50 protein-coding genes and 1 riboswitch (1 of these 51 cut by a window edge) are annotated in these 56,878 nt (G+C 72.3%); of the genes, 17 read left to right on the top strand and 33 right to left on the bottom strand.

Features of this window, described 5'->3' with window-relative positions:
* Positions 1-14: 14 nt before the first annotated feature.
* The 10 genes from ABD366_RS07760 to ABD366_RS07805 all read right to left on the bottom strand — a co-directional run bounded on the left by ABD366_RS07760 (position 15) and on the right by ABD366_RS07805 (position 10,195).
* Positions 15-1,082, bottom strand: a complete 1,068-nt coding sequence (locus ABD366_RS07760; protein WP_324776578.1) for an LLM class flavin-dependent oxidoreductase — start codon at positions 1,080-1,082, stop codon at positions 15-17.
* Complete coding sequence (locus ABD366_RS07765) at positions 1,079-1,840, bottom strand: ABC transporter ATP-binding protein (RefSeq protein ID WP_324776576.1); 762 nt, start codon at positions 1,838-1,840, stop codon at positions 1,079-1,081. The genes ABD366_RS07760 and ABD366_RS07765 overlap by 4 nt, the downstream gene beginning before the upstream one ends.
* Complete coding sequence (locus tag ABD366_RS07770; RefSeq protein WP_324776574.1) at positions 1,816-2,676, bottom strand: ABC transporter permease; 861 nt, start codon at positions 2,674-2,676, stop codon at positions 1,816-1,818. The genes ABD366_RS07765 and ABD366_RS07770 overlap by 25 nt, the downstream gene beginning before the upstream one ends.
* Positions 2,673-3,758: an ABC transporter substrate-binding protein gene (locus ABD366_RS07775; protein WP_324776572.1), complete on the bottom strand. Its 1,086-nt coding sequence runs from the start codon at positions 3,756-3,758 to the stop codon at positions 2,673-2,675. The genes ABD366_RS07770 and ABD366_RS07775 overlap by 4 nt, the downstream gene beginning before the upstream one ends.
* 130 nt (positions 3,759-3,888) lie before the next feature.
* The gene (locus ABD366_RS07780; protein WP_324776570.1) at positions 3,889-4,017 is read right to left on the bottom strand and encodes a putative leader peptide; all 129 of its coding nucleotides are present in this window, start codon (positions 4,015-4,017) and stop codon (positions 3,889-3,891) included.
* Between the two features lie 146 nt (positions 4,018-4,163).
* Positions 4,164-5,537: an NtaA/DmoA family FMN-dependent monooxygenase gene (locus ABD366_RS07785; RefSeq protein ID WP_324776567.1), complete on the bottom strand. Its 1,374-nt coding sequence runs from the start codon at positions 5,535-5,537 to the stop codon at positions 4,164-4,166.
* 21 nt (positions 5,538-5,558) lie between these two features.
* Positions 5,559-6,770 carry an LLM class flavin-dependent oxidoreductase gene (locus ABD366_RS07790; RefSeq protein ID WP_324776565.1) on the bottom strand — a complete coding sequence of 404 codons (1,212 nt, stop codon included), beginning with the start codon at positions 6,768-6,770 and terminating at the stop codon, positions 5,559-5,561.
* A gap of 229 nt (positions 6,771-6,999) precedes the next feature.
* Positions 7,000-7,110, bottom strand: coding sequence for a putative leader peptide (locus tag ABD366_RS07795; protein ID WP_324776563.1), 111 nt, complete (start codon positions 7,108-7,110; stop codon positions 7,000-7,002).
* A 391-nt stretch (positions 7,111-7,501) separates the two neighbouring features.
* Complete coding sequence (locus ABD366_RS07800; protein ID WP_324776561.1) at positions 7,502-8,161, bottom strand: YceI family protein; 660 nt, start codon at positions 8,159-8,161, stop codon at positions 7,502-7,504.
* Positions 8,162-8,377: 216 nt separating this feature from the next.
* Positions 8,378-10,195: a flavin-containing monooxygenase gene (locus ABD366_RS07805; protein ID WP_324776559.1), complete on the bottom strand. Its 1,818-nt coding sequence runs from the start codon at positions 10,193-10,195 to the stop codon at positions 8,378-8,380.
* Positions 10,196-10,478: 283 nt separating this feature from the next.
* Between ABD366_RS07805 and ABD366_RS07810 the strand changes: the two genes are divergently transcribed.
* Complete coding sequence (locus ABD366_RS07810) at positions 10,479-11,531, top strand: SDR family NAD(P)-dependent oxidoreductase (RefSeq protein WP_324776557.1); 1,053 nt, start codon at positions 10,479-10,481, stop codon at positions 11,529-11,531.
* A 110-nt stretch (positions 11,532-11,641) separates the two neighbouring features.
* Positions 11,642-12,673 (top strand): SMP-30/gluconolactonase/LRE family protein, encoded by a 1,032-nt coding sequence (locus ABD366_RS07815; protein WP_324776555.1) that lies wholly within the window; start codon positions 11,642-11,644, stop codon positions 12,671-12,673.
* A 59-nt stretch (positions 12,674-12,732) separates the two neighbouring features.
* Here ABD366_RS07815 and ABD366_RS07820 read toward each other — a convergent pair whose 3' ends face one another.
* The gene (locus ABD366_RS07820) at positions 12,733-13,353 is read right to left on the bottom strand and encodes a TetR/AcrR family transcriptional regulator (protein WP_324776553.1); all 621 of its coding nucleotides are present in this window, start codon (positions 13,351-13,353) and stop codon (positions 12,733-12,735) included.
* A gap of 88 nt (positions 13,354-13,441) precedes the next feature.
* Complete coding sequence (locus tag ABD366_RS07825; RefSeq protein WP_324776551.1) at positions 13,442-14,311, bottom strand: DUF3152 domain-containing protein; 870 nt, start codon at positions 14,309-14,311, stop codon at positions 13,442-13,444.
* 196 nt (positions 14,312-14,507) lie between these two features.
* On the opposite strand from ABD366_RS07825, the gene ABD366_RS07830 reads away from it, so the two are divergent.
* The 3 genes from ABD366_RS07830 (at position 14,508) to ABD366_RS07840 (ending at position 17,715) form a co-directional block, all read left to right on the top strand.
* Positions 14,508-15,200: a response regulator transcription factor gene (locus tag ABD366_RS07830; RefSeq protein WP_324776549.1), complete on the top strand. Its 693-nt coding sequence runs from the start codon at positions 14,508-14,510 to the stop codon at positions 15,198-15,200.
* A gap of 71 nt (positions 15,201-15,271) precedes the next feature.
* The gene (locus ABD366_RS07835) at positions 15,272-16,864 is read left to right on the top strand and encodes a sensor histidine kinase (RefSeq protein ID WP_324776547.1); all 1,593 of its coding nucleotides are present in this window, start codon (positions 15,272-15,274) and stop codon (positions 16,862-16,864) included.
* Positions 16,861-17,715 carry a hypothetical protein gene (locus ABD366_RS07840; protein ID WP_324776545.1) on the top strand — a complete coding sequence of 285 codons (855 nt, stop codon included), beginning with the start codon at positions 16,861-16,863 and terminating at the stop codon, positions 17,713-17,715. The genes ABD366_RS07835 and ABD366_RS07840 overlap by 4 nt, the downstream gene beginning before the upstream one ends.
* 112 nt (positions 17,716-17,827) lie before the next feature.
* On the opposite strand, the gene ABD366_RS07845 is transcribed toward ABD366_RS07840, so the two are convergent.
* Together ABD366_RS07845 and ABD366_RS07850 are read right to left on the bottom strand one after the other, a co-directional pair.
* The gene (locus ABD366_RS07845; RefSeq protein WP_344441337.1) at positions 17,828-18,340 is read right to left on the bottom strand and encodes a DUF3592 domain-containing protein; all 513 of its coding nucleotides are present in this window, start codon (positions 18,338-18,340) and stop codon (positions 17,828-17,830) included.
* Between the two features lie 95 nt (positions 18,341-18,435).
* Entirely contained in the window at positions 18,436-19,044 is a 609-nt protein-coding gene (locus ABD366_RS07850; RefSeq protein WP_324776543.1) for a TetR family transcriptional regulator, read from the bottom strand.
* A gap of 81 nt (positions 19,045-19,125) precedes the next feature.
* Between ABD366_RS07850 and ABD366_RS07855 the strand changes: the two genes are divergently transcribed.
* Entirely contained in the window at positions 19,126-20,121 is a 996-nt protein-coding gene (locus ABD366_RS07855) for an oxidoreductase (protein WP_324776542.1), read from the top strand.
* Positions 20,122-20,133: 12 nt separating this feature from the next.
* Here the strand turns inward: ABD366_RS07855 and ABD366_RS07860 are convergent, their stop codons facing one another.
* Positions 20,134-20,847: a class I SAM-dependent methyltransferase gene (locus ABD366_RS07860; RefSeq protein ID WP_324776540.1), complete on the bottom strand. Its 714-nt coding sequence runs from the start codon at positions 20,845-20,847 to the stop codon at positions 20,134-20,136.
* Between the two features lie 351 nt (positions 20,848-21,198).
* Between ABD366_RS07860 and rho the strand changes: the two genes are divergently transcribed.
* From rho to ABD366_RS07900, 8 genes are all read left to right on the top strand, one after another.
* On the top strand, positions 21,199-22,377 hold the full coding sequence (rho, locus tag ABD366_RS07865; RefSeq protein ID WP_324776538.1) for a transcription termination factor Rho: 1,179 nt from the start codon (positions 21,199-21,201) through the stop codon (positions 22,375-22,377).
* A gap of 71 nt (positions 22,378-22,448) precedes the next feature.
* Positions 22,449-22,949, top strand: a complete 501-nt coding sequence (locus ABD366_RS07870; RefSeq protein ID WP_324776536.1) for a GNAT family N-acetyltransferase — start codon at positions 22,449-22,451, stop codon at positions 22,947-22,949.
* A gap of 169 nt (positions 22,950-23,118) precedes the next feature.
* The gene (locus ABD366_RS07875) at positions 23,119-23,544 is read left to right on the top strand and encodes an inorganic diphosphatase (RefSeq protein WP_411293898.1); all 426 of its coding nucleotides are present in this window, start codon (positions 23,119-23,121) and stop codon (positions 23,542-23,544) included.
* A gap of 46 nt (positions 23,545-23,590) precedes the next feature.
* Positions 23,591-23,810: riboswitch (cobalamin riboswitch) on the top strand.
* A 31-nt stretch (positions 23,811-23,841) separates the two neighbouring features.
* Complete coding sequence (gene nicT, locus ABD366_RS07880) at positions 23,842-24,963, top strand: Nickel transporter NicT (protein WP_324776532.1); 1,122 nt, start codon at positions 23,842-23,844, stop codon at positions 24,961-24,963.
* Positions 24,964-25,042: 79 nt separating this feature from the next.
* Complete coding sequence (locus ABD366_RS07885) at positions 25,043-26,233, top strand: CaiB/BaiF CoA transferase family protein (RefSeq protein ID WP_324776530.1); 1,191 nt, start codon at positions 25,043-25,045, stop codon at positions 26,231-26,233.
* Positions 26,234-26,616: 383 nt separating this feature from the next.
* Positions 26,617-27,849, top strand: a complete 1,233-nt coding sequence (locus ABD366_RS07890; protein WP_324776528.1) for a hypothetical protein — start codon at positions 26,617-26,619, stop codon at positions 27,847-27,849.
* 212 nt (positions 27,850-28,061) lie between these two features.
* Positions 28,062-29,561, top strand: coding sequence for an MFS transporter (locus ABD366_RS07895; RefSeq protein WP_324776526.1), 1,500 nt, complete (start codon positions 28,062-28,064; stop codon positions 29,559-29,561).
* A gap of 124 nt (positions 29,562-29,685) precedes the next feature.
* Positions 29,686-30,417, top strand: a complete 732-nt coding sequence (locus ABD366_RS07900) for a dienelactone hydrolase family protein (RefSeq protein WP_324776524.1) — start codon at positions 29,686-29,688, stop codon at positions 30,415-30,417.
* A 90-nt stretch (positions 30,418-30,507) separates the two neighbouring features.
* On the opposite strand, the gene ABD366_RS07905 is transcribed toward ABD366_RS07900, so the two are convergent.
* From ABD366_RS07905 to ABD366_RS07960, 12 genes are all read right to left on the bottom strand, one after another.
* Positions 30,508-32,472, bottom strand: coding sequence for a M13 family metallopeptidase (locus ABD366_RS07905; protein WP_324776522.1), 1,965 nt, complete (start codon positions 32,470-32,472; stop codon positions 30,508-30,510).
* A 108-nt stretch (positions 32,473-32,580) separates the two neighbouring features.
* Entirely contained in the window at positions 32,581-34,803 is a 2,223-nt protein-coding gene (locus ABD366_RS07910) for an NADP-dependent isocitrate dehydrogenase (protein ID WP_324776520.1), read from the bottom strand.
* A gap of 59 nt (positions 34,804-34,862) precedes the next feature.
* On the bottom strand, positions 34,863-36,419 hold the full coding sequence (locus ABD366_RS07915; protein ID WP_324776518.1) for an ABC transporter ATP-binding protein: 1,557 nt from the start codon (positions 36,417-36,419) through the stop codon (positions 34,863-34,865).
* Complete coding sequence (locus tag ABD366_RS07920) at positions 36,416-37,306, bottom strand: ABC transporter permease (RefSeq protein ID WP_324776515.1); 891 nt, start codon at positions 37,304-37,306, stop codon at positions 36,416-36,418. Before ABD366_RS07920 ends, ABD366_RS07915 begins: the two co-directional genes overlap by 4 nt.
* On the bottom strand, positions 37,303-38,256 hold the full coding sequence (locus ABD366_RS07925) for an ABC transporter permease (protein ID WP_324776513.1): 954 nt from the start codon (positions 38,254-38,256) through the stop codon (positions 37,303-37,305). The genes ABD366_RS07920 and ABD366_RS07925 overlap by 4 nt, the downstream gene beginning before the upstream one ends.
* Positions 38,253-39,824, bottom strand: a complete 1,572-nt coding sequence (locus ABD366_RS07930; RefSeq protein ID WP_324776509.1) for an ABC transporter substrate-binding protein — start codon at positions 39,822-39,824, stop codon at positions 38,253-38,255. Before ABD366_RS07930 ends, ABD366_RS07925 begins: the two co-directional genes overlap by 4 nt.
* 28 nt (positions 39,825-39,852) lie before the next feature.
* The gene (locus tag ABD366_RS07935; RefSeq protein WP_324776507.1) at positions 39,853-40,680 is read right to left on the bottom strand and encodes a class I SAM-dependent DNA methyltransferase; all 828 of its coding nucleotides are present in this window, start codon (positions 40,678-40,680) and stop codon (positions 39,853-39,855) included.
* A complete protein-coding gene (locus ABD366_RS07940; protein ID WP_324776505.1) occupies positions 40,677-41,909 on the bottom strand; it encodes an MFS transporter in 1,233 nt (410 codons plus the stop codon). Before ABD366_RS07940 ends, ABD366_RS07935 begins: the two co-directional genes overlap by 4 nt.
* Positions 41,893-43,080, bottom strand: a complete 1,188-nt coding sequence (locus tag ABD366_RS07945) for a dipeptide epimerase (RefSeq protein ID WP_324776503.1) — start codon at positions 43,078-43,080, stop codon at positions 41,893-41,895. The genes ABD366_RS07940 and ABD366_RS07945 overlap by 17 nt, the downstream gene beginning before the upstream one ends.
* Positions 43,077-44,195: a PLP-dependent cysteine synthase family protein gene (locus tag ABD366_RS07950; protein ID WP_324776500.1), complete on the bottom strand. Its 1,119-nt coding sequence runs from the start codon at positions 44,193-44,195 to the stop codon at positions 43,077-43,079. The genes ABD366_RS07945 and ABD366_RS07950 overlap by 4 nt, the downstream gene beginning before the upstream one ends.
* A complete protein-coding gene (locus ABD366_RS07955) occupies positions 44,192-45,004 on the bottom strand; it encodes a Rossmann-like domain-containing protein (protein WP_324776698.1) in 813 nt (270 codons plus the stop codon). Before ABD366_RS07955 ends, ABD366_RS07950 begins: the two co-directional genes overlap by 4 nt.
* A gap of 128 nt (positions 45,005-45,132) precedes the next feature.
* Positions 45,133-46,437 carry an ATP-grasp domain-containing protein gene (locus tag ABD366_RS07960; protein ID WP_324776498.1) on the bottom strand — a complete coding sequence of 435 codons (1,305 nt, stop codon included), beginning with the start codon at positions 46,435-46,437 and terminating at the stop codon, positions 45,133-45,135.
* Between the two features lie 289 nt (positions 46,438-46,726).
* Here ABD366_RS07960 and ABD366_RS07965 point away from each other — a divergent pair, with 289 nt between their 5' ends.
* Positions 46,727-48,115 carry an MFS transporter gene (locus tag ABD366_RS07965; RefSeq protein ID WP_324776496.1) on the top strand — a complete coding sequence of 463 codons (1,389 nt, stop codon included), beginning with the start codon at positions 46,727-46,729 and terminating at the stop codon, positions 48,113-48,115.
* A gap of 55 nt (positions 48,116-48,170) precedes the next feature.
* On the opposite strand, the gene ABD366_RS07970 is transcribed toward ABD366_RS07965, so the two are convergent.
* From ABD366_RS07970 to lnt, 4 genes are read right to left on the bottom strand one after another with little or no spacing between them, the layout of a single operon-like run.
* Complete coding sequence (locus ABD366_RS07970) at positions 48,171-50,108, bottom strand: helix-turn-helix domain-containing protein (RefSeq protein ID WP_324776494.1); 1,938 nt, start codon at positions 50,106-50,108, stop codon at positions 48,171-48,173.
* Positions 50,109-50,129: 21 nt separating this feature from the next.
* Positions 50,130-50,918 (bottom strand): 3-hydroxybutyrate dehydrogenase, encoded by a 789-nt coding sequence (locus ABD366_RS07975; protein ID WP_324776492.1) that lies wholly within the window; start codon positions 50,916-50,918, stop codon positions 50,130-50,132.
* Positions 50,919-50,973: 55 nt separating this feature from the next.
* Positions 50,974-51,453 (bottom strand): NUDIX hydrolase, encoded by a 480-nt coding sequence (locus ABD366_RS07980; RefSeq protein WP_324776490.1) that lies wholly within the window; start codon positions 51,451-51,453, stop codon positions 50,974-50,976.
* Between the two features lie 40 nt (positions 51,454-51,493).
* Entirely contained in the window at positions 51,494-53,104 is a 1,611-nt protein-coding gene (gene lnt / locus ABD366_RS07985; RefSeq protein WP_324776488.1) for an apolipoprotein N-acyltransferase, read from the bottom strand.
* 268 nt (positions 53,105-53,372) lie between these two features.
* On the opposite strand from lnt, the gene ABD366_RS07990 reads away from it, so the two are divergent.
* Positions 53,373-54,449, top strand: a complete 1,077-nt coding sequence (locus ABD366_RS07990; RefSeq protein ID WP_344441346.1) for an O-antigen ligase family protein — start codon at positions 53,373-53,375, stop codon at positions 54,447-54,449.
* Between the two features lie 12 nt (positions 54,450-54,461).
* On the opposite strand, the gene ABD366_RS07995 is transcribed toward ABD366_RS07990, so the two are convergent.
* Together ABD366_RS07995 and ABD366_RS08000 are read right to left on the bottom strand one after the other, a co-directional pair.
* Positions 54,462-55,025, bottom strand: a complete 564-nt coding sequence (locus ABD366_RS07995) for a hypothetical protein (RefSeq protein ID WP_324767233.1) — start codon at positions 55,023-55,025, stop codon at positions 54,462-54,464.
* Positions 55,026-55,103: 78 nt separating this feature from the next.
* The gene (locus ABD366_RS08000; protein ID WP_324767232.1) at positions 55,104-55,889 is read right to left on the bottom strand and encodes a glutamate racemase; all 786 of its coding nucleotides are present in this window, start codon (positions 55,887-55,889) and stop codon (positions 55,104-55,106) included.
* Between the two features lie 58 nt (positions 55,890-55,947).
* Here ABD366_RS08000 and ABD366_RS08005 point away from each other — a divergent pair, with 58 nt between their 5' ends.
* A protein-coding gene (locus ABD366_RS08005) for a glycosyltransferase (RefSeq protein ID WP_324767231.1) crosses the window boundary here: on the top strand, positions 55,948-56,878 show its 5' portion. Its footprint extends 245 nt past the window's final position; 931 of the gene's 1,176 nt are visible here — the first part of the coding sequence; it begins with the start codon at positions 55,948-55,950; its stop codon lies off the right edge, out of view.

Here is a 56,878-nt window from a genome sequence, read left to right on the forward strand (position 1 = left end):
CACTGCGGAGCCCCTCAAAACGCCCGCAGCCTGGGCAGGAGCCGGTCGCCGACGCGGGCGGTCTCCTCCCGGTACGGGGTGTCGGACAGCACGAAGTGCGTGACGCCGAGCTTGCGGTAGTTCGCCAGGGCCGTGGCCACGTCGTCGGGTGAGCCGACGAGCCAGGTCGTCGCCGCTCCCCCGCCGCCGAACCGGCCCGGAGTGGTGTAGAGGCAGGTGTCGAGCACCTCGCCGCGCTCGACGAGGTCGAGGAGCCGTCGCTGGCCGACCGCCGCCCTCTGGCTCTTCGCCCACGTCGGTTCCCGGTCAGCCTCCGCCATCCTGGCGACCTTCTCCTCCGCCGCCCGCCACGCCTCCTCGGTCGTGTCGCGCACCACCGTGGTGATCCGCAGCCCGAACTCGAGCGGCTGGTGAGGACGGTCCACCGCGGCGCTCAACTCCCGCAGCCGGTCGATGCGTTCGGCGATCCCGTCGAGCGGCTCGCCCCAGAAGAGCTGTACGTCGGCCTCGGCCGCCGCCACGCGTTCGGCGGCCGGGGACGCACCGCCGAAGTAGAGCGTCGGGTGGGTCCTCCCCTCGGTGGCGAAGGGCCGCGGCGCCACCGTCGAGTCGGTGACCCGGAAGTGCTCACCGTGGAACGTGACCCGCTCCTGCGTCCACAGCCGCCGCACCAGGTGCAGGAACTCCTGGGTGCGGCCGTAGCGTTGGGCGGGGTCGACATTGGTGTCGCCGTACGCGCCCGGGTTGTCGAGGCCGCTGACGATGTTGACCAGGACCCGGCCCCGGCTGAGCTGGTCGAGGGTGGCGGCGGCGCCGGCGAAGTGCGCGGGCTGCCAGTACCCGGGGCGGATCGCGACCAGCGGCTTGAACGTCGTGGTCCGCGCGGCCAGTGCCGTGGCGAGGGTGAAGGTGTCCGGGCGGCCCCATCCGGTGCCGAGCAGGGCGCCGCCCCAGCCGTGTGCCTCCGCGGCGAGGGCGAGTTCGGTCGAGTGCTCGATCGATCCCCAGCCGGCCGTGGTGTCGTCGCCGCGGTGCCCCGGCTCGACGGTGTTGGGGATGTACCAGAGGTGTTCCGGGCTCATCGGAGGTCCTCCTGGGTGAGTTCCACACCGAGGCGCGCGAGCAGGCGGTCGCGCAGCTCCGCGTACGCCGGACTGTCGTGGCGGCGCGGGGCGGGCAGCTCGACGGGGATGTCGACCGCGATCCGGCCCTCTTCGAGTACGGCCACCCTGTCGGCCAGGGCGATGGCCTCGTCGACGTCGTGGGTGACGAGCAGGACGGCGGGCCGGTGCCGCTCGCACAGCTTCCGCAGCAGGGTGTGCATGCGGATCCGGGTGAGGGCGTCGAGCGCGCCGAACGGCTCGTCGGCGAGAAGCAGTCGGGGTTCGCGCACGAGGGAGCGGGCGAGCGAGACGCGCTGCTGCTCACCGCCGGACAGCTCGACGGGCCAGGCCCGCTCGCGGCCTTCGAGGCCGACCTCGGCGAGCGCGGTGCGGCCGCGCTCCACGGCGTCCGGACCGCTCAGGCCGAGGACGACATTGTCCAGAAGCCGCTTCCACGGCAGCAGCCGCGCGTCCTGGAAGACCACCGACACGTCGTCGGGGGCGGCCAGTTCACCGCTGCCCGCCACGTCGTGGTCCAGGCGGGCGAGCGCCCGCAGCAGGGTGCTCTTGCCGGAGCCGCTGCGTCCGAGGAGCGCCACGAACTCGCCCGGGGCTATGGACAGTTCGAGACCGTCGAGGATGTTGCGGTCGCCGAGAGTGCGGACAAGGTGCTCGATGCGGACGGTGTTGTCCGTGGGTGCCTCGGGTGTCTTCAGCCCGCCAGGGTGCGTCGCCATGACAGGGTCCTCCTCTCGACGAGTCGTACCAGGGCGTCGGAGATCAGCCCGAGGAGTCCGTACACGACGAGCCCGACGATGATGACGTCGGTCTGTCCGTAGGTGCGCGCGAGCTCCATCATGTAGCCGATGCCGCTGGTGGCGTTGACCTGCTCGACGACGACGAGCGCCAGCCAGGCGGCGGTCACGCCGAAGCGCAGCCCCAGCAGGAATCCGGGGAGCGCCCCCGGCAGGACGACATGGCGGACGAACTGGACCCTGCTCAGCCGTACCGTCTCGGCGAGTTCGGCGTAGCGGTTGTCGATGGTGCGCAGTCCGTTGTGGGTGTGGATGTAGATCGGGACGAAGACGCCGAGCGCGATCGTGATGACCTTCATCGTCTCGCCGATGCCGAACCACAGGACGAGGAGGGGGATCAGGGCGAGCGAGGGGATCGCCCGCTTGATCTGCACCGGTCCGTCGACGAGCCCCTCACCGAGGCGGCTCAGACCGGCGACGAGGGCGAGCAGCAGTCCCGCGGCGGTGCCGAACACCAGGCCAAGGAGGGCGCGTTGGGCCGAGGTCGCGAAGTTGGACTGCAGGCGGCCGTCGGCGATGAGGTCGCCCGCCGTGCCGGCGATGGTCCAGGGCGCGGGCAGACTGCGGGCGTCGATGAGTCCGGCGCCCGAGCCGGCCGCCCACACCGCGAGCAGCAGCAGCGGACCGAGGGCCCAGCCGTACGGGATGGGACGGCCCGGCCCCAGTTTCCTGCGTGTGCGTGCGCGGGGGCGGGAGCGGGCGGTTTCGCCCGGTGGCGCCGCGGCCGCCGCCCGCTGTTCGAAGGCCGTCGTGCTCATGGCGTCTTCCTTTCACCGGCGGTGGCGCCCGCCGTGGCGTCGGCGGCGACACGCTCGTAGCGGCGGTCGAAGAGGGTCCCCGCGTCGAACGTCTTGTGGTCCTGCTCCTTCGCCAGCAGGTCGACGGTCTGCTGCTGGCGCTCGATGGCGCCGGACCAGTCGGCCGGGAAGACCGGATGGCCGGCCCTTTTGACGAGGTACTCGCCGTCCTCGCGGCTCAGCCCCTGGTCCTTGACGTAGTAACCGTCGATCCATTCCCGCGGATGTGCGTCGGCCCAGAGCCCCGCGCGCGCCCAGAACGTGATGAGTTCCCTGATGGCGGCCGATTTCTGGGCGTCGACGACGGAATCGGTGAGAGCCCACAAGTGCGCCGGGTCGTCACGGAGTCCGTGCTTGACGGTCGTGCCGCCGTCCTTTCCGTATTTCGTCAGATAGCGCTTGATATTGACGTCGGCGATGGGCGCGGCGTCCACCTGGCGGTTTCCCAGGGCGGTGGGATAGACGTCGCCGGTGCTGGCGAGTTCTACGAGGTCGACGTCCTTCTGCGTGAGACCGGCCTTCTTCAGAATTCTGAGGACGAGCGCCCCCTGCGCCTGGCCCGGGCTGTAGGCGATCTTCTTCCCGCGCAGGTCGGCGAGCGTCTTGATGTGGGCGCCCGGGGCGATCCCCAGCTCGTAGATCGGGTCCGCGATCGGGTCCTTGCGGAATTTGGCGGCGACGAGTTTGGTGTCCAGGCCGGTCCAGTGGGCGTTGATCGAGGGAATCTCGGCGGACGAGCAGACATCCAGCGCGCCGGCGCGGAATGCCTCGGAGCATTGCGGTCCGCCGCTGATGTTGGCCCATTTCACTTTGAAGGGGAGCTTGTCGATCTGCCCGGACAGTTCGAGGGCGACTTCGAGGTCGGGTGCTCCGACGGTGAGGGTGGTGTCCGAGGAGACCTTGGCCGGGATCTTCTGCGCGGCAACCTTCGCGCTGGTGACCGCGGACTGCGTATTGCTCACACACGAGGTCAGCAGCAGGGCCGCGGCGACAGCGGCCGGCACGCCGGCGCGCAGGAAAGGGGGCAGGACGGTACGGGGCATGGTTCGGGCCTTCACAGGACGAGGGGCGCGGCGGGGCGCGGAGGAGCGCGGGCGCGAAAGAGCGCGGGCGCGCGGGAGAAGAGGCGGCGGCCGAGGTGCGAGCGGGCCGCGGAAGGAGCGGCCGGAGGCGTCAGGCGCTACAGAGAGCGGTGGCGACGCGGCGCAGGTCGATGTGGATGCGCGCGGCCAGGTGTGCGTCGCGGAGGGAGGCGAGCGGGGCGAGGGGAGCGGACGCGGCGGCCGGTCGGCGGACCTGCATCTCGACTCCCCTCGATCCGGGGCGGACTGATCCGCCGGCTTCCGTACGGTGCTTGCGAACGATGATCGGGGCCCGGGGCACCGGCCGTCAACAGCGCTGTGTTGCCGCCCTGTTGCAGTCTTGTGGAGCCGGATTTCGCAAGAACTTCATGAAGCTTCGCGCTCGTTCCGCACGTCGTCGGGGTGGGCGAGGCCGAGGTGGTGGCGCAGGGTGGGGCCCTCGTACTCGGTGCGGAAGACCCCGCGTTCCTGGAGGAGCGGGACGACCTGGTCGGCGAAGGCGTCGAGGCCGCCGGGGGTGAGGTGCGGGACAAGGATGAAGCCGTCACTGGCGTCGGCCTGCACGAGCTCGTCGATGGCGCCGGCGACGGTGGCCGGGGAGCCGACGAAGGTCTGCCGGTTGCCGGTGTGGATGACCAGCTCGCGGATGGACCACTGGTTGGCGGCGGCCAGTTCGCGCCACTCGCGGGCGGTGGCCAGCGGGTCGCGGTACATGCGGACCTGGGCCCGGCCCTCGGCGATGTGGTGGTCCTGGACGTCCGGATCGATGTCGGGGAGCGGTCCCTCGGGGTCGTACGCGCTCAGATCGCGGTTCCAGACGAACTCCAGGTGCTTGATCGCGGTGGCTCCGCTGACCTGCCGGCGCCGTACGTCGCGGGCGAGTTCCTCGGCCTCGGCGTCGGTGTCCCCGAGCACGAAGGTCGCGGCGGGCAAAATCTTGAGCTGGTCGGGTGTACGGCCGTACGCGGCGAGGCGGCGTTTGACGTCCGCGTAGAAGGCCTGGCCCTCCTTCAGGGTGGCGTACCGGCTGAAGATCGCGTCGGCGCTCGACGCGGCGAACTCCCGGCCCTCCTCGGAGTCCCCCGCCTGGAAGACGACGGGCCGGCCCTGCGGGGACCGGGGGACGTCGAACTGGCCGTTTATGTCGAAGTGCTGTCCGGAGTGGACGAACGAGCCCGCCTTCGCGTCGCTCAGGAACGTTCCGGTGGCCGGATCGGCGACGATCTCGTCGCCGCGCCAGGAGTCGAAGAGTTCACCGGTCGTGGCCAGGAACTCCTTCGCCCGCGAGTAGCGCTCGTCCTGGGGGAGGAAGCCGCCGCGGCGGAAGTTCTCGCCGGTGAAGGCGTCCCAGGACGTGACGACGTTCCAGGCGGAGCGGCCACCGGAGAGGTGGTCGAGGCTGGCGAACTGGCGGGCCACCTCGTAGGGCTCGTTGAACGTGGAGTTGATGGTGCCGGTCAGTCCGAGGTGCTCGGTGACGGCGGCGAGCGCGGCCAGGACGGTGAAGGTGTCGGGTCGGCCGACAACGTCCAAGTCGTATATCTTTCCGCCCTGTTCGCGCAGTCGCAGTCCCTCGGCGAGGAAGAGGAAGTCGAACTTGGCGCGCTCGGCGGTCCGTGCGAAGTGCGCGAACGAGCTGAACTCGATGTGGCTGCCGGCCTTCGGATCGCTCCACACGGTGGTGTTGTTGACACCGGGGAAGTGGGCGGCCAGATGGATCTGCTTCAGTGGCTTGCTCATGTCGTACGTTCTCCGTCCGGCTCAGGCGGTCGCGGTCGCGGCGTAGCGGTTGGCGGGGCGGGCGAGCCCGAGCAGTCCGCGCAGGGTGTCGGCCTCGTAGGCACGGCGGAAGGCGCCTCGGCGCTGGAGTTCGGGGACGAGGCCGCGGGTGATCGCCGGCAGGTCGTGACCGAGCACGGCGGGCCGCAGCCGGAATCCGGACAACCCTGCCCCCTGCAACTCCTGCAACACATCGGCCAGTTGTGAGGGTGTACCGGCGAAGATACGTGCGTCGCTGGTGTACGGGGTTCCGGCGAGGCCGTCGAGACGCGCACGGCGCGCGTGCGCGGCGGCCGGGTCGTCGTCGAGGAACACGACGAGGTCACCGAAGACGTGCAGCGGCTGCTCCGCGCGGCCCGCGGCCTCCTGCTCGGCGCGGATCTCGGCGACGATGCGCCGGGCCTCGTCGGCGTCGTGCGGGGTGACGTAGCCGATGTCGCCCTGCCGGGCCACCAGCCGGTACGGGACGCGTTGGTGGGCGAGGGCGCTGACGACGGGCTGGCCCTGGGGCGGCCTCGGGGTGATGGAGGGGCCCTTCACGCTGAAGTGGCGGCCCTCGAAGTCGATGTAGTGCAGTTTGTCGCGGTCGACGAAACGGCCGGTCGCCTCGGACCGGATCTCGGCGTCGTCCTCCCAGCTGTCCCAGAGTCGGCGCACGACCTCCACGTAGTCGGCGGCCTCGTCGAAGAGGTCGGTGACCAACTCCCCTGCGGTTGCTATCTGTTGGGGGTCGATCGTCGGGATCGTGCGGCGGCCGAAGTGGGCGGCCTCGTTCGGGCGGGCGGAGACCTGGACGCGCAGCCCCGCGCGTCCGGTGCTCACGTAGTCGAGGGTGGCGATGGCCTTGGAGAGGTGGAACGGCTCCGTGTGCGTGACCACCGCGGTCGGCACCAGGCCGATGTGCCGGGTGAGCGGTGCGATCCGGGCGGCGAGCAGGACGGCGTCGAGGCGGCCCCGGACCTGGTCGCCGCGGCCGTCGGGTTCGAAGGGGTGGGAGGACTGGAGGCCGAGGCCGTCCTCGAAGGTGACGAAGTCGAGCAGCCCGCGCTCGGCCTCGGCGACCAGGTCCGCCCAGTAGGCGGCGGTGAACAGGTCGCGGGGCCGGGCCACCGGCTCACGCCAGGAGGCCGGGTGCCAGCCGGTGCCGTCGAGGGCGACGGCGAGATGCAGCGCGGGAGTGGGTGCTGAGGACACAGGTGTGCCTTCCTGAGAGTCCGTACGAGAGCGCGGCCCCGCGCGTGCCGGACGCGGGCCATGGGGCGGCGCGGGGCGGGACGCGGCGGGGACGGAGCCTGAACCGGCGGCCGGGACAGCGCCGTTCAGGGGCGAGCGCCGGTCAGAAGTGAGCGCAGGTCGAGAAGTGAGCGCAGGTCGAGAGACGAGCGCGGTTCAGGGACGAGCGCTGTTCAGGGGCGAGCGCTGTTCACAGGCGACAGAGCGCGCCGGCCACGCGGCGCAGGTCGATGTAGGGCCGGGTGTGGAGCCGGACGCGGCGGCGGGGGTTCAGGGCGCGGGGGCAGGGCTCGCGTCGCACGCCCCACCTCCGTCCGCTCCGCCGGGGCAGTGCCGTCCGGCGCGACTCGTCGTAGCTCACAACGGTCGCGCCGCGCTGTCTGTTCCTGGCGTACGGACGTGCCGGACGGCGTCGACGGGAGCCCGCGCGCCCGGAACCGCCGGGCCCGTGGGGACGTCGTCGCCACGGGCCTCGCTGGGGTGCACCTCGGAACGCGATCTCACCCGACCATGTCTAACAGGCGGATGACCTTCGGATCATTGCGGGCGCATGAAATCCGCGGCGCAGGCGCACATGGCGGCGCCCTCCGCCGGCCCGGGGCCGGGGAGGGCGCGCCTCGCGACTCTTGTGCGGTGTTACGTCAGCGGTGTTACGTCAGCGGTGTTACGTCAGCAGTGTTACGTCAGCAGTGTTACGTCAGCGGCGTGGCCCGGACCGCGGAGATGTCGAACTGGAGACGGACCTTCTCGCTCACCATGGTGCCGCCGGCTTCGAGGCGCTGGTTGTAGACCAGCCCCCAGTCGGTGCGGTCGATGGTGGTGGTGCCGTCGAAACCGGCCCGCTCGAAGCCGAAGGGGTCCAGGACCGAGCCGAGGTAGTCGAGTTGCAGCTCGACGGGCCGGGTGACGCCGCGGATGGTGAGATCGCCCGTCATGCGGAAGGTCTCGCCGCCCTCGTGGACCGTGGAGGTGCTGCGGAACACCATCTCCGGGTGGCGCTGCGCGTCGAAGAAGTCCTTGCCGACGAGGTGCGCGTCCCGCTGTTCCACCCCGGTGTCGACACTGGCGACCCGGATGACGAGCTCGGCCCGCGACAGGGCGGGCCGGGCGCCGTCGAAGTACAGCGTGCTGTCGTAGTCGGCGAAGGCGCCGCGCACCGTCGTGACCATCGCGTGCCGCACGGAGAAGCCGACCCGGCTGTGCGGGCGGTCGATGGTCCACTCGCCGGTCAGCGCGCGCAGCGCCGGGTCGAGCGCGACACCGGCGGCCGCGGCCGCCGGAAACGGAGTACCGGGGCCGACGTCGGGCGTCGGCTCGAGGGTCGCGGTCGGGCGACGGCTGAAGATACCCATGATGTCGTCGTCTCCTTCGAGTCTGATCGCTCCGTGCTATCACGCGAACTCCGGTTCGCCCATGGCGAGATGAGCGGCTCGTCCGGGTTCCATGCAGTGGCCTGCAAAGATGCACAGGATCAGCACGAATGTGGGTGCACGCTCGGGTGTCGGACCCTCACGCACGGTCACTCGGGAGACGTTGGGGCTTCAGGGTGTTCCGGCGGCTCGCCGGACCTACCGGACCGGTGCGGCGGTCTTCGGCCGCAGGGCCTCGTCGATGTTCTCCTCGCGCCAGCGGCGCAGCAGGTCGTGGAAGGCGACGGCGCCGTGCGGGTATGCCATCGGACCGTTCGGGCGGCCCCGGCCCTCACGGTTGTAGTAGCCGGGGGTGCACTCGGCGTGGAACCACGCGTGGTCCGGGGCGTCCTGTGCGCAGACGCCGATCCAGGCGTCCTCGACCTCGGGGGTCGGCTCCACGACGGCGTCCTTCTCCTCCGCGGCGGCGATCAGGGCGGCGGCGTGCACGGCCTGCTCGTCCAGGATGTGCGTGTAGTTGACGCTGCTGGCGTTCTGCAGCGAGCCCATCTGGATCAGGTTCGGGAAGCCGTGGCTGGTGAATCCGTGCAGGCTGCGCGGTCCCTGCTGGGCCCGCGCCTGGAGGAGCTGCAGGCCGTCGCGGCCGGCCACGGGCAGCTTCCCCGAGGTGACACCGGAGACGCCGACGGAGAATCCGGTGGCGAAGATCAGGCAGTCGACCTCGTACTCCACCCCGTCCACGACGACTCCGCGTTCGGTCATGCGCTCGATGCCGTGCGTGTCGGCGGTGTCCACGAGGGTGACGTCGTCCCGGTTGAACACGGGCAGGTACAGGTCCGAGAACGTGGGGCGCTTGCACGCGTACCGGTACCAGGGCTGGAGGGCCGCGGCGGTGGCCGGGTCGGTGACCTCGGCGGCGACGCGGTCCCGGATCCGGTTCATCGCGGCGTGGTCGGCGGCCTCGTACGCGGCCTCGAAGTCCGGTTCGCCGTCGCGGCGGAAGCTGGGCAGGAGCTTCTCCAGGAGGGCGGCCGACTCCGTCCAGCCGTCGGTGACCAGGTCCCGCTCGGCGTCCTCCCCGGAGACGATCCGCAGGAAGTTCTCGCGGCGCTCGGCGGCCCAGCCGGCGCGGTCCGCCCCGACCTCCCCGGGTGTCGTGCGCCGCTGGCCCCGCACGTCCACGGCGGAGGGGGTGCGCTGGAAGACGTACAGGTGCCCGGCGTCCTCGGCCAGCTTGGGGATGACCTGCACGCCGGTGGCGCCGGTGCCGACGACGCCGACCCGCTTGCCCGCGAGGCCGGTCAGGCCGCCCTCGGGGCCGCCGCCGGTGTAGCCGTAGTCCCAGCGGGAGGTGTGGAAGGTGTGGCCCTTGTACTCCTCGATGCCGGGGATGCCGGGCAGCTTGGGCTCCGAGAGCGTGCCGGTGGCGGTGATGACGTAGGTGGCGCGGAACTCGTCGCCGCGGTCGGTGCGCACCACCCACTGCCCTCCGTCCTCGTCCCAGGTCAGGGAGGTGACAGCGGTGGAGAACAGGGCGTCCTCGTACAGCTTCGACTGCTCGGCCATGCGCACCGCGTGCCGGCGGATCTCCTCGCCCGGGGCGTACTTCCACTCGGGCACGTACCCGGTCTCGTCGAGCATCGGCAGGTAGATGTGCGACTCGATGTCGCAGTGGATGCCCGGATAGCGGTTCCAGTACCAGGTGCCGCCGAAGTCACCGCCCTTCTCGACGACGCGTATCCGGGCCACGCCCTGCGCGCGCAGGCGTGCGCCCGCCAGGATCCCGCCGAAGCCGCCGCCGACGACGGCCACGTCCACCACGTCGTGCAGCGGCTCGCGGTCGGCCGGCTCGCCGACGTACGGATCGGCGGCGAAGTAGCCGAACTCCGCGGTGGTCTCCCGGTACTGGCCGGGGCCCTCGGGGCGCACGCGGCGTTCGCGCTCGGCGCGGTAGCGCTCGCGCAGCGCGGCCGTCTCCTGCGGGGTGGGCGGGTTGTCGCACGGCGGCAGGGTCATCGGGCGGGGTCCTCTCGTGGGGGAGACGAGCACGGGGCGCCGCACGGGGGTGGGGCGGTCCCGGTCTGGGCGTCCCGCGCGGCCCCAGGTACCGTAACGCAACAACCGGACAGTGTTGTCCGGTAGTGGCGGGAAGCTGCCTCCGCGGCTCCCGCGCGAACCCGGCACAACCCGTTCCGACACGGCCGACCCGGCTCGACCCGACTCGACCCGACACGGCCGACCCGACTCGACCCGACTCGGACCGGACCGGCCCGACCCCACCCGACACGAAAGGCCCGCGATGCCGAAGGTCACCCCCGCCTCCCCGCTGCGCGACTGGCTGGCGCACCCCGCCGCCGGACAGGTTCTGCGCGGCATGCTGGCCGCCCAGGGCCAGAGCGAAGAGGCCCTCTCCCCCGCCCTCGGGCTGCCGTTGGAGCAGCTTGTGCGGATGTCCGGCGGGAAGTTCCCGCCGGAACTCGTGGACGCCCTGGTCACGGCCGCCGAGACGGGTCTGGTCCCCGAGGGCGTGCCGACGGCTCCCCCGGCCACGGCGGTGGCGGAGCCTGACGCGGGCGTCGAGATCGGCGCGCCCGAGCCGTGGACCGAGCAGGTCACGCCGGGCCGCTTCGACGGGCAGACCGTCCTCGTCACCGGCGCCGCCTCGGGCATCGGCCGGGCCGTCACCGCGCGCATCGTGCGTGAAGGGGGCCGGGTGATCGCCGTCGACGTGTCCGAGGGCGTCGCGGCCGTCGCCGCCGAACTGGGCGCGGCGGTCGTCCCCGTCACCGCGGACATCACCGCGCCGGATTCGGCCGAAACCGTTCTGTCCGCCGCGGGCGGCCGCGTGGACGGCCTGGCGAACGTGGCCGGCGTCATGGACGACGACGCCGCCGTCCACGAGGTCGACGACACGATCTGGGAGCGCGTCATGCGCGTCAACGTCGACGGCCCCATGCGCCTGATGCGCGCCGTCGTACCCGGCATGCTCGCCGCGGGCGGCGGCCGGATCGTCAACGTCGTCTCCGAGGCGGCCCTGCGCGGCTCGGCCGCCGGCGCCGCGTACACGACCTCCAAGCACGCGCTGGTGGGCCTGACGAAGTCGTCGGCCTACCAGTACGCGGGCACCGGCGTACGGGTCAACGCCGTCGCCCCGGGCGCGGTGGCCACCGGCATCCAGATGCCCGCCCCCGCCCCGTACGGCTCGGCCCGCACCGCGAAGATGCGCGTCGCGATCCCCAACCTGGCGATGGCCGAGGAGCTGGCCGCCTCGATCACCTTCCTCCTCAGCAAGGACGCGGTGAACATCAACGGCGCGATCCTGCCGTCCGACGGCGGTTGGTCGGCCGCCTGAGGCCCGGGCCCAGAAGGCCCGGCGCCGAAGAGACCCCGGCGCCACCAGTACGTCCTCCCGCTCGGCACGACGTCCGGCTCCCCGGACGACAGGAAGGAGCACACCCCCGCATGACCACGCACCGCACGCCCAGCGCCCTGGCGGGTCTGGCCGCCGCCGGTCTGCTGGCCCTCACCGGCTGCGGCACCCAGTCGGCGAGCGCCCCCGCCAAGAGCCCCGCCACGCCCGGTGAGGGCAGGAGCATCCGGGCCACGCAGGTCGCGCATGTGACCGACGTGCACGAGGCCACCGGCATGACGCTGCTGGAGGGCCCGGTCCTCGACACGCACGGCAACCTGTCCCTCGTGGACGTCACCGCGCCCCCCGGTGAGCCCAAGGTCATCTCCGTCGACGTGGCCACCGGCAAGCACAGAGGCGTCTACACCGACAGGACCGGCGCGTACACCTCCGCGCAGATCAGCCCGTACGACGGCCGCATGTACCTGACCGACTTCGCCACGGGTTCCGTCGTCAGCATCGAGCGGGACGGCTCGGACCCGCGGACGTTCTTCTCCGGCAAGGTCGACGGCTCCACGATGACCCCGGACGACATCGCCTTCGACGACGACGGCCATCTGTACGTGAGCGACGCGCACGGCACGGAACCGGAGGAGACCGACGGCCGTATCGTGCGCATCGACCGCGACGGCAAGCGGACGACCGTCCTGGCCGACGGGCTCGCCCAGCCCAACGGGATCATGTTCGACCCCGGACTGCACGGCCTGTGGATCAGCGAGCTCACCGAGGACACCGTCTCCTACCTGCTGCTGAACGCGGACAGGACCACGGTGACCTCCCAGCACGAGGCCATCCACGTCGACGGCGGTCTGGCCCAGACCGACTCGATCGCCGTGGACGCCGACGGCAACCTCTACCAGGCGCTGCACGGACGGCCCGCCATGGCGGTCTACAGCAAGTACGGGGCGCGCCTGGCCACCGTCGAACTCCCGGCCAAGGACGCCGAGGGCCTGCGGTCGGCCACGAACGTCGCGATCACTCCGGGCCGCACCAAGGCCTATATGACGGTCAGCGGGCCCGACGGCGGATACGTCTACGGGTTCACCGCCCTGGGCAAGGGCATCCGCCAGTCCAACGGCGGCTGAGCCTCGGCCATTTGATCGTCGGCCTGCTCGTCGGTCTATTCGTCGGCCTATTCGTCGGCCTATTCGTCGGCGGGCGCTTCCCAGGGCCGTACCGGTCCCACCTCTACCCGGAGCAACTTCCAGGCCCGCAGGGCGAGGCGCTCCCGCTCCGCCAGGGTGGGGCCGGCGACGGCCCCGGAGACCATCGCGACGGCGAGCATGAGGTCGTCGGCGGAGAGAGCGTGGCCGGCGGGCTGGCACCGGGCCAGGACGCTGTGGACGCGGCCGGCCAGCGCGCGGGCCTCCTTGCCGTCGCCGCGCACACGCAGCAGGTCGACGAAGGCCGTCGACCGGGTCATGTGCCAAGTGACCACGCCCAGCACGCTCTTGAGGCTCGCGCCGGGCCCGTCGGCGGCCAGCTCGATCTGCCGCACGTTCTCGTCCAGGACGGCGGAGGCGAGGGCGACCCGGTCAGCGAAGTGCCGGTAGAGGCTGCCCTGCCCCACTCCGGCGCGGCGTGCGACAGCGGAGAGCGGCGCGTTCAGCCCCTGCTCGGCGAAGACCTCGCGGGCCGCGGCGATGAGGGCGGCGCGATTGCGGGCCGCGACCCGTCGCCCCTGGTTGGCCGGGCGGCCGCTCCCCGGCGCGTCCGCGCCCGGGGCGCTGGCCTGGGGTTTCCGGGGCTCGGCGGGGTTCGTCACCGGGGCAGCCTAGTACGGGCGCCCGGCACGCCGGTCCGGCGGCACGCGTCCGCCGCCGCACGCTTCCAACGGACCGGGCGGCTACGGCTCACGCCACGCTGGGTCCGCCGAGGTACGTGCCGTGTCTGTCGTACGGCCAGGCGTTGGCGCGGCAGCCGCGCAGGCCGTCGATCTGCTGCATCATCGCCGGAGCCAGGCGGCCGGGCCCGGGACAGGTCTCGTGGCCGTGGCCGATACGGTGCCCGACCTCGTGGTTGATGATCAGCGCCCGGTACTCGTGCAGCGGCCCGGAGAACTGCGGGGAGCCGGTGTTCCAGCGCTTGAGGTTCACGATGACCTGGTCGCCGACATCGCAGTTGACCTCACCGCGGGTGTGCAGCCCGGCCGCACCGCAGATCCGGTCCACCGTGTCCGGCGTAGCGATCTTCACCTCGAAGTCGTACGGGCCCGAGGAGACCAGCTGGAACCCGTTTCGGCCGTCGGCCGTCCAGCCGCGCGGGTCGGCCAGGATTCCGTCGATCTCCTTGGCGGCGCCGTTCACCGAGAGGCCCGTACCGTGCTCCACCTGGACTTTGTAGCGGCGGACGGTGCCCTTGCCGACCGCTTTGCCGGAGGCGGTGGCGGTGCTGAACGTGTTCGTTCCGCGCGTGGAGGACGACGTCGCGGAGGCCGACGGGGGCGGGGTGCTCTCCGGCGGACTCTGCGGCGCGGACGGCGAACTCTGCGGTCGCGGGGTGGCGTCGCGCCGGTGGGCGTCCGTGCCGGTCCCGGTCCCGGTCCCGGTCCCGGTCCCGGTCGCCGAGCTGGCCGTGCCTCCGTTCTCGTAGACCATCAGCAGGGTCAGCGCCGTGACGGCCGCCAGCGCGACCAGGCCGAGCAGGCGGACCCGTCGAGCGGGCGCGCGGCTGGTCCGGTGGGTGGCCGGGCGTCGGGTGGATGGCTTCTTGGCGTGGCGCATGTCCTCCAGGCTGTGAAGCCCATGTGATGGGACGTGGCGCACAAGGTCACGGACGGATAACGAAGAAGGGGTCGTCCGGCCGGCCCGACGCATGACGGGCCGCACCGGCTGCGCGCGTAAGACCATTGCGTAACGACTGGCGCCCGACGCCCCCGCACCAGCCGGACGGCGCAGGTCACGGACGCATACTGAGGGCATGTCCCGCGTACTGCTCATCGAGGATGACGACTCCGTCCGCCGGGCCGTCGACCTCGGGCTCAGACGTCAGGGCCATGAGGTCCGCACGGCGGTCACCGGAGAGGAAGGGCTGCTCCGGATGGCCTCGTTCCGGCCCGATGTACTGGTCCTCGATCTGATGCTGCCGGGGATGGCCGGGCTCGATGTGTGCCGCCGCGTGCGGGAGAGCGAGCAGCTGCCGATCATCATCGTGACCGCCAAGGGTGATGACGTGGACGTGGTGGTCGGCCTCGAGGCGGGCGCCGACGACTATGTCGTCAAGCCGGTGCGGGCCCGCGTCCTGGACGCCCGAATACGTGCGGTGCTGCGCCGCGCCGACGCCCCGGCACCGGTCGGGGCCGGGCCGCGTGTCGAGTCGCACGGCCCGCTCTCCATCGACCGGACCGGCCTGGCCGTGGCCCGCCACGGCGTGCCCGTCCTCCTCGCCCCCTCCGAACTGCGCCTGCTGCTCACCCTGTCCGCCTCACCCGGCCAGGTCTTCAGCCGGCAGCAACTCCTCGAAGCCGTCTGGGAGCACAGCTACCACGGTGACATCCGGCTGGTCGACGCCTGCGTCAAACGGCTGCGCTCCAAGCTGGGCGAGACCCGCGCGGAGCCGCAGTGCATCGAGACGGTGCGCGGTTTCGGCTATCGCTTCCGCTCGGCGGCATGAGAAGAACCGGCGTGGGACAGACGGACGCGGGACGAACCGGCGTGGGACAGACCGGCCCGGGAAGAACCGGCATGCCCAGAAAGCGCGCGCTCCTCGGTGCGTGGGCCACCGCCCGGCGCTCCCTGAGCAGCCTCCGGACCCGCCTGGTCCTCTCCTTCGTGCTGGTCGCCGCCGTGAGCGCGCTCGGCACCGGCGCCCTGACCTTCCGGGAGGCCCGCACCGGTGTGCTCCAGCAGAGCCAGGACACCGTGGTCAACCAGTTCCGGCAGAGCGTCGACGCCCTGATCCCCACGGTGCCGCCCGCCCCCGACCAGGCCGATCTCGACGTGCTCGTGTCGCAGCTCGCGCGGGACCACCAGCCGCAGCGATGGCGGGTCACGGCCACCTACGGAGGGCTGACGGCGGCCTCGGCCCCCTCGTCCGGTCCGGGCGCGCCGACACCTGAACTGACGCCCGCGCTGCGCAAGTCGGTCACCTCACGCGCCGTGGCCGTCTTCCAGCGCGTGCGCACGGACGGCCGGTCCGTACTCGTCGTCGGGCTTCCGGTCACCTACACCGAAGACACCTATACGACCCGCACCCTGTCCGGCCTGTCCCTGTACCTCGTGGTACCGCAGCGGACCGAGCAGACCTACGTCAACGCCCTGGTCACCGCCGTCGAACGCGCCACCCTGCCCGCTCTGGTGCTCGCCGTCCTGCTGGCGCTGCTCCTCGCGCGCGGAGTACTGCGTCCCGTACGGGCGCTGCGCGGAGCGACCCGCCGCATGGCCATCGGGCACCTCGACACCCGGCTCGCCGTACAGGGCTCCGACGAACTCGCCGAGCTCTCCCGGTCGTTCAACGAGACCGCCGCCGCGCTGGAGAAGTCCGTAGCCGAACTGCGGCGGATGGAGGACCGGGCCCGGCGCTTCGCCGCGGACGTCTCGCACGAACTGCGGACCCCGCTGGCCGCGATGACCGCCGTCACCGACGTCCTCGCCGACGAGGCGCCGCTCCTGGAGGGCGACACCGGGGACGCCGTGCGGCTCATCACCGAGGAGACGGTACGGCTGACGCGGCTGGTGGACGATCTGATGGAGATCTCCCGCTTCGACGCGGGCGCGGCCCGGCTCCACCTCGACGACATCGATGTGGCGGAGTCCCTCCGGCGGACCCTCTCGGCGCGCGGCTGGCTCGCGGAGGTGGACACCGATCTGAGGGAGGGCGTGCGGGCCCGGGTCGATCCCCGCCGCCTCGACGTGGTGATCGCCAACCTGATCGGCAACGCGCTGCGCCACGGCCGCCGTCCGGTGACCCTGACGCTGGACCTGCGCGAGGACCGGCGAGAACAGGCTGACGGCGACGGATCCGAGGGGTGGCTGGTGATCGAGGTGGCCGACCACGGCCCGGGTATCCCCGCGGCGGCGCTGCCCCATGTCTTCGACCGTTTCTACAAGGCCGGTCCGGCGCGGACCCGCAGCGAGAGCAGTGGTCTGGGGCTCGCCATCACGGCGGAGAACGTCCATCTGCACGGCGGCCAGGTGCACGCGGCCAACCGGCCGGGCGGCGGCGCCGTCCTCACCGTCGTCCTCCCTACGAGACCGCGCGAGGCGCAGGACGCGGACGCGGATGCGGACGCCGGGCAGCACGACGAGCCGCGGCACGAGGAGAGGGGACCCGAATGAGGCAGGGCAGGGGCGACCGCCCCGCCGCGGTGCGCAGGACCCGTCGGTCGCTGCGCCGGGCCGCCCTGATGCCCGCGGTCCTCGCCGCCACCCTGGCGGGGTGCGGGGTCCAGCCCTCCGAGGTGGTCGAGGTGGGCGAGCCCGCCAAGGGGATGTCACCGGCGACGGCGGTCTACTTCCTGGTCCGGGACACGGAGGTCTCCCGGCCGCCGCAGGCCGCTCCGACGCCGGGTGTCCCGGCCTCTGGCGTTCCCGACCCGGAGGGTGACAGCGAGCCGCCTGCGAACAGTGGCGGTGCGTCGGCCCCGGGCGGCAACGGCAAGCCGGCTCCGGACGGTGTCGACGAACCGTCCACGACCGGGCCGGGTGCCGCGGGGACTTCGGGAGATCTGCACGCGGCGCCCCGCCCGGCGGCCCCGTCCGGTACCGATCCGGTCACCTACGCGGTGCGGCAGCTTCTCGCCGGTCCGACCGCCGCGGAATCCGACGGACTGACCACGGCCCTGCCCGAGTTGGAGCACCCGTCCCGGGTGACGACAGAGGTGACGACCGAGAAGGGCTCCGGCACCGACACATTCCTGGTCCGCTTCCCCGTCGGCACCGCCCGGCCGACGGGGCCGGCCCTGCGACAGCTGGCCTGCACCGCCGCCCGCACCCACCATGCGCAGCGAAACAAGGACAGTGCGGACCGGGAGGGTGCGGCGAGGACGACAAGTGTCCCGGCGACGGGCGCGATGCCGGCGGAGCACGATCCCGTCCGCGTCCAGGTCACCGACCGGCAACCGGGCAAGGGCCAGGAACCGCGTGACAGCTGGGAGATCACCGTGACGGACAACGGCTGCCCAGGCTAGGGCCTGTCCGGCGGATCCGGTCGCACCGTGGTGGCCCGCGCTGTCCTGCGCCGGCGCCCCCGCGACCGCGACAAGATCCGCCGGACAGGCCCTGGGACGCGGGCGGGCCCGCCTACTTCCGCAGGTCCACCACGGGCGCCGTCCGCACTCCCCCGGCCCCTGACCGCCGCCGCACGATCGCCACGGTCGTCCCGATCCCCGCGATCAGCAGCCCGATCCCGCTGAAGATCAGCGGCAGCAGCCACATCGAGAGGAACCCGTCGATCCGCGCGTCCTCGGGGGAATCGGCGCGGTACAGCACATCGACCTGCTCGCCCCGCTCGTACGAGGGCGGATTGGAGCCCCCCGAGCTCCGGAACGTCCTCGTTTCGCCGTCCGCCGACGTGAACTCGACCACCGGGTACGCGACGGTGCTGCTGGACGACCGGTTCCGATGGGAGCCGCTGCTGTGGCTGGTGCGCCACTCGAGGTCCGTCACCGTGCCCCTGGCCCGCTCCGCGCTGGACGCGTACGAGATCGACACCCCTGCCAGGATCAACCCGATGACCAGGAACAGCGATCCGAACGCGATCACCCCGAAGGTGATCCACCACGCGGAACCCCGCCCACGCACCTGACTCTGCACGACATCCCTCTCACTTGCCCGCTTGTCCGAAGCGGGAGGGACGCTATCGCAGTCGGCCGCTCTCCGTGCTCCCGCCCATGCGGTGGTACGGAGTCCTACGGGGGCCCGTCCAGCGCGCGGGCGACGACGGCGAACGCCTGGTCGAGGAGGGCGACCGGGTCCTGGGCCGCGTCGCTGGCGCTCCAGCGTTGCAGGACGACGTGGAAGGCGTTGAGCGCCGCGCCCGTGGCGAGACGCGGGTAGAGGTCGGTCTCGGGGTCCAGGCCGACGCGGCCCGCCAGTTCCTCGGCGAGATCGTCGCGCCACTGCACCTGACGCTCCAGGAAACGGGCGTGCAGGGCGGGGGTGCGCAGGATCAACTGGACGACGCGCAGCGCCCGTTCGGAGTCGGCGGCGCAGGTGGTGACCGGGACCCGTACCGCGTGCAGCAGGGCCGCGGCCGGTGTCTCGCCGGCCGGCCGCTCGGCGAGGGCCGAGCGCATGTCCGCGCCCATGTCGGCCAGGAACTGGACGACGACGTCCTCCTTGGACGCGAAGTAGCGGAAGAAGGTCCGCTTGGAGACTCCGGCGGCCGCGACGATCTCGTCGACGGTGACCGCGTCGAAGCCCTTGAGCGCGAGCAACTGCAGGGCCGCCTCGGTCAGTTCGTCCGAGACGAGCTGCCGTTTGCGCTGGGCAAGGCTCAGGTGGGGTCGCGTACTCACCCCCACACCCTACACGCCATGCCCCGGATGACACTCAGGCGCGTCTTGACACCAAGTGCCATCAAGGCCAGTCTGTGCCGCATGAATCAGGAACAGCGGTGGGACATCGGCCGGATTCCGGACCGGACAGGGCGGGTGGTGGTCGTCACGGGGGCGGGCAGCGGCCTCGGCCTGGCGAGCGCACGGGCCCTCACTCGCCGGGGCGCGCACGTGATCATGGGTGTGCGCGACCCGGACAAGGGGCGGGCGGCGGCCGCGACGATCACCGCCGCCCAGCCGGACGCACGCCTCGAGGTGCGCCGGCTCGACCTCGCGGACCTGGGTTCGGTGCGTTCGTTCGCCGATGAACTGCGCGCCGGTCATCCGCGCGTCGATGTGCTGATCAACAACGCCGGGGTGATGGCACCGCCCCGCACCCTCAGCGCGCAGGGTCACGAGGTGCAGTTCGCGACGAACCACCTCGGGCACTTCGCGCTCACCGGGCTGCTGCTCGATCTGCTGGCGCAGGCGCCGGATCCCCGGGTGGTGACGGTCAGCTCGCTCGAACACCGCAAGGCGCGCATCGACTTCGACGACCTGAACGGTGCGCGCCGGTACGCGCCGATGGAGTTCTACCGGCAGTCGAAGCTGGCCAACGCCGTGTTCGGCCTCGAACTGCACCGGCGCCTGTCCGCGGCCGGCTCCCCGCTGCGCAGCGTGCTCGCGCATCCCGGCTACAGCGCGACCGGCTTGCAGACCAACGGCACGGTCCGGCTGCCGCGTCTGCTCTTCGGCTACCTGGCGAGGCCGCTGGCCCAGTCCGCGGACCAAGGCGCGCTGCCGCAGCTCTACGCGGCGACCGAACCCGGCGTACAGGGCGGGGAGTTCATCGGTCCGGACGGCCGGGGCGAGATGCGCGGTGCGCCGACACGGGTCGAGGCGGCGCCCGGCGCCGTCGACACCCAGGTGGCACGGCGGTTGTGGGAGGTGTCGGAGGAGCTGACGGAGGTGCGCTACCCGCTCCCAGTTCCGGCCCCGACCCCGACCCCGGCTCCGGCTCCGGCTCCGGCTCCGGCTCCGGCTCCGACTGAGTCGTAAGGCCGAGGTCGCCTAAGAGCGGCGAGTGGCCACGACGAGCCGGCAGCGCGGGCTGCCGTCGGGCCGCTCGCCCAGCTCGGGCAGCGCCCGCAGCGCGACGTCGAACCCGGCCCGGCCCAACTCCCTGTGTACGTCGCCGAGTCGGAACGGGCGGTAGTACATGACGAACGGCGGCCGCCACACGGCGTTGCGCACGCGCATCACCCCGTCGAAGCCGAGCATCGCCCAGTATCCGCGCGACCCCGGCCGCGGCGGCGCCGGCAGCGGGAACGCGAACTGCCCGCCCGGGCGCAGCACTTGGCGCACCTGGCCGAACAGATCCGGGTACTGCCCCGGCACGAAGTGGCCGAACGCGCCGAAGCTCACCACCAGGTCGAAGACGGGCCCGAAGGGCAGCGCGAGGGCGTCCCCGCGGACGTACGAGGCCGCAGGCCCACCGGCGCGCGCGACCTCCAGCATGCCCGCGCTGAAGTCGACGCCCACGGCCCGCCCCGCGCACACCTCGCGCAGCACGCCGAGCCCGGCCCCGGTCCCGCAGCACAGGTCGAGCCCGGTCTCGTACGGCCCGAGTTCGCGCAGCGCCCGCGCGACCGGGTCGAGCAGGAGGTCAGGCGTGCGGAACGGCGTGTGGTCGAACTTCGGCGCGAGCAGGTCGTAGCCGCGCTCGACCGACGACAGCGCCTGAACGGCCAGCTCGCGGAGGGTGGGGCCCTGGGGTGTGAACATGGCGGATCAGCATAGATCGGCGGGCCGCCGAAAGCCGCTCTTGCCGCGCACCCGGGGTCGGATGCTACTGTCTCAGTGGCACATGTGTTACGCCCCTTCGAGGCGCCGGTGCCGATCTCTTCTCCTCAGCGCCTGAGCGCACCTCCTTTCCGGTCTGCGTCACAGCGTGCGTCACCCCTGGTCAACAGGTTTCCGGCGGATTCTTCCCGCCCCTGCGCTGCCAGGTCCCTCTCCCGGCCACGGGCTGTTCTGCCCGTCCACGGGGCGTGACATTCCGCCCCGCCTCGCGCCGGATCCCACCCCTCCTCTGCCCGCGTACGGACCGCGTCCGCGAAAGGACCCTGATCGACCATGACCAGCACCACTCTCGAAGCGCTGGAAAAGCCCAGCACCGCCGCGGAGAGGCCGCGCGCCGCCTCCGCACCCAAGGCCCCCGTCCGGACCGCCGGCGTCCTCGACATCGGCGTGAACGGGCAGGGCCTGCTGCGCGGGAGGGACCTGTTGCCGACCTCCCGCGATGTCCAGGTCCCCGCCACTCTCATCCGTCAACTCGGCCTGCGCAAGGGCGACTTCGTGGACGGGCTGTGCGCCAAACCGCACACGCTCAGCCACGTCGAGACCATCGACGGCGCCCCCGTCGACGCCGTGCGCCGCCGCCCCCGCTTCGGCGACCTCACCCCGCTCCACCCCGCGGCACGGCTGCGCATGGAGAGCCCGGCGAGCGGCCTCGGGGGCCGCGTCGTCGACCTGTTCGCCCCCATCGGCAAAGGGCAGCGCGGACTGATCGTCGCGCCGCCCAAGACCGGCAAGACCGTCCTGCTCCAGCAGCTCGCCGCGGCCGTCGCCGCGAACCATCCCGAGGCCGAGCTGATGGTGGTGCTCGTCGACGAACGCCCCGAGGAGGTCACCGACATGCGGCGCTCCGTGCGCGGCGAGGTGTACGCCTCCACGTTCGACCAGCCCGCCAAGGCACACATCGCGCTCGCCGAGCTCGCCGTGGAGCGCGCCAAGCGCCTCGTCGAACAGGGCCGCGACGTGGTGATCCTGCTCGACTCCCTCACCCGGCTGTGCCGCGCCCACAACAACGCGGCCTCTTCAGGTGGCCGCACCCTGTCCGGCGGTGTCGACGCCGCCGCGCTGTTCGGCCCGAAGCGCCTGTTCGGCGCCGCCCGCAACACGGAGGAGGCCGGCTCCCTGACGATCCTCGCCACGGCCCTGGTCGACACCGGCTCCCGCGCCGACGACTACTTCTTCGAGGAGCTCAAGAGCACCGGCAACATGGAGCTGCGCCTCGACCGCTCGCTCGCCGACCGCCGCGTCCACCCCGCCGTCGACATCACCCCCTCCGGGACCCGTCGCGAGGAACTCCTGCTGCCCGCACCCGAGTTGACCGCCGTACGGGGGCTGCGCCGGGCCCTCCAGGGCCGCGAAGGCCAGTCCTCCTACGAGGCACTGCTCGACAAGCTGCGCCGCACCCCGGACAACGCCGCGTTCCTGCGCCAGGTCCATTCGACGGTGCCCACCGGCTGAGACCGGTACCCACCGGCTGAGACCGGTACCCACCGGGCCGACGCCTCCCCCGGGTGCGTAATACTCGCTGTATGACCTCGAGCATTACGCGCCCCGGTGGCGGCCCGGCCGTCACGGTGCGGCGGGCCACCGCGGGCGACGCCAGACGCCTGACCCGGCTCGTGCGCGGCTCCCGCGCCTACGAGGGCCCGTACGCGGGAATGGTCGCGGGCTACCGGGTCGGCCCCGACTACATCGAGGCGCACCGGGTCTTCGTCGCGACCGGCGCGACCGGCGGGGCGGACGAGCGCGTACTCGGCTTCTACTCCCTGCTCCTCGCCCCTCCCGAGCTGGACCTGATGTTCGTCGCGAACGACGCGCAGGGCCTGGGCATCGGACGTCTGCTCGTCGCGCACATGCGGGCGGAGGCCGCGACCGCCGGGCTCGACCATGTGCGCGTCGTCTCCCACCCGCCCGCCGAGGGCTTCTACCGCAGCGTGGGGGCCCTGCGCACCGGGACCGATGCCGCGCATCCCCCGGCCGTCGCCTGGGACCGCCCCGAACTCGTCTTCCCCATCTCTCCCTCGGTGTGACTCCCGCGCGGTCCGAGGGGTTCCGGTCTCGCCGCGCACGGCGCACACTCGGGGGCATCCGAGCGGGCGGCAATGGGGCAAGGAGGCCACATTGGGCGGCAGCGAGACGCGCGGCGACGCGTTCGACGTGATCGTGGAAATACCGCAGGGCTCCCGGAACAAGTACGAGATGGATCACGAGCTCGGCCGGATCAGGCTCGACCGCATGCTGTTCACCTCGACCCAGTACCCCGCGGACTACGGCTACGTCGACGGCACGCTCGGCGGCGACGGCGACCCGCTGGACGCGCTCGTCCTGACCGACGACCCCACCTTTCCCGGCTGCACCATCGAGTGCCGGGCGATCGGCATGTTCGTGATGAGCGACGAGAAGGGCCCGGACGAGAAGGTCCTCTGCGTCCCCGCCCACGACCCGCGCCATGCCTCGATCCAGGACATCGAGGACATCCCCGAGTTCGACCGCCTGGAGATCACCCATTTCTTCGAGGTCTACAAGGACCTGGAACCCGGCAAGTCGGTGGAGGGCTCGCACTGGGAGGGCCGCGACAAGGCGTACGAGGAGATCGGGCGGGCCCGCGCGCGCCGGCGGGGATAGCCGCCCGCGGTGGGACAGCCGCCCGCGGCGCCGGGGAGTGCGTCGACTAGGGTGGCCGGGCCGTGGTGCTCGGGAAGACCGGTGACGGCCCCCAGGGGTCAAGTCCGGAGCGGCCCTCGCCACTGTGATCGGGTTCCGCACCGCCCTCGGGTGGGTGCGGAACACGCCGTTCCACCGCGCCACTGGACGCCTTCGGGCTGCTGGGAAGGCAGGAGCGGCGTGGCACACCCGTAAGCCAGGAGACCGGCCGCGGCATCTCACGAAGTGATCCACGAGGTGCTGGAGCGTGATCAAGGCATGACCCTGCCCGGAAACTCCCCCGCGCGGCCCACCGGCCCGCACCCCCACCCGGCCTTCCGCTGGCGCCGCGAGGACACCGTGCGCACCGCGGGTCTCATGGCGGTGATCGCCGCGCTGCACATCGTCGCGTTCGGCGTGCTGTTCCTCCTCGTCGTCCCCGAGCACTACGAGGTCGGCAACAAGGCCTTCGGTATCGGCCTCGGCGTCACCGCGTACACCCTCGGGATGCGGCACGCCTTCGACGCCGACCACATCGCCGCGATCGACAACACGACCCGCAAGCTGATGGCGGACGGCAAGCGGCCCGTCTCCGTGGGTTTCTGGTTCGCGCTCGGCCACTCCAGCGTGGTCGTCGCGATGGCCGCCCTCGTCGCGGGCGGCGCGGCCCTCGCGGGCACCCTGCTGAACGACGAGTCCGGCACCCACCAGGTGCTCGGCATCGTCGGCACCACCGTCTCGGGTACGTTCCTGTACCTCATCGCCGCGCTCAACCTCGTGGCGCTGCTGGGCATCCTGAAGGTCTTCCGGGCGATGCGCGAGGGCTCGTACGACGAACGCGCGCTGGAGCAGCACCTGGACTCACGGGGTTTCATGAACCGGATCCTCGGCCGTTTCACCAGGTCGATCACCCGCCCGGGGCAGATGTATCCGCTCGGTTTCCTCTTCGGCCTCGGCTTCGACACGGCGACCGAGGTGACCTTGATGGTGATGGCCGGCAGCGGCGCCGCGGCGGGGCTGCCCTGGTACGCGATCCTGTGTCTGCCCCTGCTGTTCGCCGCGGGCATGAGCCTGTTCGACACGCTCGACGGGACGTTCATGAACTTCGCCTACCAGTGGGCGTTCTCCAACCCGGTGCGCAAGGTGTTCTACAACCTCACCATCACCGGCCTGTCGATCGCGGTCGCCTTCTTCATCGGCACGATCGAACTCGTCGGCGTCCTGCACGAGAAGCTCGGCCTCACCGACGCGGTGACGGGGTGGATAGCCGGGCTCGACCTGGACAACGTCGGCTATGTCATCGTCGGTCTCTTCGTCGTGGTGTGGGCGGCGGCGATCGCGTACTGGCGCCTTGCCAGGGTCGAGCAGCGCTGGTCCACGCGGGCCGCCGAGAGCGGCTGAGGATCCTGCCCGCCGGGCGGGCGTGAGCGTCGCATACCGTGCAGCACGACGACACCCGTACGAGCACGGAGGACCCCGGATGAGCGCCGCCCACCTGCCCCTCGACGGCGTCGCCGTCGTCAGTCTGGAACAGGCGGTGGCCGCGCCGTTCGCCACGCGCCAGCTCGCCGACCTCGGCGCACGGGTGATCAAGATCGAGCGCCCGGGCGGGGGCGACTTCGCGCGCCGCTACGACGAGACGGTGCACGGCCAGTCCAGCCACTTCGTGTGGCTGAACCGCTCGAAGGACTCGGTGACGCTCGACGTCAAGACGGCCGGCGGGCGCGCGGTCCTGGAGCGGCTGCTCGCCGGCGCGGACGTCTTCGTACAGAACCTGGCGCCGGGCGCCGCGGCCCGCCTCGGTCTGTCCGCGCGGGAGTTGGCGGAGCGCCACCCGGATCTGATCGTCTGCGACATCTCCGGCTACGGCAGCGACGGGCCGTGGGCGCACCGCAAGGCGTACGACCTCCTCGTGCAGTGCGAGACGGGCGTCGTGTCGGTGACGGGCGCGCCCGACGCCCCGGCCAAGGTCGGCATCGCGATCGCCGACATCGCGGCCGGCATGTACGCGTTCTCCGGCATTCTCACCGCACTGTACGAGCGGCGGGCCACGGGCACCGCACGCGCGGTGGAGGTGTCGCTGTTCGAGGCGCTCGCGGAGTGGATGGGCTACCCCGCCTACTACACGGCGCATTCGGGCCGGCAGCCGCAGCGGGTCGGCGCAGCGCACGCGACGATCGCTCCCTACGGCCCCTACGACGCGGCGGACGGCGGGACGGTCCTGCTGGCCATTCAGAACGAACGGGAGTGGGCTTCCTTCTGCGCCGTGTTCCTGGACGACGCCGCCCTGGCCGAGGACCCGCGCTTCCACCGCAACTCGGCCCGGGTCGCGCACCGCGCCGAGCTCGACGCGATCGTCGCGGCCCGCTTCGCCGAGCTCGACGCGCGCGAAGCGGTCGCCCTGCTGGAATCCGCCAAGGTCGCGAACGCCCGCCTCAACACGGTCACCGACTTCCTCGACCATCCGGTCCTGAGCGGCCGTGACCGCTGGCGCGACGTCGCCACCGAGGCCGGACCCGTCCGCGCGCTCGTCCCCCCGGCGACCCTGCGGGACGTGGAACCCCGGATGGACCCGGTCCCGGCGGTCGGCGAACACACGGATGCGGTCCTGAAGGAGTTCGGCTACGACACGACGACGATCCGGGAGCTGCGGGCCCAGGGGGCGCTTTAGCACAGCAGGCGTCGCAGCAGCCCTTGCAGCAGGCGTTGCAGCAGACGCCGCAGGGGGCGCTTGAGGGGCGCGCGAAGACGGGCCGTTCGGCCCACCACAAGGGTCACTCGGCCCGCTCCCGCCGAAGGCCCTCACTGAGATGCTGCTGCACGGAGCCTCCCGTGGCCTCGCTCTCCCGCCGCGGCGCACGGTCGAGGCCCGGGCCCGCCGGCCGCAGGAGGGGGAACTGCGACCGGCGGGCCCGGTAACGGGGCACCGGATCACCGCCGGACCGCGGCCGCGACACATCTGGCGTAACGGCACGTCAGGGACGCTCGGCGGTATGCGGAGCGATAAGGTATCGCGTCGACCCGCACCCGTCCCGAGCACTCAGGAGTACGTACGTGACCGTAGCCACCGACTCGTCCGAGGCAGCCGTCCCGTCCGGTGAGGACACCGGGGACACGTCCGCCGCGGAGCCGATGTCCACGTCCGACGTGCCGCAGGCGCGCCAGGCCGGCGCGGACACGCCCGAGAACTTCTGGCAGCCCCCGTCGGACCCCGCACCCGAGTCCGAGCCCGAATCGGCGTCCGAGGCCGACGCGAGCGAGGCCGATGACGATGACGACGATGACCTCCTCGCCGAGGTACCGGAGTCCATCACCCGCGACGCCCACGAATTCGGCGAATACGCCCGTACCGGCGGCTGGACCTTCGCCCTGAAGGTGGCCCGCAGCGTGCGCCCCGGCGGCCAGCCCGCGGGCGAGACCTCCAAGGTCTCGGCGCGCAGGTTCGCCGAGCTGGCGGGCTGCTCGGCCGACCGCGTCATGCGCTTCTACAAGGCGTGGGACAAGGCGGCGGACGACGGCGTGGTCCCGCAGTTCGAGGCTCTCGCGCCGGGCGCCGACGTCGAGCTCCCGGACGCCGACCTCTGGCTGTCGTACTACGTCTCCCGGTCCAGCGCCGCCTCGGTGCGCGGCCAGGCGATCACCGAGGCCGCCGAGGCCGAGGGCATCCGGCCCACCAAGGCACTGGAGGTCGCGGAGAACCCGACGGCGCTGCGGGCCGCGATCCTCGCCGACCCGGGCACCGCGGAGGCGGCCCGCAAGGCGCTGATGGACCGCCTCGGCGAGGACCCGGCGCTGCGCTCGGGCCTGGCCCGCGACATCGTGCGCGCCGACGACCTGAAGAAGGCCGTGGCCGAGGAGTCCAAGACCGGCGACCGCCTCGAGTACGTGCGCAAGATCGCCGAGGAGGGGCAGGTCAAGACGCCTGCCGGGCAGAAGATCGAGGCTCCGCAGCAGTTGCGCGAGGAGGCCGAGCGCCATCTGTCCCTGATCGACGAGCTCGACGAGGACGAGGAGGCGGGCGAGTGGGCCCGCGAGGCGTACGACTCCGTGCGCACGCTCGTCGCGGAGGCCGTCGAGTCGGACCCCGCGCTGCGGGTGCAGGAGCGGCGCGCGAGGTTCTACAGCAGTTTGCAGAAGGCCACCAAGGCCTTCGAGGAGCTGACGTTCGACGACGTCCAGGAGATCGACGACATCTACGAGGACGACATGGTGCGCCGCCTGGAGGAGCTCCAGAAGGCGATCTCGGTCTGCATCACGGCTCTCCAGACGGTCCAGCAGAAGGCCTGACCGCCCCGCCCGAACCGATCCCCGGTGCCCGGCCTCCCTTGTGGGAGTGCCGGGTACCGGCGTTTCGCCTGCGTGTCAGGCGCGTCACTCCCCTAGCGAAACGTTGCCGTTTCGCTTACGAAGTCGTACGCTCGACGAGTCGGAGAACGAAACCGTTTCGTTCTCTTATCTCCGCTTCACTTCTCCCCGCGACTTCCCTGGAGTGGCTCCACATGTCCCAGACGACCCTGGCCGACGCCACCGGCACCTCGGCCCCGCCCGGCCCACCGGCCTCGAGCAAGCGCTGGTGGATCCTCGGCATCATCGGCATCGCGCAGCTGATGGTCGTGCTCGACGCGACGATCGTGAACATCGCGCTCCCCTCCGCCCAGCAGGACCTCGGCTTCACCGACGGCAACCGGCAGTGGATCGTCACCGCGTACGCACTGGCCTTTGCCTCCCTGCTGCTGCTCGGCGGCCGCATCGCCGACCTCTTCGGCCGCAAGCCCGCCTTCCTGATCGGCGTCGCGGGCTTCGCCGGCGCCTCCGTGCTGGGCGGCGCGTCCACCAGCTTCGGGATGCTGGTGACGGCCCGCGCACTGCAGGGCGTCTTCGGCGCGCTGCTCGCCCCGGCCGCGCTGTCCCTGCTCAACACGACGTTCACCGACGCCAAGGAGCGGGCCAAGGCCTTCAGTGTCTACGGCGCGATCGCCGGCGCGGGCGGAGCGGTCGGGCTGCTGCTCGGCGGCGTCCTGACCGACGCGCTCGACTGGCGCTGGACGCTTTACGTGAACCTCGTCTTCGCCGTCGCCGCCTTCACCGGCGGCTGGATCCTGCTGAGCAGCCACCGCGACGCCGCGGGCGCCAAGCTGGACCTGCCCGGCACGCTGCTCGTCTCCGCCGGTCTGTTCTCCCTCGTATACGGGTTCTCGAACGCGGAGACGCACGACTGGAGCTCCCCGCAGACCTGGGGCTTCCTGGCCGCGGGCGCGGTGCTGCTGACCGCCTTCACCTGGTGGCAGACGCGGGCGAAGCACCCGCTGCTACCGATGCGCGTCCTGCTCGACCGGGACCGGGCCGCCTCGTTCATCACCGTCCTGATCACGGGCGCGGGCATGTTCGGCGTGTTCCTGTTCCTCACCTACTACCTGCAACTGAACCTGGGCTTCAGCCCGACGAAGACCGGTGTCGCGTTCCTGCCGATGATGGCCACCCTGATGGTCATGGCGCAGGTCTCCACCACGGTCCTGGTGCCGCGGATCGGCCCGAAGATCGTCATTCCCGCCGGGTTCGCGGTCGCCGCGGTCGGCATGGCCTGGCTCACCGGGATCGGCGCCGACTCCGGTTTCGCCACGCACGTACTGCCGCAACTGCTGCTCATCGGCGCGGGCCTGGGCGCCGTGATGCCGCCCGCCATGGCGCTGGCCACCAGCGGCATCGCCGCCGAGGACGCCGGTGTGGCCTCCGCGACGGTCAACACCATGCAGCAGGTGGGCGGTTCGATCGGCACGGCGCTGCTCAACACGCTCGCGGCGAGCGCCGCCACCAGCTACCTCGCGGGCCGCGACCCCGCGGACAAGCTGACCCGGGCGCAGGCCACGATCGAGAGCTACACGACCGCGTTCTGGTGGTCGGCGGGCTTCTTCGCCGCCGGCGCGGTCATCGCCTTCCTGCTGTACCGGCGCGGGGCCGTGCGGCAGGATCCGGAGGCGGCACCGGTGGTCCACATGTGACCCCACCGCCGTACCTCCGCCCGGGGGCCGCCGTTCGCAGGGAGACGGCGGCCCCCGCGCACGTCCGGACCCGGGCAGTGGCATCGTGGGACACGATCATCGAGCTCAGCTCAGGAGGAACATCGTGGCGGACACCCCAGACACCACCCCCGGCACTCCCCGCTCCACCGGCCGTCCGGCCCATCAGAACGTGACGTTCGACAGCAACGGCACGCCCGCCCACGGCTATCTGGCGCTCCCGCCCGGCGGCAGCGGTCCCGCCGTCATCGTCATCCAGGAGTGGTGGGGGCTGACCGACCACATCGCCGATGTGGCCGACCGCTTCGCCGCCGAGGGCTACGTGGCGCTCGCGCCGGATCTGTACGGCGGCAATGTGGCGCACGACTCCGACGAGGCGTTCCGCATGATGCAGGACCTGCCGGTGGAGCGCGGCGTCGAGCTGCTGTCGGGCGCGGTCGACCATCTGCTGTCGCTGCCCGAGGTCACCTCCGGCTCCGTCGGCGCGGTCGGCTTCTGCATGGGCGGCGGCTTCGTCCTCTACCTGGCGGCCAAGGACCAGCGGGTGAGCGCGGCCGTCCCGTTCTACGGCGTCATCCAGGGCGAGGTCCCCGACTTCTCGCAGCTGAAGGCCAAGATCCTCGGCCACTACGGCGCACGGGACGAGGCCATCCCGGTGGAGACCCTCGACGGTCTGCGCGGGGCGATCAAGGAACAGTCCGGAATCGACGCGGACTTCCGCGTCTACCCGGCGGACCACGCCTTCTTCAACGACGGCCGCCCCGAGGTCCACGACCCGGAGGCATCACGCCAGGCCTGGGAAACGACGCTGGAGTTCCTGCGTTCGCACCAGAAATAGCCCCTCCGGCGTTTGAGGAGCGGGGTCCGGGGCGGAGCCCCGAGGCGTGGGGCCGGACGGCGCCAACCGTCCGGCCCCGCCCACCTCAACTCACCAGATCCGCACGCGATCAGCGGGGTCCAGCCACAGCCCGTCCCCCACCTCCGTGGCGAACGCCTCGTGAAACTCATCAAGATTCCGCACAATATTCGCCCGGAACTCCGGCGGTGAATGCGGATCGATCGTCAGATACTGCTGCTCCTGCTCCTTGCGCCGCTTCGTGCGCCAGCAGTACGCCCAGTTGAGGAACAGCCGCTGCGACCCGCTGATCCCGTCCTCGGTGACGGGCACAGGCTCGCCCGCGAGCGAGATCAGGTACGCGGTGTGGCCGATGGTCAGCCCGCCGAGGTCACCGATGTTCTCGCCGACCGTGAGCGAGCCGTTGACGGACTCGCCGGGCAGGTTGCGCGGCGAGAAGCCGTCGTACTGCTTGATCAGCGCTTTCGACTTGCCTTCGAAGGCGGCCTTGTCGTCGGCGGTCCACCAGTCGTTGAGGTTGCCCTGGCCGTCGTACTGGGCGCCCTGGTCGTCGAAGCCGTGCCCGATCTCGTGGCCGATGACGGCGCCGATGCCGCCGTAGTTCTCCGCGGGGTCCGCGTCCGGTGAGAAGAAGGGCTTCTGCAGGATGCCGGCCGGGAAGCAGATCTCGTTCGTGCCCGGGTTGTAGTACGCGTTGACGGTCTGCGGCAGCATGAACCACTCGTCGCGGTCGACCGGCGCGCCGATCTTGGCCATCTGCCGGTCGTGCTCGAAGGCGTCGGCCGCGTACGCGTTGGCCAGCAGGTCGTCGGCGACGACGGTCAGCGCGGAGTAGTCGCGGAACCGGTCCGGGTAGCCGATCTTCGGGCGGAACGTGGCGAGCTTCTCGTACGCCCGCTCCTTCGTCTCGTCCGTCATCCAGTCGAGGGCGCCGATGGACTGCCGGTAGGCCTCCAGGAGGTTCGCGACCAGCTCGTCCATGAGCGCCTTGGACGTGGGCGGGAAGTGCCGGGCCACGTACTCCTTGCCGACGGCCTCGCCCATGGCGCCCTCGACGAACGCGACGGCGCGCTTCCAGCGGGCCCGCAGCTCAGGGGTGCCGTTGAGGGTGCGCCCGTAGAACTCGAAGTTGTTGCGGACGAACGCCGACGACAGATACGGGGCGCTGCTGCGGATCACGCGGACGAGCAGCCAGTCGCGCCACTGCTCGACGGGCGTCTCGGACAGGACCGTGGACAGGTGCGTCAGGTAGGACGGCTGCCGTACGCAGGACTGGGCGAGCGTGTCGTCGTTGCCGCCGAGCCCGGCGACGTAGGCGTTCCAGTCGAACGCCGGTGCCAGCGCGGTGAGTTCGTCGAAGGTCGTGAGGTTGTACGTCTTCTGCACGTCCCGCGTCTCGGCGCGCTCCCAGTGCCCCTCGGCGAGCCGGGTCTCCAGCGCGAGGACGGTGCGCGCGGCGGCGGCCGGGTCGGCGTGCTCGGCGAGCGTGAGCAGCTCGGTCAGGTATGCCTCGTACTTCTCGCGGGTCTCGGCGAACTTCTCGTCCCGGTAGTACGACTCGTCGGGCAGGCCGAGGCCGCCCTGGAGGATGTTGTAGAGGTAACGGTCGGAGTCGCGGTCGTCGGAGTCGATGTACGAGCCGAACAGACCGGAGCCGCCGATGCGCTCGAAGCGGCCCAGGAAGGCCGCGAGCTGCGGGACGTCGCCGAGCCCGGCCACCTCCTCGATCAGCGGCCGCACCGGGTCCAGGCCCCGCGCCTCGACGGCGTCCTCGTCCATGAACGACGCGTAGAGGTCGGCGATCTTGCGGGCCTCGGCCGCGTCGAGGCCGGTGGGGCCGCCCGCCGCGATCTCCTGAATGATCTCCCGGACCTGCTGCTCGGCGACGTCGACGAGCTGCACGAAGGGGCCCCAGCTGGAGCGGTCGTCGGGGATCGGCTCGGTCGCCAGCCACTGGCCGTTCACATGGCCGAAGAGGTCGTCCTGCGGTCGGATCGCCGGGTCCATGCCCGGGCGTGCGTCATCCAGAGTGCTCATCGCCGAAGCCTACCCAGGTCAGAGGGGGAAAAGCGTCCCGGATACGACACCGCCCCGGACGGCGTGGAGCCGACCGGGGCGGTGTTGACGAATCCGAAGATCGGAGACTTATCGGGTGAGCGTGGCCAGGGCCTCGTTCAGCGTCTGCGACGGGCGCATGACGGCCGCGGCCTTCGCCGGGTCGGGCTGGAAGTAGCCGCCGATGTCGGCCGGGCTGCCCTGCACGGCGAGCAGCTCGTCGACGATCTTCTGCTCGTTGGCGGCGAGCGTCTCGGCGAACGCGGCGAAGGCCTTGGCCAGCTCCGCGTCGTCGGTCTGCTTGGCCAGCTCCTGGGCCCAGTAGAGGGCCAGGTAGAAGTGGCTGCCGCGGTTGTCAATGCCGCCGACGCGACGGGTCGGCGACTTGTCCTCGTTGAGGAACGTGCCGGTGGCGCGGTCGAGGGTCTCGCCGAGGACCTTCGCGTGCGCGTTGCCCGTGGTGGTGGCGAGGTGCTCGAAGGAGACGGCCAGGGCGAGGAACTCACCGAGGGAGTCCCAGCGCAGGTAGTTCTCCTTGATGAGCTGCTGGACGTGCTTCGGGGCGGAGCCGCCGGCGCCCGTCTCGAAGAGGCCGCCGCCGTTCATCAGCGGGACGACGGAGAGCATCTTGGCGCTGGTGCCCAGCTCCAGGATGGGGAAGAGGTCGGTCAGGTAGTCGCGCAGCACGTTGCCGGTGACCGAGATGGTGTTCAGGCCCTGGCGGATGCGCTCGACGGAGAGCTTGGTGGCGTCCTCCGGGTTGAGGATCCGGATGTCCAGGCCCTCGGGGTCGAACTCCGGCAGGTACTGCTCGACCTTCTTGATCAGCTGGGCGTCGTGGGCGCGGCCCTCGTCCAGCCAGAACACGGCCGGGTCGCCGGTGGCGCGGGCGCGCGTGACGGCGAGCTTGACCCAGTCCTTGATCGGGGCGTCCTTGGTCTGGCAGGCGCGGAAGATGTCGCCCTCGGAGACGGCCTGCTCCAGGACGACGTCACCGGCCTTGTTGACCAGGCGGACGGTGCCCGTGGTGGGGATCTCGAAGGTCTTGTCGTGGGAGCCGTACTCCTCGGCCTTCTGCGCCATGAGGCCGACGTTCGGCACGGAACCCATGGTGGCGGGGTCGAAGGCGCCGTTGGCGCGGCAGTCGTCGAGGACGACCTGGTAGACACCCGCGTAGGAGGAGTCCGGGATGACCGCGAGGGTGTCGGCCTCGCCGCCGTTCTTGTCCCACATGTGGCCGGAGGTGCGGATCATGGCCGGCATCGAGGCGTCGATGATGACGTCGGACGGCACGTGCAGGTTGGTGATGCCGCGGTCGGAGTCGACCATGGCCAGCTCCGGACCGGCAGCGAGCTCGGCCTCGAAGGACGCCTTGATGTCGGCGCCGTTCGACAGGGACTCAAGGCCCTTGTAGATGCCACCGAGGCCGTCGTTCGGGGTGAGACCGGCGGCGGCGAGGTCCGCGCCGAAGCGGGCGAAGGTCTCGGGGAAGAACGCGCGCACGACGTGGCCGAAGATGATCGGGTCGGAGACCTTCATCATGGTGGCCTTCAGGTGCGCGGAGAAGAGGACGCCCTCTTCCTTGGCGCGGGCGACCTGCGCGGTCAGGAACTCGCGCAGCGCGGCGACCCGCAGCACGGAGGCGTCGACGACCTCACCGGCGAGGACCGGTACGGACTCGCGCAGCACCGTGGTGGTGCCGTTGTCGGCGACGAGCTCGATGCGCAGGGCGTCGGCGTCGGCGATGACGGCGGACTTCTCGGTCGAGCGGAAGTCGTTGACGCCCATCGTGGCGACGTTCGTCTTCGAGTCGGCGGACCAGGCGCCCATGCGGTGCGGGTGGGCCTTGGCGTAGTTCTTGACCGAGGCGGGGGCGCGGCGGTCGGAGTTGCCCTCACGCAGGACCGGGTTCACGGCGGAACCCTTGACCTTGTCGTAGCGGGCGCCGATCTCGCGCTCCTCGTCGGTCTTCGGCTCGTCCGGGTACGCGGGCAGCGCGTAGCCCTGCTCCTGGAGCTCGGCGATGGCCGCCTTCAGCTGCGGGATGGACGCCGAGATGTTCGGCAGCTTGATGATGTTGGCCTGCGGCGTCTTCGCCAGCTCACCGAGCTCGGCGAGAGCGTCGGGGATGCGCTGACCCTCTTCCAGGTACTCCGGGAACACGGCGAGGATGCGGCCGGCCAGGGAGATGTCACGGGTCTCGACGCGCACACCGGCGGTGGACGCGTAGGCCTCGATGACCGGAAGGAAGGAGTACGTCGCGAGGGCCGGGGCCTCGTCAGTGTGCGTGTAAATAATGGTCGAGTCAGTCACCGGGGGCTCCGCTCCACGTCTTCCGTCGTCGTCTGCAGTGTTGCTCATATTGCTCGACATCAAGATATCTCGTGCCCGGCCCATCTCCGAAAGGGCCCCGCCTCCGAGATCACGTCGGCGGCGCCCGCCTCCGTCAGCTCGCCGCCTTCCAGTACGGCTACCCGGTCGGCGAGGGCGGCGGTGTCCAGGTCGTGGGTGATGAGGACGAGCGACAGGCCGCCCCGGTCGCGCCGCAGGCCGGCGAGGGTGTCGAGGAGGCCGCGGCGGGTGACGCTGTCCAGGCCGGAGGTGACCTCGTCGCAGATCAGCACGCGGGGCCGGGCGAGCAGGGCGCGGGCGAGTGCGGCCCGCTGGAGCTCCCCGCCGGACAACTGCGCGGGGCGGCGCCGGACGAGGGCGGCCTCGAGCCCGAGCTCCTCCAGGGTGGCGAGTGCTTCCTCGCGGGCCGCGGCCGGGCTTCTTCCCCGCAGGGTGACGGCGGTGCGGGCCACCTGGTCGAGGACCGGCCTGAACTCGTCGAAGGCGGCGCGCGCGTCCTGGAAGACGTACTGCACGGCGGCGAGCTGCTCCTTGCTCCGCTCGCGTATGCCGGGGGGCAGTGCGGCGCCGTCGAGCAGGAGCTGTCCGTCGTGGTCGCGGTGCAGCCCCGCGAGACAGCGGGCCAGCGTGGTCTTGCCGCTGCCGGAGCGGCCCAGGACGGCGAGGCAGCCGCCGCTGTGCAGATCGAGCTCGGGCAGCCGCAGTACCTCCACCCGGCCGCGGGAGCCGTCCCGGTGCCGGGCCGTGAGCGCGCGCACCCGCAGCACGGGGTCGCCGGCCGCCGCCGCGGCACGCTTCCGCTCCGGTCGCGGGGCGAGGAGTTCGCGGGTCCAGGAGTGCCTGGGCGCCGACCACAGCCGCTCCGGCGGGCCCGACTCCACGACCTTGCCGTCCCTCAACACCAGTACATGGTCCGCGAGTTCACGTATGACGTCGAGATCGTGGCTCAGCAGGACCACGGCCACGCCCTGGGCGGCGACGGCCGCGAGGCGGTGCACGACGCGGCTCTTGGTCGCCGGGTCGAGACCGGTGGTCGGCTCGTCGGCGACGACGACGCGGGCGCCGAGCAGCAGCGCCTGGGCGAGGACGACGCGCTGCTGCTGTCCCCCGGAGAGCTGGTGCGGATAACGGCGCAACAGGGCCTGGAAGTCCGGGAGTTGGGCGGACTGCGCGGCACGTAGGACACGTCGGCGGGCCTCGGCGCGACGCGCTCCGCGCGGCAGGTCACGCACCTGGGTACGGGCGATGTCGCGCAGCAGGGCGTCGGCGCGGCGGGCCGGGTTGAGGACGGCGGCCGGGTGCTGCGGGACGTATCCGACGGGGCCGCCGCCCGCGACGCGCACGTCCCCGCTCACCACGGCGCCCGCGGGGTACTCCTCGAGCAGGGCGAGGCCGGTCGTGGTCTTGCCGCTGCCGGAGGCCCCGACGAGCGCGACGATCTCCCCGGGCCGTGCGCGCAGCCGGATCCCGTCGACGAGCGCGACTCCGTCGATCTCCACCCGCAGGTCCCGCAGCTCGGCGACCGGGCCCGCGGGGGGCTGCGAGGTGGCCGCGGTGGCGCTGTCCTGCCTCGTCACGTGCGGTGGTCCTTTCTCATGACGGTTCTCATGACAGTTCTCGTGACGGTTCTCGTGACGGTTCTCGTGGCGGTTCTCGTGGCGGTTCTCGTGGCGGTTCTCGTGACGGGGCGGCGCGCGCCGTCCAGCGCGGCGTCGAGGAGGAGGTTCGCCCCGGTCGTCAGGGCCACGATCAGGACCGCGGGCACGACGACGGCCCAGGGCTGCACGAACAGGCCCGTGCGGTTGCGGTCGACCATGACGGCCCAGTCCGCGGCGTCCGGCGCCACGCCCACGCCCAGGAACGCGGCCGTCGCCACCAGGTACAGGGCGCCGGTGAGCCGGGTGCCCGCGTCCGCGACGAGGGTGCGCAGACTCGCGCGGCCGACGTGCCCGACGGCCAGGCGCCACCACGTCTCCCCCTGCATCCGCAGCGCCTCGACGGCAGGCCGGGCCGCGACCTGTGCCGCGGCGGCGCGGACGATGCGGGCCGCGTCGGGGATGTTGACCACGGCGACCAGCAGCGCGAGCCCCACCGTGCCGGGCGAGAACACCGCCGCGACCAGCAGGATCAGCAGCAACGACGGCACCGCGAGCAGTACGTCGAGGGGGCGCATGAGCGTGTCCTCGATCCATCTCCGGTCCGTCAGCGCCGCGACGAGACCGAGCGGCAGTGCCACGAGGTAGGCGAGGGCCGTGGCGGCGAGCGACACGACGACGACCGTGCGGCCCCCTGTCAGCACCTGTCGCCAGGCGTCGCGGCCCATGAAGTCGGTGCCGAGCCAGTGCCCGTCGCCGGTGGTGAAGGAGACGCCCCGGGGTCCGGGATCGCCCGCGAGCAGGGGCCCGAGCAGAGCGAGCAGCAGGGGTACGGCCACGATGACGGCTCCGGGTACGAAGCGCCTCATGCAGCGACCTCCGCCCGGGGTGCGAGGCGGTGCGCGACGACGTCCGCGCCGAGGTTGAGCACCACGGTGACGACGCCGAAGACGACGGCGAGCCCCTGCACCACGGGGACGTCGCGCTCGGCGACCGCGGTCATGAGGACGGTACCGAGGCCGGGGATCACGAAGAGGGCCTCCACGACGATGACGCCGCACAGCAGCCAGTCGACGGTGCGGGCGAGTTGCTGCGCCGCCGGGGCGAACGCCGTCGGCAGCGCGTGGCCGTACCGGATGCGGGCGCCGCCGATGCCGTACCTGCGGGCCTGCGCGGTGTACGGCGCGGCGAGCGCGTCGATCATTCCGGCGCGCACGAGGCGGGCCAGGGAGCAGACGGGGCGGGCCAGGAGGACGAGGACCGGCAGGACGAGCGCAGCCGGATGGGCGAGGAGGTCCGTGCCGTAGCCGACGGCCGTCGGTGGCAGCCAGCCGAGGCGCAGCGCGAGGACCGTCACGAGGAGCACCCCGAGGGCGAACTCGGGGACCGCGTAGACGGCGAGCGTGACCGAGCTGACGAGCCGGTCGGCGCCGCGTCCCGCGTGGCGCGCGGCGAACACGCCGAGGCCGACTCCGCAGGGAACCAGGAGCAGCAGGGTGAGCGCCGCGAGGAGCAGCGTCGGGCCGAAGCCGTCGGCGAGGTACGAGGCGACCGGGCGCCCCGAGACCAGCGAGGTCCCGAAGTCGCCGTGCAGGAGGCCGCCGGCCCAGTCGGCGAGCCGTTCGTGTGCGGGGTGGTCGAGGTCCATGGCGGTGCGGATCGCCGCGATCCGCGCCGGGTCCGGCTGATCGCCTGCGAGGGCCACGGCGGCGTCGCCCGGCAGCGCCTCGGTGAGCGCGAAGACCAGCAGCACGACGGCCGCGGTCTGCGCGACGCCGAGGAGCAGCCGCCGGGCGAGCCAGGAGCGCGCTCGGCTCACGTGAGCCACACCTTGTCGAAGCGCGCCCAGTCGAGCGTGTTGGCGGGTGCCGTGCGCTCCACTCCGCCGACGTTGCGCGCCGTCGCGATGATCCAGTCGGCGAATCCCCAGACGAGGAAGCCGCCCTCGGCGTGCAGGCGGCGCTGCATGCGGCCGTACACGGCGGCGCGCGCGTCCTTGTCGCGGGTGGACTGGGCCTGCTGGTACAGCGTGTCGAAGTCCTTGTGCCGCCACTTGGTGGCGTTGGTGGTGGAGTCGGTTAGCAGCCGCTGCGAGAGGTGCGACTCGATGGGCATGGCGCCGGAGCGGTAGCAGCAGAGCGTGCCGGAGTCGAGGATGTCGCTCCAGTACGAGTCCTTGCTGCCGGTCCGCACGGTGACGGTGACACCCGCCCGTGCGGCCTGGTCACGGAAGATGCCGGCGGCCTCGGTGAATCCGGCGGCGACGTCGGACGTGTCGAGGGTGACGCGGAGTTTGTCGGCACCCGCCTGCTTCAGGAGGGAGCGGGCCCGGTCCAGGTCCTGCTCGCGCTGCGGCAGGCCGTCCGCGTAGTACTCGTATCCCTTGCCGAACAGGTCGTTGCCGATCTGCCCGGCGCCGGAGAGCGCTCCGTCGACCAGTTCCTTGCGGTCGGCGATGAGGAAGAACGCCTCGCGCACCCGTCTGTCGTCGAAGGGAGGCCGGTCGGTCTTCATCGCGAAGGCCTGCATGGCGCTGCCGCGCAGCCGCACGATCTCGATCCGGCCCTTGCCCTCATGGGCGCGGGCGGTGGCCGGATTGAGTTCGTGGGCGTACTCGAGCTGGCCGCCGAGGAGGGCGTTCACGCGCGCCGACTCCTCGTTGGCGACGACGAGTTCGAGTTCGTCGAGGTACGGGGCGCCGTCCCAGTAGTCGTCGTTGCGGCGGAAGACGGCACCTCGGCCCGGGGCGAACGACACGAGGCGGAAGGGGCCGGAGCCGACCGGTGCGCGGTCGAAGTCCGAAGCGCCCTCGGGAACGATGTACGCGCCGAACGCGGCCAGGACGTTGGGGAATTCGGCGGTCGGTCGCTTGAGGACGAACTCGACGGTCCGCTCGCCGGTCGCGCGGCTCGCCTTCAGGTCGATGGGTTCAAGGGACGCTTTGGCGCGGAACGCCTTCGCCGGGTCGGCTATGCGCCGGTAGCTGGCGAGGACGTCCCGCGCGGTGACCGGCGTGCCGTCGTGGAAGGTCGCTCTGCGCAGGGTGACCTGCCAGCGTCGGAGGGTCCGGTCGGCCTGCCATTTCTCGGCGAGGCGTGGCCGGGCGGACAGGTCGTCGTCGTAGTCGGCGAGCTTGTCGTAGAGCGCTTTGGCGCGGGCGACGTCGGCGAAGAGGTTCGCCAGGTGCGGGTCGAGGGTCTCGCTCGCGCCGCCTCCGGCAAAGGCGGCGCGCAGCCGTCCGCCGCGCCGGGGCGTGCCGGCGTCCCCCTTGCCGTCGGCGGCGGGAGAACTTCCCGCGCAGCCGGTCACGGCCAGGGCGGTGGCGCCGGACGCCGCGGCGAGGAAGCCGCGTCGGCGCAGGCCGGGGAAGGGTGTCGTGGGGTGCATGCGTACGTCCTTGGAGTGGGAGGGGTGGTCAGCGCAGGCGGGCGACGAGGTGCAGCCGGTCGCCGTCGGCCGTGCCGCTCGCGACGCCGGGCACGTCGCCCTCGCGCCAGGCGGGTTCGGTCCGCGGGCCGGGACCGTCGTACAGCGCGAGGACGTCGAACCCGTGCGCCGCGAGCAGGTGTCCGATCTCCTGCGGGAACAGCAGCCGCCAGGCGGAGTGCTGCCGCAGCGGCGCGGAGCCGTCGCCGGTCTCCCATATTCGGGTCCGGCGCAGGAGCTGGGCGGCGCGGTCCACGGTGAGCGTGGTGGTCGAGCGGTACGAACTCCCGTCGTACGTCCAGGTGTTGACGGTCGGCGTGTCGAGAAGGTCGGTGCGGCCGAGGAAGTACGCGCCGTTGCGCATCTCGCAGACGAGCAGCCCGCCCGGCGTCAGCGCGGCCCGGCAGGAGGCGAGGAAGCCGTCGAGCTGGCTGTTGGTGTGGCAGTACAGCAGAGCACTGTCCAGGCACACGACGGCATCGCACACCCGCCGTCCCAGGTCGAATCCACGCAGGTCGGCACGGGTGTAGGTGGGGCCGGGGTGGTGTTCGCGCGCATGGTCGAGCATCGCTTCGGAGAGGTCCGCGCCGATGACCTCGCGGCCGGCGCGGCTGAGGTGGGCGGCGTCGCGTCCGGTGCCGCAGCCGATGTCGAGGACCCGGTGCCCGGCCGCGTGGCGCCGCAGGCAGTCCTCGGCCCAGCGTCCGGCGAGCCGCTCGGGGTCGGGGAACCGGGCTTCGTAGAGGGCCGGGTGCTCGGTCAGCAGGTTGGCGCCGTGTTCCTGCTGCTCGCCACCCGGGTCCGTAGGCGCGCTCATGCCGCCGCCACCAGGGGTTCACGGCCGGGGAGCGCGCCCAGGCGGCGCAGCCAGGTCACTCCGGCCGCGGAGGCGAGACCGAAGCAGAGGCAGCACGCCCAGGGCAGCCAGTCGGCGCCGCCCGCGCCGGCGTCCATGGTCCAGCCGACGACCGCGTTGCCCAGGGCGGCGGCGATCCCCGAGACGGCGTAGAAGATCCCGAAGTAGGTGCCGGTGAGTCCGGGGCGGCCGAAGCCGGGGATCAGCTCCATCACGAACGGCTGCGCGATCATGATGCCGACGTACAGGAGCAGTGCTCCCGCGAGTACCGCGACCGTCGCCGCTGCCCCGGCGCCGCTGCCCGCGACGGTCAGCGGCGGCACGAACGACGCCGCCATCACACCGAGCCCGACGGAGATCCAACGCACCTTGTTTCCAACGGACTTGAGCCGCCGGGTGACCCGCATCTGGAGGGTGAGGTTGGCGACGGTGCCGACGAGGAAGACCATGCCGGCCGCGCCGTCCCAGCCGGTGGCCGCGCGGGCCCCGTCGGGCAGCAGCAGGTAGAGCTGGTTCTCCAGGGTGAACATGCCGACCATGGCGAGAGCGAACGCCAGGAACACCCGGTTGCCGAGGACCTCGCGCCAGTCCGCGAGGACGCCGCCCCCGCTCGGTTCGACGGGGCGCGCGGGCAGGACGAGGGCCTGGGCGACCGTGAGCACCGCGAAGATCGCGGCGGCGGTCAGGGCGGAGGCTCGGAAGTCGACCAGGAGCAGCGCGCTGCCGAGCAGCGGCCCGGCCAGGGCGCCGACCGTCGCGAACACGTTGAACAGGGCGAACGCCTCGGCCCTGCACTCCCCCGCCTCCTGGGCGAGGTAGGCGCGGACCGCCGGGTTGAACAGGGCGCCCGCGAGACCGCTGAGCACGGAAGCGGCGAGCAGCACGGGCAGTGCGTCGCCGAGCGCGAACAGGGCGAAGCCGACGGTCCGCAGAGCGCAGCCGACGATGATGACGCCACGCGCGCCGAGCCGGTCGGCCGCGGAACCGCCGATGAGGAAGAGTCCCTGCTGACTGAGGTTGCGGACGCCGAGGACGATGCCGACGACGGCCGCCGACATGCCGAGGTTCTCGCCCAGATGGGTCGCCAGATACGGGATGAGCAGGTAGAAGCCGGTGTTGACGCCGAGCTGGTTGACGAGGAGGAGGCGGACGGCGAGGGGGAAGCGGCGCATCTCATGCCACGTCTTCATAGCGCTCCCCCTCCTTGAGCTCGCCCTCAGCACGCTCCCCCTCCTTGGGATCACCCTCAGCACGCTCGCCCTCACTGAGTTCACCCTCGGCACGCTCGCCCTTGGAGCCCTTGGCGCCCTTGGTGCCCTTGTACTCGCGCGGCGCAACTCCCAGCCCGGGCAGGCCGTTCGGTACGACCGTGCCGTCCGTGCCGCCGATTCCGGTCCACGGGTCGTACGCGAGCAGCAGGTGGCCGTCGAGGTCGGCCCAGCGGGCGCGGGACGCCAGGTGGACGGCCGGGGCGAGACCGAGGGTGCTCGCGGTGAGGCAGCCCAGCATGAGGTCGGTGCCGCTGCCCTCGAGGAGGGCGGCGATACGCGCGGCAGCGTGGACACCGCCGCATTTGGCGAGCTTGACGTTGATGCCGTGGACGCGGCCGGCGAGACGGCGGGCGTCGGCGAGGCTCACGGCGTCCTCGTCGGCGATCAGCGGCAGCGGGGAGCGCTCGGCGAGCGCGCCGAACGCCTCCGGATCGCCGGGGGCGACGGGCTGCTCGACCGCTTCGATCCCCAACTCCGCGTATGTGTGCAGTAGTTTCCGGGCCTGGGGGACGGTCCACGCGCCGTTCGGGTCGAGCAGGAGGCGGGCGTGCGGGGCAGCGTCGCGGATGGCCCGGACCCGTTCGATGTCGTCCTCGGGGTCCGGCGTCCCCGCCTTGACCTTGATGATGCGGAACCCGCTCTCGACGAGGTTCCGGGCTTGGCGGGCGGCGTGCAGCGGGGACGTGATGCCGATGGTGAGCGCGGTGGCGACGGGCGCCCCCGGCGCGCCGACAAGTCGGTGCACCGGGACACCGGCGCGTTTGCCGACGAGGTCGAGCAGAGCGGACTCCACGGCGGCGGTCACGGCGGGAGGGGCGCCCTCGGTCGCCAACTCGCCCTCGCTCAGGCCCTGTAGCGCACTCTCGGGACCGGAGAACCGGGGCAGTTCCTCGCGGCCGATCCGGGTGAGATGCCGCTGGATCGTGGCGGTGTCGAGCCCGTAGAAGACGCTGCTGACGGCTTCGCCGTGGCCGCTGTGGCCTTCGTGCGTCACGGTGATCCAGACCGCGTCGCGGGCGGTGGTGGTGGAGCGGGAGATACGCAGGGGTTCGCTCAGCTGGAGGCGGACGGTGCGGTGGGTGGCCTTCACGGCTTCTCTCTCGGTACGAGGCTGGGAGCGGCAGGGGGCGTGCGGAGGGCCAGGGGGTCCAGGACCGTGCGGCAGCGGGTCCAGCCGGTGGCCTGCGCCGCGCGGGGGTGCGGGATCTCGGCGGGGTGGGGCGCTGCCGCGGCCCGGTCGAGGCCGTGGCGGGCCGTGAACGCGTCGTCGTAGACCGTCCCGAGATAGCGGTGCGGCCCGTCGGGGAACACCGTGGTCACGCAGGCGCCGGGATGGGCCCGGGCCGCCCACGCCGCGACGCGGGCGACCGCGCCGGTGCTCCAGCCGCCGGTGACGAAGCTGGAGCGGGCCAGCCGGCGGCAGCTGTCGACGGCTTCGGCGGGGCCGAGCCAGTGGACCTCGTCGAACGCCTCGTAGGCCACGTTGCGCGGATGGATGCTGCTGCCGAGCCCGCGCATCAGGCGGGGCCCGGGCCGCTGGCCGAAGATCGTGGAGTGGGTGGCGTCGACGCCGATGAGCCGCATCGCCGGGAAGCGGGCGCGCAACGGGCCGGCGAGGCCCGCGCTGTGGCCGCCCGTGCCGACACTGCACACGAGGATGTCCAACGCGTCGAGCCGGTCGAGGAGTTCGGCGGCGAGAGAGGCGTAACCGGCGATGTTGTCGGGGTTGTTGTACTGGTCGGGCCAGTAGGCGCCGGGCAGTTCGGCGAGGAGTTCCCGCAGCCTGGCCAGGCGGGCCGCCTGCCAGCCGCCCTCCGCGGCGGGACGGTCCACCAGCACGAGCCGCACTCCGTACGAGCGCAGCAACTGCCGTAACGAGGGCTCGAGTTCGGCGTCGCCGACCAGGACGACGGGATGCCCGAGCGCCTGGCCGGCGAAGGCCAGGCCGATACCGAGGGTGCCGGAGGTCGATTCGACGACGGGCGCCCCGGGCAGCAGTTCGCCACGCCGCCGGGCGCCGCGCAGCATCGACACGGCGGCGCGTGCCTTCATGCCGCCCGCCGCGAGCCCTTCCAGCTTGGCCCAGAAACCGGGGTGCGGCCGTGGCAGGTCCGCGGTGATCCGCGCGAGAGGCGTACGGCCGACGAGCTCCAAAAGTTCGGGCCGCGCGACGGGCCGGGAGTACGGCACGGCCGGCGCGCTCATCGCCCTGCCCCCTGTCCGGCGGCGGCGCGGTACTGGTGCAGGACGCCCGGGCCGCCGTCGAGCCAGAAGAAGGGATACGGTTCGGCGCAGACGGCGCTCACCCCGTTGCCGAGGAAGCGCGGCAGTACGGCGCTGCCGGTCTGCGCGAACATCACCAACTGCCGTCCACTGCGCGCTGTTTGGTCACGCAGGGCGTCGAAGGTTCCGTTCCCGAGGGTCATTCCGGATGCCAGTACGGCGTCGCAGTAGGGGAGTTCGGCGAGGGCGTCCGTGACGATGGGCTCACCCCACTCGCTCGTCCCGCCCTTCAGGTCGCAGGGGACGTAGCGCAGGGAGCGGGCACGCAGCGCTTCCAGCAGTGAGTTGACGACGCCGACGACGAGGATCCTCGCGCCCTTCGGAAGGGCCGCCGTGTCGAACAGGTCGACGACGGCCGCCGCCCGGGCCCGCGACTTCTCCAGCGAGGTACCGGACGCCAGCGGTACGGTCCGCGCGCCGTTGACCGCCGTGTGCGGCCACAGATGCATCAGGTACGCGTCGAGCGCGGCGACCCGCACGGGCAACAGGGCGTGCCGGAGAAGGGTGCCGATATCAGCACTGACGCAGTCGTCGATCGCCTCCTCGGACAGGGTGCCGGGCTCGACCGCGCACGACCCGACCGCCTCACCGAGCCGCAGACTGAGCACCTCGTTCCGGTACCCGCCACCCCGCCCCTCGTGCCGCACGACCTGCCGCGTACTGAACGCGACGGATACACGCAATCCTCCGGGATCGGGCCCCCAGCCCCCCTCACTCACCTCATGAACCAGCGCGTCGAAGGAGCCGGGCGGCGGGGGCGCCTGTGGCTCGGCGCCCGCCGACAGCCGGGAGGCCGTCGGCGACAAGGAACCAGAAGCCACCGGCCCGGTGGAGGCGAGCGGTGCGGATCGGGCGGCGGTCACCGGATCACCAGTCCCGCGCGCACCACGTCCAACAGCGCCTCGACCCGGTCCCGCGCCCCGAGGCCCTCCGGATCGCCCGCCATGACGTGCCCGAGGTACTCGTTGTTGCTCCGCGCGGCGCTGACGGCACGGCCGACGCCGACGAACTGCGCCTCCAACACCTCGTTCCGCACGAGGAGTTGAGGGTCGTGCTCCAGGGCCGCGAGCGTGCCGTCGGCCTCCGGTACGAGGAAGCCGACGGCAGCGCTCCGCAATCCCGTGACCCGTGGGACGACATCGGGCTCGCGCCCGAGCGCCACGTCCACGGCCGCCGCGGCCAGGTCGATCCCGGTGACGTGCCGGACGAGTTCCGTGATGCGGTTGCCCGCCGGGCGCGGGTTGACCTCGACGACGCGCGGCCCCGCGGAGGTCAGCTTGATCTCCGTGTGCGCCACGACGCCGTCCGTCAGCTCCAGCGCCTTCAACGCGGCCAGCGCCGTGTCCTCGGCAGCCGCACGCTCGGCAGGGCCGAGAGCCGCGGGGAACATGTGTCCGGTCTCGATGAACGCGGGCGCCCCGCCGACGCTCTTGTCGGTCACGCCGACCACCCGCACCTGTCCGGCGCAGGACACCGTCTCCACGCTGACCTCGGGGCCGTCCAGCAACTCCTCCAGGAGGACGAGGCCCGCGCGGCGCTGCCCCCGCGCGTTCACCGGGAATGCCGCCAACTCCCGGCAGGCAGCGACCAGTTCGGCCTCGTCGTCCACCCGCCGGACGTACATCCCGGCACACAGATCGACCGGCTTGACGACGAGCGGAAACCCGAGCGCCCGCGCGGCCCGCACCTCAGCGCCCCCCGGCCCACCGGTAGTTGCACTGCCGGAACCGCCGGAACCGCCCTCCGGCTCGACCACCGCGAAGCGCGGCCCGTCGAGCCCGGCCTCCTTCAGGACCTGCCGGGTCAGGTCCTTGCGACAGGCGCGCGTCACCGCGTCGGCTCCCGGCCCGGGCAGCCCGAGCCGAGCGGCGACGGCCGCGACCGTGGGCAAGTAGTAGTCGCAGGAACTGATCACCCCGTCGAACTCCAGGGCCGCGTGCAGCCGCTCGACCACCGGCGCCAGGGCGTCCAGGTCATTGGTCTCAGCGGTGATCACGTTGCGCGCCCGCAACAGCGGGTGTCCGACACCCTCGGGCGCCGACCGCAGGTAGTGGCCCAGGTCGCGCGTGAGGAACGTGAACTCGTGTCCGCCCTCCCGAATCGCCCTGGGCAACAGCCGGCTCATCGAACCGACCCAGCTCTCGACCACCAACAGATGTGCCACAACTCCCCTTCCGGCAGCCGCGGTCACCGCTTCGGAGCGAGGACCGCGCAGTGCGACAGCACGACAGGACGGCGCTTCCCGGGAACGGGGGCGCCGAACGACCGGGGCCACGCTATCGACAATCGTTTTCATTGTCATCTGACGGGCGGTCGTCCGCTCCGCGCATGGTGGTCGCGCTCACTCCGCCGTCCGGAACTATGGTGTCCCACCACATACGCCTCTGACCTGCACGTTCCTACGGTGTGGCAACACGCAACCGTCCCCCGTCGAACGCCAGGAAGTGGTGCCGATGTCGTCGCCCGCAACCGCTCCACCAGCTCCGTCCAACCTCAAGCGCATCGTTGCCGCGTCCCTCATCGGCACCACGATCGAGTGGTACGACTTCTTCCTGTACGGCTCCGCCGCCGCGCTCGTGTTCAACAAGCTGTTCTTCCCCGAGTCCGATCCGCTCGTCGGAACTCTGCTGTCCTTCCTGACCTATGCCGTCGGATTCGCCGCCCGGCCGCTGGGCGCGCTCGTCTTCGGGCACTACGGCGACCGCCTCGGGCGCAAGAAGCTCCTGGTGCTCAGCCTGCTCATGATGGGCGGCGCCACCTTCGCGATCGGCCTGCTGCCCACCTACGCCACGGTCGGCGCGGCCGCGCCGGTCCTGCTGACCGTGCTGCGCCTGGTCCAGGGTTTCGCCCTCGGCGGCGAGTGGGGCGGCGCGGTGCTGCTGGTGTCCGAGCACGGGGACGCCGAACGCCGCGGCTTCTGGGCGTCGTGGCCGCAGACCGGCGCGCCGGCCGGGCAACTCCTCGCGACCGGCGTGCTCTCGGCCCTCACCGCGCTGATCTCGGACGCGCAGTTCACGTCATGGGGCTGGCGCATCCCGTTCCTGCTGTCCGGCGTCCTCGTGATGGTCGGTCTGTGGATTCGTCTCTCTGTCGATGAATCGCCGGTCTTCAAGGAGGCGTTGGCGCGCGCGGAGGCACGCAGGGCCGAGGAGGGCGGAGCGGTCGAGAAGATGCCGCTCGTCGCGGTCCTGCGGCACCACTGGCGTGACGTCCTCGTCGCGATCGGCGCCCGTATGGCCGAGAACATCAGCTACTACGTCATCACGGCCTTCATCCTCGTCTACGCCACCACGTCGGCCGGGGTCTCCAAACAGACCGCGCTGAACGCCGTACTCATCGCGTCCGCCGTGCACTTCGCCGCCATCCCGCTCTGGGGCGCCCTGTCCGACCGGATCGGCCGCCGCCCGGTGTACCTGCTGGGCGCGGCGGGCGTGGGACTGTGGATGTTCCCGTTCTTCTCCCTGGTCGACACCGCGAACTTCGGCAACCTGATCCTCGCCGTCACCGTCGGCCTGGTCCTGCACGGCGCCATGTACGCCCCGCAGGCGGCCTTCTTCTCCGAGATGTTCGCGACGCGGATGCGCTACTCCGGCGCCTCGATCGGCGCCCAGTTCGCCTCGGTCGCGGCGGGCGCGCCCGCACCGCTCATCGCGACAGCGCTCCTCGCCGACTACGACAGCTCGACACCGATCGCCCTGTACGTGATCGCGGCCGCGCTCCTGACGCTGCTCGCCGTGGGCGTCGCGAAGGAGACCCGCCACCGCGACCTCGCCGCCATCGACACGCCGGACGGCACGGACGAGGCACCGGCCGACCGCCGCGCGGGCGCGCACACCGTCTGAGGGCCCCCGGTACACCGGCCCGCACACCGGCCCCGTACGCCTCGCGCGTACGGGGTCAGTGTCTGTCCGGGCCCGCCAACCGGTGCAGCCGCAGCGCCAGTTGGATCTCCAGCGAACGCGCGGGCTCCTGCCAGTCGGGGCCGAGCAGCCGGCCGATCCGCTCCAGGCGCTGCGCGACGGTGTTCACGTGCACGTGCAGCGCGTCCTTCGTGCGGGCCGGGCTCATGCCGGACGCGAAGTAGGCGTCGAGCGTACGCACGAGATCCGTCCCCCGGCGCTCGTCGTACGCGACGACCTCACCGATGGTGCGGGCGACGAAGCCGCTGATGTCCCGGCTGTCGGCGAGCAGCAGCCCGAGGAACCCGAAGTCCTCGGCGGCCGCGCCCTCGCCGGCCCTGCCGAGCAGCCGCAGCGCGTCGAGGCAGCGCCGCGCCTCGGCGTAGCCGACGGCCGCGGTGTCGGGCCGGGTGACCAGCTCCGTCACGGGGGCGGAGGCGCCGACGGTGACCGTCTCGTGGATCGCCGCGGAGAGCCGCTTCGCCACGTGCGCGGCCACGTCGGAGGCCGTGCCGCCGGAGCGCAGCGGCAGGAGCAGGACCGTACCGCCGTCGCGCGCCGCGGCCAGTCCGTGCCGGGTCGCCGCGAGATGGCTGGCCGCCGACCACAGCCGGCGGCGGGCGGCTGCCTCCTGCTCCGCGTCGGCGCCGGCCGTCTCGAGGCGGGCCGCGAGCACGACATGGGTGGCGCCGAGGTCGGCCTGGAGGCGCACGGCCCTCTCCCGCAGCAGCCGCGGATCGCGGTCGCGGGCGTCGAGCAGATCGTCCAGCAGCTCGCCCCGGACCCGCTGTTCGGCCTCGGAGGCGGAGCGCCGGGCCAGGAGCAGCAGGGAGGTGACCATGGCGGCGCGCTCCAGGGTGCGCTGGTCGACGGGGTCGAGGTCCGGCTGCCCGCGCAGCACCAGGGCGCCCAGGAGTTCACCGCCGGCGGCGACCGCCGCGACCCAGTCGGGGCCGCGGCGCACCGCGTGTCCCTCGGTGCGGGAGACCTCGACGGCCTCGCTCAGGGCGGCGTCCGCGTCGGTGAACTCGACGGTGCCGTCCAGCACTTGGGAGACCGCGGCGGCCACGTCGTGCACGCCGCCCCCGCGCAGCACCAGCTCGGCGAGGCGGTCGTGCACATCGGAGGCGCGCTCGATGACCCCGCTGCGGTCCCGGATGATCTCGTTGGCCCGCTCCAGTTCGCCGAGCGCCTCGCGGGTCTCGGTGAGCAGGTTCGCGGTGTCGATGGCCGCGGCGGCGAGCGCGGCGAACGAGCCGAGCAGCGCGATCTGTTCCCGCTCGAAGACCCGCGCACGCCGGTCCGCGGCGAACAGCACGCCGATCACGTGCGGCCCGAGCATGAGCGGCACCCCGAGGATGGCGACGAGCCCCTCGTCCTGGACCCCCGCGTCGATGGTGCGGGTGTGCTGGAAGCGCACGTCCTGCCCGTAGTTCGCGGTGACGTAGGGCCGCGCGGTCTGCGCGACGAGCCCGCCGAGCCCCTCCCCCATGCCGAGGCGCAACTGCTGGAAGCGGGCCGCGACGGACCCCTCGGTCACCCGCATGTAGGTGTCGCCGCGGGGCGGGTCGTTCAGCGTCAGATACGCCACGTCGGTGCCGAGCAGCGATCTGGCCCGCTGCACGATGGCCTGGAGGACCGCGTCGAGGTCGCGCAGCCCCGCCAGGTCGTGGGCGGTCTCGAACAGGGCGGACAGCTCGGCCTCGCGGCGCCGTCTGCCCTCCATCTCCTCCCGTACCCCGAGCGCGAGCCGTTTGGCGTCCTCGAGGGCCGCTATCCGCGCGGGCGTCGCGCCCTCGGCACGGGCGACCAGCGCCGGCTGTTCGTACGCGTCGGCGGAGGCGCCCCTGGCGAGCAGTTCCAGGAAGGGGGCCTGCGTGTCGCCGGTGGTCACCGGGGCGGGGGCTACGGCCGGGTGCGGTGGGTGCTGCTCCATGCTCAACAGGATCACCCGTGCTCAGTGAGCGGTCCAGCCTCCGTCGAGCGACAACGACGTACCGGTCATGAACGACGCCTGCGCCGTGCACAGGTACGCCACCGCCTCGGCGACCTCCGCCGGTTCGATGAGCCGCTTCAGCGCGCTGTCCCGCAGCAGCACCTCGCTCACCACCCGTTCCTCGGGGATCCCGTGCGTGGCGGCCTGGTCGGCGATCTGCTTCTCGACGAGTGGGGTGCGTACATAGGCCGGGTTGACGCAGTTCGAGGTGACCCCGTGCGGGGCGCCCTCGAGGGCTGCCGTCTTCGACAGTCCTTCGAGGCCGTGCTTGGCGGCGACGTACGCGGACTTGTACGCGGAGGCGCGCAGTCCGTGCACCGACGACACGTTGACGATGCGGCCCCAGCCCTGCTCGTACATGTGCGGCAGCGCTCCCCGGATCAGCCGGAACGGGGCCTCCAGCATCACCGTCAGGACGGTGTGGAAGACATCGGGCGGGAACTCCTCGATGGGACGCACCAGTTGGATCCCCGCGTTGTTCACGAGGACATCGGCGCCGGCCGCCGCGGCCTCGGCGGCGTCGAGGTCGGTCAGGTCGAGGACGTACGGTTCGACGCCGTCGGTCTGTCCGGCCAGCGCCTCGAGGCCCTCGCGGTCCCGGTCCACCGCTCTCACCTTGGCGCCGGCGGCGGCCAGCCGCAGGGCGCAGGCCCGGCCGATGCCGCCGGCGGCGCCGGTGACGAGTGCGGTGCGTCCGCCGAGGTCGAGCGGTGCGGCGTGGGCTGCGGCGAGTGGGGTGCGCGGGGTCATGCTCCGCACCCTAGGCAGCCCGCCGGCGCCGCCCGATGTGGCCGGCACCCATACTTCAGTTCCCGCTCATGGTCTCGAACCATGTCGCTCCTTCGGACTGTGCCTGTTTGATGCGCAGCAGTGCGTGCTCGCTGAGCGGCGGCAGCGCGTCCAGCGCGTACCACGCGACCTCCAGGGACTCCTCGTCGTTCACGCGCGCCTCGCCGCCGGTGGCCCGGCAGCGGAAGGTCATGTCCATGAACTGGCACTCGTCGCCGTTGTCGTACGTGATCGGCTCCAGCGCCTGCACGAGGACGACGCGTTCGGCGACGCACTCGACGCCCGTCTCCTCCTGCACCTCGCGCGTCGCCACGTCCGCGGGCTGTTCGCCCGGCTCGGCGATCCCGGCGGGCAGCGCCCACCGGCCAGTGTCGGTGCGGCGCCCGAGAAGCACCCGCCCCTCGTCGTCGAGGACCACGGCGGTGACGCCGGGCAGATACAGCAGCTGGTGACCGGCGCCGGCCCGGATCTTGCGGATGAACTCTGGAGTCGCCATACCCACGACCCTAACCGTCCGGTTCCCCCGCGCCGACGGCTCAGCCGTCCGAGCGCCGCCCCCTGCGCGAGCGCACGACGGCCCACGCGAGACCGCCGGCGCCGATCGCCGCGAGGAGCGCCTCGGGCCAGACGCCCGCGCGCGTGGCGAGCGTCTGGGAGGTGCGCCTGGGGACGTCGGCGAGTAGGGTGTCGGGCTCGAACATGCCGGTGTGCTGGGCGACGGATCCGTCGGGCCGGATCACCGCGCTGATGCCGCTCGTGACGGGGACCATCACGGCCCGGCCGTGCTCCACGGCGCGCACCCGGTCCATGGCGAGCTGCTGGTAGGTCATCTGGCTGCGCTCGAACGTCGCGTTGTTGCTGGGTACGGAGAGGATCTGCGCGCCTTCGCGGACCTGGTCGCGGACCACGTCGTCGAACGCCGCCTCGTAACAGGTCACGTTGCCGATCTTCGTGCCCGCCATGTCGAAGGCGACGGCCTTCTTGCCGGGCACGAACTCCCCGGCGCGGTCGACCTCCTTGCTGAAGATCCGGAAGAAGCTGCGGTACGGCATGTACTCGCCGAACGGCTGCAGGTGCCGCTTGTCGTAGGTCGCGCCCGGGCCCTTCTCGGGGTCCCAGAGGATCAGCCGGTTGCGCGTCGTGCCGTCCTTCGCGGTGACGACGGCGCCGACCGAGATCGGTGCGCCGACGGCCCGGGCGGCCCGGGTGATCTCGTCGTACGCGTCCTGGTTGACGTACGGGTCGATGTCGGAGGAGTTCTCCGGCCACAGGACGAGGTCGGGCCGCTTCACCTCGCCGGATTCGATCTTCGTGGCGAGCTTCATCGTCTCGCGTACGTGGTAGTCGAGGACGGCCCGGCGCTGGGCGTTGAAGTCGAGGCCCATCCGCGGCACGTTGCCCTGGATGAGCGCCACGCGCGCGGTGCCGCTCTGCGCCGCGTTCGACACGAAGGGCATGACGGCGGCTCCGGCGATCACGGGCGCGACGGTGACGACGGCCGCGGCGACGACGGTGCGGTCACGCAGCACGCGCGCGCCCTCGTCGCCGGAGCGGCGCAGGCCGATGACGCGCAGGACGAGCGCGGTGAGACCGAAACCGCACAGCACCACGGCGAAGCCGAGCAGGGGGGTGCCGCCGAGCGAGGCGAGCGGCAGGAACACACCACTGGGCTGCCCGAACGCGACCTTCCCCCAGGGGAAACCACCGAACGGGAACCGGGCGCGCAGCGCCTCGTCGGCTATCCAGACACCGCTCGCCCACAGGGGCCACAGCGGCAGCCGCGACACGTACGCGATTCCCAGGCCGGCCAGCGACAGGACCAGCGCCTCCGCGACGGCGAGCGCCAGCCACGGCAGCGGTCCGACGTCGACGCCCGTCCACGAGAGCAACGGCACCAGGTAAGCCAGGCCGAAGACGAGCCCGAGGCCGAATCCCGCCCGCAGTCTGCGGCCGTACACGGCGGCTCCGAAGAGGGCGAACGACAGCGGCGCGAGCCACGGCAGTTCGCGCGGCGGGAAGCTCACGTAGAGCAGCAGCCCGGCGAGCACCGCCAGGCCGACGGGCACGAGCCGTCGCAGGTGGGAGGGGCGAGCGGGCTGCGCGGCGGGCTCGTCCGACGGGGCGACGGAAGGTGCGGTGGCGGTCACTCGGGGAGTGTACGGCGCGTCACTGTCAGCGGGACACGCCGGTCGACGCGCCCGGGACGGCCGCGCACCGGGCGGCTCGCCCCGCACCGGGCTGCTTCGGTCCGCACCGGTCCGCACCGGCCCGCGGTGCCTGTTGTTGCCGCGTGAAACGTTCCTGCGCAACACCGGCGCAAAGCGGCGCACCAGCCGTTACCGTGTGCCCTAGTCCCTGACGTATCGCCGGTTCCGGCCGGCACGTCCGGGGCCCGTCATGGTCGGGGGGCGACGGGTGGGAACAACGGGGTGGTCCGCGCCGAGCGGGCCGGATGCGGCGCGCCGTCGTGGGCTCGCCGACGCGACGGGCCTCACGGTCCTGGGCGGCTGCGCCGTGTGGTCCCTGATCACGGCGACCGCGCGGGCGGGCCGGCCCGAGGGAATGCTTCTCGCGGTACTGGCTGTCGTCGCGGGCTACGCGTGCGGCCGCATCGGCGCGGCGCTCGTCCCCGTCGCCGCGTCCGCCGTGGCAGGTCTGGGCGGGCTGTGTCTGGCTCTCGTATCCCCGCACGGCGTCCCGGCGCCGGACACCGTGGCCCCGCTCGGGCGGGCCGGTGCCACCGCCGCGCTGCTCGCCCTGTCGGCGGGGGCGCTGTGCTGCGCGGCCTGGTCGGCGCGGCGCCGGGCGCTGCGGATCGCCTGGCACGTACCGGCGGCCGGGACGGTCGTGCTGGCCGCCGTCATCGGGTCGGGGGCCGGGGCAGCCGCCTGTGCCGGCGTCGTCCTGTACTCGCTCGCGGCGGCCCGAGCGCGCCGCAGGTCGGTCGGGCTCGCGGGTCTCGGCCTGGCGACGGCCGCGGTGGCCGCCCTCGGGGTGGCCCTCGCGAAGAACGCGCTGCCTTCGGTCCTGGCCACGCCTCTGGAGGACCGGCTCTCCCCGCACCGCGTGCTCCTGTGGCGCGACGCCCTGCGGCTGGCGGAGTCCGAGCCCGCGCTCGGTGTCGGGCCCGGCCGCTTCGCAGACTTCAGCCCGGCGCCGGCCCAGTCCCCGCTGCCCGACGGCAAACCGCACGCGGCCGTCCTCCAGGTCGGCGCCGAGCAGGGCGTCGTCGGTGTGGTGCTCCTGGCGGCCGCGTTCTGCTGGCTGCTGTACGCGCTGTGGCGCTCGGCCCGTCCGACGCAGGTGGTGCTGGCCGCGGGCGCGGCGCTCACGGCGGTGGCCGCGATGGCGTCGGTCGGCAACGCGCTCAGCTTCACGACCGTGACCGCGGGTGTGGGACTGCTCGCGGGCATCGCCACCGCGGAGCCGCTCGCCGACGGCCCGCCGCACGACGTGGCCGCCCCGGCGGATGTCCGGGACGGCCAGAGGTGAGCGTGCGAGCGGTCAGATGAGGGGTTTCGCCGTCTTCGGCTTGAGGCGGTCACGGATGTGCCGCACGGCGTCCTCCGCGTCGTCCACCGTCACCGTGAACTTACGGCCGTCGCCGAGGCTGAGCACCAGTCCCTCGCCGCGGCGCACCACGACGGCGGTGCCGATCTCGGGGCGCCAGCGGTAGCCCCAGCCGCCCCATTGCCGGGGCGTGACGCTCGGCGCGAAGTCCGCGTCGACGACCTGGGCGAGGGGAATGCGGCGGCGCGGCAGCCCGACGTGGCCGCAGCGCACCTCCAGGTGGTCCTTGTCGACCTTCACGGCGACATGGAGGAACGCGAGCGTGCCGAACAGGATGAGCAGTCCGACGGCGATCAGGCCGACCACGGACATGGCCAGGGCCGCGATGCCGGTCGCCCACGAGCTGACGACGGCCAACTCGATGCCGAGGGCCAGGCAGGCGAAGCCGCCCAGGGCCAGCAGCCACTGCACGCGGTTGCGTGCGCGGCCGGTCCAGATATCGCTCGCGTGGGCGGAAGTGCGTCGCCCGGGGTGCTCATCGGCGGCGTGTTCCCTCATGCACACGAGCCTACTCATGTTCCGGGATGAAGGCACCGGGTAGCGGAGCGTGACTCTCCCGGATCGCGGGGGGCCGCTTCAGCCGACGTGGCTGACGGCCTGCAACGAGCGGCCTTCCGCGTACGTGAGAGCGGCCGGCGGGAGGCCCTCGGTGCGGCCGCTGAGGATCACGGTGAGTGAGCCGCGGGCGTCCGGCCCAGCCGGGGGCCGCTCGCCGACGCGCCGCAGCGCTTGCGCGGCGACGGCTCCGGCGCTGCCGAGCAGGGCGACGGGCGCGGCGCCGGGCCGCTGCACTGCGGCATGGATGCGCTCCGCGACCAGCTCGTAGTGCGTGCAGCCCAGGACGACGGTCCTAACGTCGGGCGGGGTGAGGGCGGCGGCGGCCTCGATGGCCCGGTCGATGCCCTCCTCGTCGGCCCACTGCACGGCGTCGGCCAGGCCCGGGCAGGGCACTTCGGTGACCTCGACGCCGGCGGCGAAGTCACGGATCAGCCCTCGCTGGTACGGGCTGCCCGTGGTGGCGGGGGTGGCCCAGATGGCGACGGAACCGCCGGCCACCGCGGCCGGCTTGATCGCGGGAACGGTGCCGATGACGGGGATCTCCGGTTCGAGCCGGGCGCGCACGGCCTCCAGGGCGTGCACGGACGCGGTGTTGCACGCGATGATCAGCGCGTCCGGCCGGTGTGCGACGGCGGCCTCGCAGGCGACGAGCGCTCGCTGCCTGACGTCCTCGGGCGTACGCGGACCCCACGGCATGCTGTCGGGGTCGGAGGAGAGCACCAGATCGGCGTCGGGCCGCAGGTTCCGTACCGCGACGGCGGCCGCGAGCAGGCCGATTCCCGAGTCCATCAGTGCGATCTTCACCCGGAAACCATAGACGATGGCACCGACAGGGCCCGGCCCGTGGGGCAGACTGCGGCGGATGGACGTCGTTGCGTGGATCACCGCCGCCTCGCTGGGCGCGTGGGTGTGGCTGCTGCTCTGCCGGGGCTTCTTCTGGCGCACGGACCTGCGGCTCCCGCCGCGCGGGGAGCCCGGGGACTGGCCGGACGTGTGCGTCGTCGTACCGGCCCGGGACGAGGCGGCGGTCCTGCCGGACAGCCTGCCGTCACTGCTGGCGCAGGACTATCCCGGCCGGGCGGAGATCTTCCTTGTGGACGACGGGAGTTCGGACGGTACGGGCGAGGTCGCGCGGGCCCTCGCGGCGCGGCACGGCGGACTGCCGCTGACGGTCGGCTCGCCAGGAGAGCCGCCCGCGGGCTGGACGGGAAAACTATGGGCGGTGCGGCACGGGATCGGCCTGGCACGCGCGCGTGACCCCGAGTTCCTGCTGCTGACCGACGCGGACATCGCCCACGAACCGGACAGTCTGCGGGAGTTGGTGGCGGCGGCGCGCGCAGGCGGCTTCGACCTGGTGTCGCAGATGGCGCGGCTGCGGGTCGCGAGCAGGTGGGAGCGGCTCGTCGTGCCCGCGTTCGTCTACTTCTTCGCGACGCTCTACCCGTTCCGGCGCATCGCGAAGAAGGGTTCGCGCACGGCCGCCGCGGCGGGCGGCTGTGTCCTGCTGCGGGCGGAGGCGGCGGAGCGGGCGCGGATCCCCGACGCCATCCGGCAGGCGGTGATCGACGACGTGTCGCTCGCGCGGGCCGTGAAGCGGTCGGGGGGCCACATCTGGCTCGGGCTCGCGGAGCGCGTCGACAGTGTGCGGCCGTATCCGCGGCTGGCAGATCTGTGGCGGATGGTGTCGCGCAGCGCGTACGCGCAGTTGCGGCACAACCCGCTGGTGCTCCTCGGCACGGTGCTCGGTCTCGCGCTCGTCTATCTGGTGCCGCCCGCCGCCGTCTGCGTCGGCC

The organism is Streptomyces kunmingensis (genome assembly GCF_039533535.1).
Lineage (GTDB): Bacteria > Actinomycetota > Actinomycetes > Streptomycetales > Streptomycetaceae > Streptomyces > Streptomyces kunmingensis.

Excerpts from the sequence above, each read along its gene's own strand:
- ABD366_RS07810 (WP_324776557.1), top strand. The coding sequence starts at position 10,479 with ATGCCGAAGGTCACCCCCGCCTCCCCGCTGCGCGACTGGCTGGCGCAC.
- ABD366_RS07935 (WP_324776507.1), bottom strand. The coding sequence starts at position 40,680 with ATGAGCGCGCCTACGGACCCGGGTGGCGAGCAGCAGGAACACGGCGCC.
- ABD366_RS07875 (WP_411293898.1), top strand. The coding sequence starts at position 23,119 with ATGGATCACGAGCTCGGCCGGATCAGGCTCGACCGCATGCTGTTCACC.
- ABD366_RS07780 (WP_324776570.1), bottom strand. The coding sequence starts at position 4,017 with ATGCAGGTCCGCCGACCGGCCGCCGCGTCCGCTCCCCTCGCCCCGCTC.
- ABD366_RS07870 (WP_324776536.1), top strand. The coding sequence starts at position 22,449 with ATGACCTCGAGCATTACGCGCCCCGGTGGCGGCCCGGCCGTCACGGTG.
- ABD366_RS07805 (WP_324776559.1), bottom strand. The coding sequence starts at position 10,195 with ATGACCCTGCCGCCGTGCGACAACCCGCCCACCCCGCAGGAGACGGCC.
- ABD366_RS07855 (WP_324776542.1), top strand. The coding sequence starts at position 19,126 with ATGAATCAGGAACAGCGGTGGGACATCGGCCGGATTCCGGACCGGACA.
- ABD366_RS07785 (WP_324776567.1), bottom strand. The coding sequence starts at position 5,537 with ATGAGCAAGCCACTGAAGCAGATCCATCTGGCCGCCCACTTCCCCGGT.
- ABD366_RS07950 (WP_324776500.1), bottom strand. The coding sequence starts at position 44,195 with ATGAGCGCGCCGGCCGTGCCGTACTCCCGGCCCGTCGCGCGGCCCGAA.
- ABD366_RS07800 (WP_324776561.1), bottom strand. The coding sequence starts at position 8,161 with ATGGGTATCTTCAGCCGTCGCCCGACCGCGACCCTCGAGCCGACGCCC.
- ABD366_RS07770 (WP_324776574.1), bottom strand. The coding sequence starts at position 2,676 with ATGAGCACGACGGCCTTCGAACAGCGGGCGGCGGCCGCGGCGCCACCG.
- ABD366_RS07920 (WP_324776515.1), bottom strand. The coding sequence starts at position 37,306 with ATGAGGCGCTTCGTACCCGGAGCCGTCATCGTGGCCGTACCCCTGCTG.
- nicT (WP_324776532.1), top strand. The coding sequence starts at position 23,842 with ATGACCCTGCCCGGAAACTCCCCCGCGCGGCCCACCGGCCCGCACCCC.
- ABD366_RS07840 (WP_324776545.1), top strand. The coding sequence starts at position 16,861 with ATGAGGCAGGGCAGGGGCGACCGCCCCGCCGCGGTGCGCAGGACCCGT.
- ABD366_RS07965 (WP_324776496.1), top strand. The coding sequence starts at position 46,727 with ATGTCGTCGCCCGCAACCGCTCCACCAGCTCCGTCCAACCTCAAGCGC.
- ABD366_RS07970 (WP_324776494.1), bottom strand. The coding sequence starts at position 50,108 with ATGGAGCAGCACCCACCGCACCCGGCCGTAGCCCCCGCCCCGGTGACC.
- ABD366_RS07815 (WP_324776555.1), top strand. The coding sequence starts at position 11,642 with ATGACCACGCACCGCACGCCCAGCGCCCTGGCGGGTCTGGCCGCCGCC.
- ABD366_RS07760 (WP_324776578.1), bottom strand. The coding sequence starts at position 1,082 with ATGAGCCCGGAACACCTCTGGTACATCCCCAACACCGTCGAGCCGGGG.
- ABD366_RS07980 (WP_324776490.1), bottom strand. The coding sequence starts at position 51,453 with ATGGCGACTCCAGAGTTCATCCGCAAGATCCGGGCCGGCGCCGGTCAC.
- rho (WP_324776538.1), top strand. The coding sequence starts at position 21,199 with ATGACCAGCACCACTCTCGAAGCGCTGGAAAAGCCCAGCACCGCCGCG.
- ABD366_RS07995 (WP_324767233.1), bottom strand. The coding sequence starts at position 55,025 with ATGAGGGAACACGCCGCCGATGAGCACCCCGGGCGACGCACTTCCGCC.
- ABD366_RS07835 (WP_324776547.1), top strand. The coding sequence starts at position 15,272 with ATGCCCAGAAAGCGCGCGCTCCTCGGTGCGTGGGCCACCGCCCGGCGC.
- ABD366_RS07930 (WP_324776509.1), bottom strand. The coding sequence starts at position 39,824 with ATGCACCCCACGACACCCTTCCCCGGCCTGCGCCGACGCGGCTTCCTC.
- ABD366_RS07905 (WP_324776522.1), bottom strand. The coding sequence starts at position 32,472 with ATGAGCACTCTGGATGACGCACGCCCGGGCATGGACCCGGCGATCCGA.
- ABD366_RS07830 (WP_324776549.1), top strand. The coding sequence starts at position 14,508 with ATGTCCCGCGTACTGCTCATCGAGGATGACGACTCCGTCCGCCGGGCC.
- ABD366_RS07975 (WP_324776492.1), bottom strand. The coding sequence starts at position 50,918 with ATGACCCCGCGCACCCCACTCGCCGCAGCCCACGCCGCACCGCTCGAC.
- ABD366_RS07940 (WP_324776505.1), bottom strand. The coding sequence starts at position 41,909 with ATGAAGACGTGGCATGAGATGCGCCGCTTCCCCCTCGCCGTCCGCCTC.
- ABD366_RS07825 (WP_324776551.1), bottom strand. The coding sequence starts at position 14,311 with ATGCGCCACGCCAAGAAGCCATCCACCCGACGCCCGGCCACCCACCGG.
- ABD366_RS07895 (WP_324776526.1), top strand. The coding sequence starts at position 28,062 with ATGTCCCAGACGACCCTGGCCGACGCCACCGGCACCTCGGCCCCGCCC.
- ABD366_RS07775 (WP_324776572.1), bottom strand. The coding sequence starts at position 3,758 with ATGCCCCGTACCGTCCTGCCCCCTTTCCTGCGCGCCGGCGTGCCGGCC.
- ABD366_RS07765 (WP_324776576.1), bottom strand. The coding sequence starts at position 1,840 with ATGGCGACGCACCCTGGCGGGCTGAAGACACCCGAGGCACCCACGGAC.
- ABD366_RS07885 (WP_324776530.1), top strand. The coding sequence starts at position 25,043 with ATGAGCGCCGCCCACCTGCCCCTCGACGGCGTCGCCGTCGTCAGTCTG.
- ABD366_RS07860 (WP_324776540.1), bottom strand. The coding sequence starts at position 20,847 with ATGTTCACACCCCAGGGCCCCACCCTCCGCGAGCTGGCCGTTCAGGCG.